We start from the raw sequence: 57,480 nt of genomic DNA, 5'->3' as shown, positions 1-57,480 counted from the left end.
GTCCTGCGCACTGCCGTATTCGGCGGCCTCCCCCGAGTCTTCTGGTTCCTGTTCTCCGGCCAGCTCGTCAGCCGGTTCGGCGGAACCGTTCTGCCGTTCCTCGTCTCCTACCTGGCCTCCCTCGGCCACAGCCCGGGCGAGATCGGCCTGGTCCTCGGCGCGTACGGCGTGGGCGGGCTCGGCGGCCAACCCTTAGGCGGCTTCCTGGCCAACCGTTTCGGCCACAGAACCACCTTGATCACCGGCCTGCTGTCCACTGCGGCCTGCCTGCTCCTCATCGGATTCGCCTGGAATATCACGACAATGATGGCGTTCGCGGCCGCCCTCGGCCTGTGCGCCGACGTCTACCAGCCCGCCGCCAGAGCCCTGATCGCCGAAACCATCCCCTCCGACCTGCGCCCCAAAGCATTCGGCCTGCTGCACTGGGCGTTCAACGTCGGCGCCGCGCTCTCCGGCGTGGCGGCGGGCCTGCTTCTGGCCCACGGCTTCTGGCTCCTGATCGCCCTCGACGTCGCCACCACCCTGATCTTCGCCGCCGTGGTCGCCGCCGGAATCCCCAGCAATCCCTCCCAAACCCACCGGCGCCCCCCGCGCTACCGCACCGCCCTCCGCAACCGCCACCTGCTCGCGGTCCTGCTGCTCATCCTCATCAACGCGACCGTCTACGCCCAGCAGCGCTTCGCCCTCCCCCTGGCCCTCACCGCCGACGGCCACCCACCCTCCCGGTACGGCCTGCTGATCACCCTCAACGCCATCCTCGTCGTCGCCCTCCAACCGTTGATCATGGCCTGGCTCACCAGCTACCCCCGCCTCACGGTCCTGGCCGCCTCCTGGGCCCTGATCGGCATCGGCCTGGCCCTGACCGGCCTCGCGACCACGCCCTGGCAGTACGCCCTCACCGTCGTGATCTGGTCGGCCGGCGAGATCGGCATGGTCGGCTTCAGCGCCGCCCTGATCGCCGACCTCACCCCCGCCCACGCCCATGCCACCTACCAGGCCCTGTACGGCTGGACCGGCGCGATCGCCCGAGTCGCCGCCCCCCTGGTGGGCGCGTTCCTCTACGACAGATCAGCCCTCTGGTGGACCTGCGCCGCCACGGGCGTGTTGTGCGCCCTGTCCGCGTTGCTCCTCCAACGAAGCAGGTAGACGACCAGCAAGAATCGCGGAATTTGCCCCACTTTGCGGGGATTTATCCAGATAGGTCGTATGAGATGGCCCGATGGGGAAACGGCGGACTCATGGGACACATGACTTCAGAAGCGCTAGTGGAACGGCTGGCCGACTGGGGAGTCGACACGATCTTCGGGATCCCCGGCGACGGCATCAACGGGATCATGGAAGGGCTGCGGCGCCATCGCGACCGCGTCCGGTTCGTGCTGGTCCATCACGAGGAGGCGGCCGCCTTCATGGCCACCGGATACGCCAAGGCGACCGGCCGGCTCGGCGTCTGCCTGGCCACCTCGGGACCCGGTGGAATCCACCTGCTCAACGGGCTCTACGACGCCAAACTCGACCACGCCCCGGTGCTCGCGATCACCGGCATGCAGGAAACCTCCGTACTCGGCACCAACTACCAGCAGGAAGTCAATCTCGACCGCCTGTTCGAGGACGTCACCGAGTACAACATGGTGATCACCAACCCGACCCAGCTGCCCACGCTGGTGGACATGGCGATCAGAACGGCGTACGCCCGGCGTGGGGTCGCGCACCTGACGATCCCGAACGACATCCAGGTGGCCGACGCGGACGCCGACCCCTGGCAGCACGTCACGCCCGCACGCCCACCCCAGACCGAGCCGATCTACCTGTCGGCCCCGGGCCGCCCCCGCGAGAAAGATCTCCCGCGGGCGGCCGACGCGCTCAACGCCGCCAAACGCCCCGCGCTGCTGGTGGGGGCGGGCGCCCTGCACGCACGAGCCGAAGTCCTCGCGGTCGCCGAGACGCTGGCCTGCCCGGTGATCAAGACTCTGCCCGGAAAGGCGGTCATCCCTGACGATTCTCCGTACACCACCGGAGGGATCGGGCTGCTGGGCACCAGGCCGACGGCGGACCTGGTGGACGACGTCGATGTGATGTTCCTGGTGGGGACCAACTTCCCGTACACCAAACATCTGCCCGAGCCGGGGAAGGCGCGGTTCGTGCAGCTGGAGGCGGATCCGGCGCGGGCGGGCACGCGGGTGCCGACGGACGTGCCGCTGGTCGGCGACGCGAAGGAGGGGCTGCTCGCGCTGCTGCCGCTGCTGACGCCGCGCACCGACCGCACCCATCTGAGGAAATATCAGGAGAAGATGGAGGCCTGGCGGTCGGATATGGCCGCTCTGGCCAGCCCGGATCGGGACCCGATCGCGCCGCAGTATGTCGTGTCGGTCATCGACGAGCTGGCCGCCGAGAACGCGATCCTGACCTGCGACAGCGGCACGATCGCCACCTGGGCGGCCCGCTACTGGACCATTCGCGGCGATCGCGGCTTCTACCTGTCGGGCAACCTCGCGTCCATGGCTCCCGGGCTGCCCTACGCGCTCGCGATGCGGCACGCGTACCCCGGTCGGCAGGTCATCGCCTACGTCGGGGACGGTGGCTTCGCCATGCTCATGAGCGAGTTCCTGACCGCCGCGCAGCAGGGGCTTCCGGTCAAGGTAGTGATCAACAACAACAACGCGCTCGGCCAGATCCTGTGGGAGCAGATGGTGCTCGGCTACCCCGAACACGGCGTTCGCTACCCGGAACCGCCCACCGACTACTCCGCCTGGGCGCGCGCCTGCGGCGGCTACGGCGTCAAGGTCACCAAGGCCGGCGACCTGCCCTCGGCGATGGCGGAGGCGTTCGCCCACGACGGCCCCGCCCTGGTCGACGTGGACGTCGACCCCGACGAACCACCGATGCCGGGCCGGGTCTCCTACGAGCAGGCCAAACACTTCGCGCAGGCGTTCCTCCGGGGCGAACCACACCGCGCCGCGATCGCGACGACCCTGTTTAAGGACAGAATCGCCCAACTGTGACGTCGACGGGCTCCCGTGGAGCGGGCACGGGAGCCCCGGGGGGTGGCCTATACGACCCGTAAATCGGTTCACGATTTCAGGCTCGCCGTGAGCCAGGGGCGGATGATCGGCAGGGCCTGATCGGCCTGCATGGCCTGCATGTGGTCGAGACCGTCGAGCACCCGCACCTCCCAGCCGAGCTTTTCGAGTTCGGCCCGCCGATCGACTATCGGCCCCGCGATGTCCACCCGGACATCTCCCCACCTCGGGCTGTACTCGACGACATCGACGGAACCGGCGAAGCACAGCCTCGGACAACTGAGTTCCTGCTGAGCGGCCAGGTCGTCGAAATGCTGGAGTTCCTCGTAGAGGGTGACGAACTGCTGAGCCTGGCTGGGCGACAGCGAAACCGAGACGGTATCCCAATCCCCCGGCGTCACCGGCCCGGCGGGCGGCGCATCCAGCGCTTCGACGGCCAGCCGATGGGTTGCCCTGGTAACGCTCAGCATTTCCTCGTACGGCCCGCCGACCGGCGGATATCCCCCCATGACCAGGGCCGCGCACCGACTCGTACGGAGAGCCAGTTGCATACCGATCAGGGCCAGCCACGAATAGCCGTAATAGCCGAAGACCTCGGCGTCCACCGCGTCGGCGACGGTGAGCAGATCACGCACGACGACGTCCGGCGTGAGCGTTTTCGGGTTGGCGATGACGTGTGCCTCGTAATCGAAGGCGATGACGCGGAAATCATCCCGCAATCCGGTGACGAGAGAATGCCCGAGCGCCGGGTCCCCGCCCCAGTCGCGCATCGCCTGGGCCGCCGGACCTTCCTCGGCGGGCTTGGGATTCACCGGAAGCAGGAGGTTCGGCCCTTCACCGTGCACCTCGACCTCGATGCTCGATCCATCGGGCAGTGCCACGACCGCCATGCTCTCTCCTTATGCCGTAAACTGTTTCCGCTCCGACACAATACCTTATGCCGTAAGGAGTTTCACCTCTTGATTGTTTACGCAGGTCAGGGCGATCCCCAGCGCACGATGGCCCTGCTGTGGCGGGCGTCGACGGCCGATCCCGGCCGGACGACCCGAGGCCCGAAGCCCGCCCTGACGGTGGACGCGATCGTGGACGCGGCGATCGCGGTGGCGGATGAGTCAGGGCTGGACGGGTGGTCGATGCGCGCGGTGGGGGAACGGCTGGGCCGTACCGCGATGTCGCTTTACACCTATGTGCCGACCAAACGCGAACTCATCGACCTGATGTACGACCAGGCGCACGCGAACCTCGCCACGCCGGTAGCTCCATCCAGCGGCTGGCGCGCCGAAATCGAGTGCTGGGCTCACGATTTGCTGGCCTGCTACCTGCGCCACCCCTGGCTCCTGCAGGTGTCCCACGCACGCCCGGTGCTCGGTCCGCACGAACAGGCCGTCCTGGAGTCCATCCTGCGCATTCTCGACCGGACAGGATCGCCCGTCAGAGCGATCGTCAGCTCCCTGTTCAGCCTGGTACGGGGTTCGGCGCAGTCGATCACGGAAACGCGATCGGCCGCCACGACCACCGGAACCCCCGATCAGGAATGGTGGGCACTCCGCGGCGATCTCATGCGGGAACTCGTCCCCGACTTCGCCGAGCGATTCCCGTATTCGGCCCGGCTGGCGAAGGAGCCGGCACCAGGCAACTGGGAGGACCTGGCCAGAAACGCGTTCACGGACGGCCTGGCCATCCTTCTGGATGGCGTGGAGTCGGCAGCTTCTCCTACCTGACCGGTTTCACGATCGCACTCCTCGCAGATCAGTGTCTCCGCTTGACGACGTGTTTGATGACGCGTTTGACGACGGGTTTGACGACACGATTGGCGACGATGATGCGCTGGGGACCGTCTGCGTTGTTCAAGCTGAGGGAGGAATTGGCGGTGTTGGTGGAACCGTTGGCAGTACTGAAGTTGCCGCTGTTGAGGTTGTTGTTCGTAGTGCGGTAATTGCCGCTGTTCTTGCTGTTTCCGGTGTTGAAGGTGTCACCGCTGGTGTTGGTGTTGGCGCAGCCACTCGGGTCGCATCCCCCCACCGGGATGGCGATCGGGGCAAAGGCCAGGGCTGCGGCGTACATCACGATCATCATCGCGCGACCTGCCTGGTGATCTCCTGACGGCCATTGGCCGTGTTGCCGCTCTTGGAAGAGTTGCTGCTCCCCGTGGACCCGTTGGTGTTGGAGAAGTTTCCGCTGTTCACCGGGTTGCCGAGGCTGGTGTAGTTGCCGCTGTCGGTGGAGTTGCCGCTGTTCTCCGGCCCGTTGAGGCACTTCACCGGGGAGTTGAACGTCGGGGAGTTGTAGCTGATCAGGCGATTGCCGCACAGCAGGGCCGGCAGAGCGCTGACCAGACTGCCAAGGTCGGCCCCGACGAGACGAGCGAGTTGCGAGCGCTCATCGGGCGAGGGATCGGCCCAGGCGACGGGAGCACCCAGCACCGCTCCCCATCCGGCTGCGACGACCACAGCCACCCTTACCCATACCTTCACCGTTGCCTCCTCCGTGTACGACCCGCCGATCGTAACAGAGAGTAATCGGGCACCTGCGAACCACGACATCCGCTGTATTTCAATGCCCCTTCCCGGGCCGACCGGTCCGGCGATTACGCCCAATCTCCCGTATTTTGGCTACAATTCAGTCATGAAGGCTGCAGTCCGTACCAGATATGGCCCACCGGACGTGGTTCGTGTCTCAGTGGCGGAGAAACCGACGGTCAAAGACAACGAACTCCTCGTCAAGGTCCACGCGACGACGGTCAATCGCACAGACTGCGCATTACGGGCGGCCGAGCCCTTCATCTGGAGATTCTTCATCGGGCTTGTCACGCCGAAGGTACGGATCCTCGGAACCGAGTTCGCGGGAGAAGTCGAGGCGGTAGGCAGCGGCGTCACGTCCTTCAAGGTCGGCGACAGGGTGTTCGGATTCAACGACAACGGTTTCGGAGCCCACGCCCAATACATGGCGATTCCCCAGGACGGCACCCTCGCGATCATCCCGGCAGGACTTACTTACGAAGAGTCCGCGCCCAGCACCGAAGGCTCGCACTATGCCCTCTCGGCCATCAGGGCGGCGAAAGTCCAGAGCGGGCAGGACGTGCTCGTCTACGGCGCAACCGGGGCCATCGGCTCGGCGGCGGTCCAGCTCGTGAAGAGTCTCGGCGCCAGCGTAACCGCGGTCTGCGACACGAAGAACGTTGAGCTGGTCAGGGGTCTGGGCGCCGACAGAGTCATCGACTACACGGCCGAGGATTTCACGAAGGACGAGCAGAAATACGACGTCGTCATCGACGCGGTCGGCAAGACCACGTTCGGCCGATGCAAGCGCCTGCTGAAACCACGCGGGATTTACGTCTCGGGGGACTTGGGCCCGCTGATACAAAACCCGATCCTGGCCCTCACCACTCCCCTGCTCGGCGGCAAGAAGGTCATATTCCCCATCCCGCGGAATGACCAGGCGACCGCACAATACTTCAAGGAATTGATCGAGTCCGGAGCGTTCAGGCCGGTCATCGACAGACACTATCCCTTGGACGAGATCGTCGAAGCCTACCGCTACGTCGAGACAGGCCAGAAAACAGGAAATGTCGTAATCCGCATAGAACATTCGGACTAAGCCAGTCGCCGCATGGTTGACCTCCGGCATCGACGCGTGTCCGGACAGATCGACGCGGTGGCGATCTTCTCCATCAGAGGCTCGCCCGAACAGTGCACGCCCCAGCGTTGATCGATGTCGAGATCGCCTCAGTGCTGCGCGGCCACATGATCACCAGCAAACCGCAGGTACGCAAGTTCGCCGCTTCGACCGGACACCACCGCTACCCGCCACCACCCGCGTAGGTCTGCGACGTCGCCGTCTCGCGTCGCTAGTGACACGGTTGTGGAACGAACCAATGAACACCTCCGGCATATAGGCAAATAGTCGATAACGATACTTTTCAACCGAACACACGTACCACCATGCTCCTGGGTAGATCCCATCAATCTAGGAGCAAAGGCCTGTGGCAACCCCCAGATTACGTCGGCTGATCGCCGCGGCAAGCCTGCCACTGACGGTCGCGGCGACCATGGCAGTACTGCCCAGCACCGCGAACGCCCTCTCCTCCGACGTCGTCATCTCCGCCGTGTACGGCGGCGGCGGCAACTCCGGAGCGATCTTCAAGAACGACTTCATCGAGCTGGCCAACATCACCGGCGCCCCCATCGACGTCTCGACCTGGAGCATCCAGTACGCCTCTGCCGCGGGCGCGGTCTTCCAGATGACCAATCTGTCCGGCAGCATCCCGGCGCACGGCAAGTACCTCATCCAGGAGGCCGCGGGCGCCGGCGGCACCACCAACCTCCCCACCCCGGACGCCAGTGGCTCGATCCCGATGTCGGCCACCTCCGGCGTCGTCGCCCTGGTCACGGCCCAGATCCCGCTGGTGGGCTGCGGCATCTCCTGCTCGACCGCGCCGAACGTCAAGGACCTGATCGGGTACGGCGCGACCGCGAACGTCGAGACGCTCGCCGCGCCCGGCCTCACGAACACCACGGCCAACGCCCGCTCCGGTGCGATGACCGACACCGACAACAACTCGGTCGACTTCACCGCCGGCGTGCCGAAGGCCACCAACACCGCGGGCACCACCGTCTCCGCGGACAACCCGGGCGGTCCCGTCGACCCGACCCCCGGCACCGTCCGCATCCACGACATCCAGGGCGCGGGCCGGATCTCCCCGATCGTCGGGCAGAACGTCACCAACGTGCCCGGCATCGTCACGGCCGTCCGGACGACCGGCAACGCGCGCGGTTACTGGATGCAGGACCCGTCCGCCGACGCCGACCCGCTGACCAGCGAGGGCATCTTCGTCTTCATGGGCTCCACCTCGCCGACGGTCGTCAGCGGCGACAGCGTGCTGGCCTCCGGCCGGGTCACCGAGTTCCGCCCGGCCGCCGGCTCGCAGGCCCTCACCGAGCTCGGCGGCACGATCACCACCACCAAGCTCACCAGCGGCAACGCGCTGCCCGCCGCCATCCCGGTGGCCTTCCCCGACGCGTACACCAAGAGCGGCGCCCTTGAGGCCCAGCCGCTTGAGCCGTCCTCGTACGTGCTGGACTGGCTGGAGATCCACGAGGGCATGCGGGTCACCATCGCCCAGGACACCCGCCTGGTCAGCCCGGTCAACACCGAGTTCGACGAGCTCTGGGTGACCCTCAAGCCGGGCCAGAACCCGACCCCGCGCGGCGGCGCCGTCTACAAGGGCTACGACGACCCGAACAGCGGCCGCATCATGCTCCTCGCGCTGAACGGCGCCCCCGCCGCCAACGTCGGCTCCACGCTGGCCGCCGGGAGCACCGGCGTGGTCGACTACCAGTCGTTCGGCGGGTACGTCATTCAGGCCACCGAGCTCGGCGCGATCACCGAGGGCACCCTCAAGCGCCAGAAGGTGCTTCCGCCGAAGAAGCAGGGCGACCTGTCCGTCGCCACCTACAACGTCGAGAACCTGGCCTTCACCAACCCGGACGCCAAGTTCGCGCGCCTGGCCGAGGCGATCGTCACCAACCTCGGCAAGCCCGACATCGTCGCCCTGGAGGAGATCCAGGACAACAACGGCGCCACCAACAACGGCGTCGTCGCGGCCGACCAGACCATCGCCAAGTTCATCGCGGCGATCGTGGCGGCGGGCGGCCCGACGTACGACTGGCGCTCGATCAACCCGAACGACGGCACCGACGGCGGCGAGCCGGGCGGCAACATCCGCCAGGTGTTCCTGTTCAACCCCGCCCGCGTGACCTTCGTGGACCGGCCCGGCGGCGACGCCAACACGGCCGTCACCGTGCTCCGCGAGCGGCCGACCAGCAACCAGATCTTCCTGTCGGCCTCCCCCGGCCGGATCAACCCGACCAGCACCGCGTGGAACACCAGCCGCAAGCCGCTCGTGGGCGAATTCCGCTACGACGGGGACAAGCAGCTGTTCGTCATCGCCAACCACTTCAACTCCAAGGGCGGCGACCATCCGCTGAGCGCGGCCGTGCAGCCCCCGAACCGCACCTCTGAGGTCCAGCGCCTCCAGCAGGCCGGCGAGGTCCGCGACTTCGTCCAGGACCTGGTCACCAAGAGCGCCGGGCGCGCCGAGGTGGTCGTCCTGGGCGACCTCAACGACTACCAGTTCAGCCCGGTGCTCGAGACGCTCACCGTCGGCGGCACCCTGCTGAAGACCCTCATCGACACCCTTCCCGCCGACGAGCGTTACAGCTACGTCTTCGACGGCAACTCCCAGGTCCTCGACCACATCCTGGTCAGCCCCGCCATCAAGGGCTACTCCTACGGCGTGGTCCACATCAACGCCGAGTTCTCCGACCAGGCCAGCGACCACGACCCCCAGATCGTGCGCATCCTGACCGGCTGCAACTCGGAGCCCCTCCCGACCCGCTGCCTGCCCGGCAGTCCCGTCGTAGACATGTGATCCAACGGAAAAGCGCCCGCCCTCCGGAAGGGTGGGCGCTTTTCCATTCCGACGGTCACGTCATGCGGAAGACCGAACCCCGGGGCGTCCCACGGCAGCGGCGGCTGGTCGAGGGTGTAGGCCTCATGCCTTCATGGTGAAGCGCCGCGATGGCGCGTTCCGCAAATGGGGGGGGCTTGTCCCGGCTCGAACCCTCGGTTGCGGGAGGGCTGGCCCTACCGATTCGGATGGGCAGCCATGATCCCCGCTGGCCGGATTCTTTCTACTGTCGAGGAGAGATCAAGGAGGAATCATGACAACGAAGATCCGGCGTAGCGTCGCCGCCACTGGAATGGCCGCGGCCGCCCTGCTGAGCGTCGGCGTCGCCGCACAGCCTGCCTCTGCCAGCACCTGCGCCATCCAGCCGTACGGGCTGATCGGCGACTACTGGCGAGCCCTTGGCGGAGCCGACAGCTGGTTCGGCTGCGCGACCGTCGATGAGTACACGCCGCCCAACATGACCGGGCGCAAGCAGCGCTTCGAGCACGGGCAGATCGCCTGGAGCCCTAAGCAGGGCGAGCGTATGATCGTCGCCGCGTTCCAGAAGAACAACCAGGCGGTCTTCCGCTATGGACCGACCGATCCGTTCCACTATGAGTACTTCCAGGTTTCGGGTGAGCTCTCCAACGGGGGCACTGTCCTGGGAGCGCCGTTGCCAGGCGGCACCGCGGGAAGGTACGCCGTCAACGTGGCCAAGGGACTCAAGATCACGTTCTGGGTGCACGGCTGTGACCAGAAGTTCCCGGTCCGCAAGGTCTGCCGCCAAGGCTGGACCATCCCCGTCAGCGTCACGATGACGTGACCTGCAAGCACAACAGCAACCAGGACGATGCCGGGCGGTCTGGACCTTAGGAAATCGAAGGTCCAGACCCTATCTCAAGCGGAAGATGCGACGCTTGTCACCTTCCACCTCTATCCGCTCCAGCCGATCGACTTCGCTCGGCAGCGGAGGCCAGTCCCGGTAGGGGAGAAACGCGGCTCGTCGAATCCACGTCGTGCGCGACAGGAATATGTCTCGCCTGCTGAGTGAGACCCGTTCCGCCACTATGGAACCGACAATCGCGTACGGTGCCAGCACGACGAGGAGCGCGAGCAGCCCTGATGTCACATCGTTGCCCGTGGGGGTCGTGCGGCCGATGAAGATACCGGCCGCGAACGGCAGGCCCACAATGGCCAGCCAGAGTGCCACCGCATAGATCGTGCGAGCCCGGTCCGAACGAGGGGGGCGTTCGCCCGGCTCGAGTCGCCGGCGCGGAACGTCGTGACTCCACCAGCGTGGTAGTGATTCCCGCGGCACAGGCGCTCCCGATCGCTCGATCCTCAATTCACCCCTCGACGGTCAGCGGGCGCCGGCCGCTACCGGCGCCCACGTGACCGTGGATCACCAGGCGACGGGGAACTCCGACAGGCCATACACGACGTTGAATGAGCGGAATTCGGGCTCGCCCGCCTCGCGCAGGCTTGGGAAACGCTCGAACAGGGCGGGGAACGCGATGCGCATCTCCATCCGGGCCAGCGGCGCTCCGATGCAGTGGTGCGCGCCGTAGCCGAACGCGACGTGGGCCAGGTCGGGGCGTTCGATGTCGAACCGGTCCGGGTCCTCGGTCAGCGCGGGGTCGCGGTTGGCGGCCGGGAGGGAGACCACCACGACGTCGCCCTTCGCGATCGGCACCCCGGCGATCTCGGTGTCGGCCGTGGCGACCTTGGTGGCGCCCGCGTGGATGATCGTCAGCCAGCGCAGCAGTTCCTCGACCATGCCGTCGACCTTGTCCGGGTCCTTGCGGAACAGGGCGAGTTGCTCCGGGTGGCGCAGCAACGCCAGCGTGCCCAGGCCGATCATGCTGGCCGTCGTCTCGTGCCCGGCCACCAGCAACAACCCGCCGATGCCGACCAGCTCGTCGGTCGACAAGTCGTCGCCGTGCTCGCGGACCAGCATGCCGATCAGGTCCTCGCCCGGCTCGACCCGGGCCCGCCCGACCAGTTCGGCCATGTAGGCGGCGGACGCCATCTGCGCCTTCCCGCGCTCCTCGGGCGGGCGGTTGAAGTCGAGGATCGCGCCGGTACGCGCCTGGAAGGCGTCCCGGTCCTCGTACGGCACCCCCAGCAGTTCGCAGATGACCAGCGACGGAATCGGGGTGGCGAACTGGGAGATGAGATCGGCCGGCGCGCCGGTACGTTCCATCGTGTCCAGATGGTCGGCGACGATCTCGCGGACCCGGGGCTCCAGGCGGCGGATACGGCGCATCGTGAACTCGGGGGTCAGCATGCGGCGTAAGCGGGTGTGGTCGGGTGGGTCCATCAGCAGCAACGCGCCCGCGCGGAGACGTTTGGCCTGCTCCTCGCTCATGGGCGGCAGGTTGATGCCGTGGGCGTAGCTGAACAGTTCGGCGTTCCTGAGCACGTCGCGTACGTCGTCGTAGCGGGTGACCAGCCAGGCCTGCGGGCCGTAGGGCGTGGGGACACGCTGCAGGCCGGGTTGCTCGCGGGCGGCGGCCAGCTCGGGATCGGGGTGGAATTCCTGGCGGCGCATATGTAGAGGCAACATGTCGTCTCCTGAGGGGAATGTGCTACCCACAAGATCTCGTCACGAGAAGGACGGTGCAACCTCAGCTACGAGTTAGTACCCCGTCGGGCGTACCAGTCCTGTCTCGTAGGCGTAGACGGCGGCCTGGGTTCGATCTCGCAGGCCGAGTTTGACCAGGATTCGGCCCACGTGGGATTTGACGGTCTGTTCCGCGACCACCAGGGACTGGGCGATCTCCGCGTTGGACAGGCCCTGAGCGATCAGGGAGAGGACCTCGGTTTCGCGTTCGGTCAGGTCGCCGACGCGGTCCTTGAGTGGGGCGCGGGGAGTGCCGGTCACCCGGGAGAACTCGGCGATGAGACGCTTGGTGAGGTTCGGGGCGAGGAGCGCGTCGCCTGCCGCCACCACCCGCACGGCGTGTGCGAGTTCGGCGGCGGACGCGTCCTTCAGCAGGAACCCCGACGCGCCTGCGCGGAGCGCCTCGTAGACGTACTCGTCGATGTCGAAGGTGGTCAGGACGAGGACCTTGACGGCCGCGCCGGCCGGTTCGGTGATGCGGCGGGTCGCTTCGATGCCGCCGAGTTCGGGCATCCGGATGTCCATCAGGACGACGTCCGGGGTGAGTTCGGCGACCTTCGCGACGGCGTCGAGGCCGTCCACGGCCTGACCGATGACCTCGATGCCGGGTTCGGCGTTGAGCAGCACCGTGAAGCCCTGGCGGACCATCATCTGGTCGTCGGCGATCAGCACGCGGATGGTCGTCATGGCGGATCCTCAGCGGGCGGTTTCATGGCAGGCAGGGTCGCGGTCACCTCGTAGCCGCCGTCCCGGGTGGGGCCGGCTGAGAGTGCGCCACCCAGCATGGCCGTGCGCTCGCGCATGCCCAGCAGCCCGTGCCCGGGTCCCGCGGCGGGGGGTGAGGGCCGGTCGGGCGCGGTGTTGGTGATCTGGATGACCAGCGCGTCGATCCGGTACCCGATCTTCACGTGCACCGCCGCACCGGGGGCGTGCCGCATCGCATTGGACAGCGCCTTCTGGATGATGCGGAACGCCGACAGCTCGACGCCCGGCGACAGCGGGCGCGGCTCGCCCGTGGTCTCGATGGCGAGCGTGAGACCGGTGCCGCGCACGCTGCCGGCCAGTTCCGCCAGCCGGTCGAGGGTGGGCTGCGGCGCGTGCGCCAGCGCGTCCGGCGATCGCAGCACGCCCAGGACCCGCCGCAGTTCCGTCAGTGCTTCGACGGCATTCTGGCGGATGCCCGCGAGGTTCTCCGTCAGCTCCACCGGCGGGTCTTTCACCAGGTGCGGGGCGACCTGCGCCTGGATGGAGATCATCGACATGTGGTGGGCGACCACGTCGTGCAACTCGCGGGCGATCCGGTTGCGCTCCTCGAGCACGGTGCGTCTGGCCCGCTCCGCGGCCGTGAGCTGCTGCTGTCTGAACAGCCTGGTGCGGGCCACGCGCTCGCCCCGCAGTACGGCGCCGATCCCCATCAGGACAGCGACCGCCAGCACGGTCGCCAGGACGGGAACGGCCCGCACGACTTCGCCAGGTCCGATGCTCGGGTTGACGAAGTACACGCAGGCCAGCCCCGTCAGGACGGTGATCCCCAGCGTCTCGGCCACCACCCGGGGACGGACCCGCAGAGCCAGCAGGAACAGCACCCCGGCCTGCAACGCGATCAAGTGAATGGACCAGGGGAACGACATCCCTCCCCCGGGAACGTCCCAGGATGCGGGAGGGCGCTCCACAATCAGCGCGCCGATGACCATGATGACGGTCGATGCCCACCAGGCCGGAATCGGGAGGAACATCGCGACAACGAGAGCCGTCGCTTGGAGCATGGCGAGCACCAGGATCGTCGGATCCTGACCCAAGCCGTAGTTGACGCTCTGGACCATGAACATCGCGAACACCACGACCAGGACGTGCGGCAGCCGGGCCAGCCAGCGTGGCCCGTTCATGCGCGGCAGGGGATCGGCGGCCATCGTCCACAGGTCCGCGCGCAGTGTCCCCATCAACCCTTCCCGCATGTCCCCTTTGTCCTCCATTGCGCGACGGTCCACCCTAACCACGCAGCCCGAGCGCGACGGCGGCGAGCGGCCACAGCGGGTGCAGGCGGGCGACCAGTGGGGTCGCCGCCGTCAGCGCCGCGAAGACGAGCAGGAACCACAGCGGGGACCACACCAGCTTGACCAGCGTGCGCACGGTCCCCTGGTCGGCACCGGCCGCGAGCATCACGCCCGCCGCCACGGTCCACACCACCAGCACGGCGGCGATCGGCCGGGACAGCCGGGCGATCCGGGCGCCGAGCCACTGCCCGTACGTCCCGCGGGCACAGGCATAACTCTTCGCGCCCACCTGCCCGCCCACCAGGAAGAAGACCGCCAGCGTCTGGAACAGCCAGGAGACGGGGGCGAGCTGGGGCGTGTACCTGAGCAGGCTCGCGGTGTGCAGGGTGCCGCTGTCGGCGACCAGGGCGGTCACCAGCCAGTGGCCGAGCACCACGCCGAGGATCGCGAGGGCTCGCAGCGCGTCCGTCGGGCGGTCACGTTCGGGCGGGGTCGCGGCGTCGATCCGCCGGATGATGTCACGCACGACGGCCCTCCTCGGACGGGGCCTGTCCGGAGACGATCCGGGCGACGTTCTCCAAGGCCACGCCGGGTCTCAGGTAGTCGCTGTGGCCGCCGTCGCCCGCCGCGAAGACCCGCGCGCCGAACTCGGGCGAGACCGGGTCGGTCCCGAATACGACCGCGGCGAAGGGCACACCGGCGACCCAGTCGCCGCTGCTCCGGCCGGCCCAGACGGTGGCCCGGGCGTGCAGCGCGGCGGCGTTGTCGACGCCGACGCCCGGGCTGCCGTACAGGACGATGTCGGTGACGTCCAGCCCGGACGCGGCCTGCCCGCAGACCACAGAGCCGTAGGAGTGGCACACGACGGAGATGCGGGCGACGGGCTTGGCCGAACGCAGCTCCCGCACGAAAGCACGGAGGTCAGGGGCGGCCTGGGCGGCGCGGCCGGTGGTCAGCGCGTCGGCGCTCACCGTGCTCGGCGTCGCGTATCCGAGCCAGGAGATGACCGCGGACCGGTCGCCGAGCGCCTGCCGCAGTCGCAGCGAGCCGCCGCGCAGGAGTCCGTACTTGTCGAGATTGGTATCGGAGCCGGGGACCAGCACCGCGATCCGCTCGGCCTGGGACAGGTCGCCGAAGACCTCTACGGCCCGGCCCCCGTCGCGGCCGTCGAAGGACAGGAACTGCCGCGCCGGATCGGCCATGGCGCGCAGCATCGCGGCCCGCCATCGATGGCCGTGGTCGGCCGCCATCCGCCCGGCCGCCCGGATGCCGTCGCGGCTGGCGGCGTACCGCTCGGCGAGGGTCGCGGCCCGAAGTGGGGGGAAGGCGGCGGGTGCGGGCGCTGGGACGGCCGAGGGCCGGGCCGCGCCCGACACCGGCCCGGCCAGGGAGGCGGTGACGAGTGTGGAGAGCAGGATGCTGCGGAGGTGGAACGCCACGGGGAAGGGATCCTTCCGGGCCGGATTCTCGTGCTGACGGCACCGAAACTTACGGATCCCACCTCTTGGTCGGCCTCCCGCTGGGGAGCCCACCTCCCGGGTAGCTCTCCGGTACTACGGGTATTACGGCTGCTCGGCGTCGAATACGGCTTCGGCTTCGTAGAGAGCGGTTCGTGCGGACTCGTCGATGCCGAGTTCCTCCAGGAGAACCCGGGTATGCCCACCCGGGACCTCGAACCACCGCGAGGGCGGCATGCCACCGTCCACGTTGATCGGCGTCGCGAGTTGCCGCACCAAGCCGAGCGTCGGGTGTTCCACCTCGTTGACCAGGCCACGGTGTTCGATATGCGGATCGGTCAGCAGGTCGGTCAGCGAGAGCACCGGCGTGAGGCCCAGTCCGCCCTGCTCGCCGACCGTCTGCCACTGGGCCCGCGACCGCTGGCCGAAGATCGCCACCAGCTCCCGCCGCACCCGGTCGTGCTCCTCGGGCGCGAGCAGCGCCGTTTCGAGATCCGGCCGCCCGACCTCGGCGCAGAACCGCTGCCACACCGAGGGCTCCACCGCGCCCAGGACGACCGCCTTGCCGTCCGCGGTGGCGTAGGCGCCGTTCGCCGGGGAGCCGCCCAGCTCCTCGATCTCCGACGGGTCGGCGATGCCCTGCTGCCAGAAGTACTGCGCGTCGTAGCCGAAGAGCGAGACCACGGAATCCTGGATCGAGATGTCCACGCAGGCGCCGAGGCCGGTGCGGTCCCGCCGGTGCACGGCGGCGAGCACCGCGACAGCCGCGTACAGGCTCGCGACGGAGTCGCTCAAGGGGAATGGGAGGATCGCCGGGTCGCCCCGGTGGGCGGCGGCCATAGCTGCGGTAACCCCTCCCATCGCCTGGTAGTTCATCTCGTGGCCGCCAAGACCGGCGTACGGACCGGTCTGCCCGAAGCCGGTCACGGAGGCGTAGACCAGGTCTTTCTTCACCGTGCTGAGCGAACCGTAGTCGAGGCCGAGGCGCGCGGCCGTGCCGGGCGCGAAGCCCTCGATGAGGACATCCGCGTCCGCGACGAGGCGCAGGAGCACCTGTCGGGCCCCGTCGTGCTTGAGGTTCAGGCCGATGCTCCGCTTGTTGCGGCTGTGCCAGAGCCAGCGCGGATGCTCGATGGAGGTGAGCATCGGCACGTCGTCCGGGTACGAGGAGCGCGGCCGGTCGATCTGGATGACGTCGGCGCCGAGATCGGCCAGCACGGTGGTGCCGAATCGAACCGGCGAGAATGTCGACAGGTCCAGGATCCGCATCCCGTCGAGGAGACTCACTGCTCAGCCTCCCGGGAGACGTAGGTGACGACGCCGCTGTCGAAGGTCTGCGTGAGCAGGTTCTGCTCGACGAGAAGCTCCAGGTGTGCCGACGTCTCCACGACCGCGAGCATCTGGTGGAAGACCGGCAGCTCGTCGAGGGCGACCTGCCGCCGGGTCCAGGGGAGCTTGGCTGCGACCTCGAACCCGGTCGTACGCCCCGCACGCACGGCCGCCAGCGTGTTGCGGAGACGCTCGTCATGATGGCGCAGCAACTCGTCGACGCGGGCGTGGGCGGAGGGCGCGACCGGGCCGTGCGCCGGCAGCAGCAGCGCGTCCGGGAGCCGCCGCACCCGGCGCAGCGCCCCGAGGAAGTCGCGCAGCGGCGATCGTCCGGGGACCGGTTCCAGGCCGATGGACGGGGTGATGTGTGGGAGCACGTGGTCACCGGCGAAGAGCAGAGCCGCCTGCTCGTCATGGAAGACGAGATGGCCCTGGGTGTGGCCGAGGGTCGGGATGGCGTGCAGCCGTCGTTCGCCGACCTCGATGATCTCGTCGTCGACGATCCACGAGTCGGGGGCCTCCCACTGGTGAGCCGCGATTCCTTGGGCCCTGGCATCATCCCCGATCTCGTCGGCGAGGGACTCGGCGCCATTGGCACGGAGCAGCGCCAGCTGGGAGACGTACGCGGGCCAGTCCGGACTGCCGACCGCCGCGAGCGCGGGCGCCTCGCGAATCCCGATGCGCACCCGCGAACCGTGGTCGCGGCGCACCAAGGGACCGAGGGTGTAGTGGTCGCGGTGGGCGTGGGTGATGAGGAACTCGCGTACGTCGCCGAGGGCGTACCCGAGAGACGACAGCGCGTCCTTCAGGTCGTCGCGGGCGCGCCGGAGGGCCTGACCCGAGTCGATCAGCGTCAACCCGTCCGCTCGCTCCAGCGCGTAGACGTTGACCGCGGCGAGCTCGTCCGGCAGCGGCAGCGGGATCCGGTGCACCCCGGGCGCCACCAGCTCGGCACCCGGCTCGGACCACGATCCCGCGCGGGCGGCCGTCACCGCTTCAGATGACACTGGCGGCCAGAATCTCATGACGCGGATAGAAGTCGACCGCCTCCGGACCGTTTTCGGTTATCACGACCATCGTCTCAAGGCGCACGCCCTGCTTGCGGTGCACGCCCTCGATCCCCTCGACCGCGATCACCATGCCGGGCTGGATCTCCTCCGGGTGTTCGAAGGACCACTGCCGGTTGATGATCGGCGGGTTGTAGTGCACGAACCGCGAACCGGCGTTCACCAGGCCGATGCCGTGCCCGAACTCGATGGTGAGCAGTTCCGCCTCGTCGGTGTAACCCCACTTGCTCGCGGGCGCGAAGTGCCTGGCGGCGTCGGCCGTGCTGGCCCCGGGCCGCAGCTCGCCGATCACCGAGTCGAGCCGGTCCCGCAACGTGTCGTACCAGCCGGACTCCTCGGCGGTCGGGCGGCGGCCGACGATGTACTGCCGGTAGAGGCACGCCGTGTAGCCGAGGTAGGAGCTGCCGCAGGTGAGCACGTAGGCCAGGTCGCCGTACTCGATGCGCCGGTCGCTGCTGCTGATGCCGCGCTCGAACGCCAGCGGGCCGGCCATCACCTTCGACGCCCCGAACTCGGCGCCGCCGTCCTCGACGGCGCGCTTGACCTCCTTGGCGACCGTGCTCTGCAGGACGCCCGGCCGGAGGGTCTCCAGCGCCCGATGAAAGCCGGAGGAGCTGATGGAGGCGATCATCTTGAGGCAGTTGATCTCGTCGGGCGTCTTGATGCGGGCGCTCTCCATGAGCAGCGGCAGCCCCGGACGTACCTCGATGCCCATGCCGATCAGGGCGGACACCGCCCGCTCGCCGAACTCGCTGACGGCCAGCGGCTCCCGGCCGAGGCCGCGCTCGGTCAGCTCCGCGGCGATCCCGTCGGCGAACAGCTTGGCTTCAGCCTCGGCGGCCGACTCCGGCACCGGCCCCTCCAGCCAGGTACGCGCGATCCGCCACTCGGGGATCCACGGGGCCTGGTCCGGCATCTGGTGATAGGAGCCCGCCGGGGCGAAGACCACCGGGGGATGATCCACGAAGAACAGCGCGTAGCCAGCCTGGAGCTGGAACTCCGACCAGAAGAAACCGCAGAGGTACCGGACGTTCTCCGCGCCCGTCACCAGCAGTGCCGGGATGTTCGCGGCGCGCATGATCGCCCGCATCCGGGCGGCACGCTGCTCGCGCATCCGGTTGGTGTCGATGCCCTCGTGGGTGTCGTTGGTCGTCGGCCCGAAGTGCAGCTTGTCCGCGTACTGCAGGGGCGCCGGGACATGGTTGGGGTGGGGGTGCTGTGACACGTGGATCTCCCTTGGGCGGAGGTGGTCGGGCCGGTCAGTGTTGGGCCCCGGCCAACTCCGTCTCGATGGTCTTGTGGAAGTGCTGCAACGCGGGCTCGTTGCGGCCGAAGTAGAACTTGTCGATGGCGCCCTGGGCGATGTTGCGATGGCACTCCTCGGCCATCGGGATGTCTTCGGCGGTGAGGATCCACTGCGTGTTGTGGAACCGCTTGTGGTGCACGTCCTCGTTCGACCAGTCGGTGTAGGCGAAGTAGTTGTGGTGCATCACGTTCTCCGCGACCGACCGGCCGGGCAGGATCAGCGAATACTCCACGTGATCCTGCATGACCGACAGGATGACGTTGGGGAACAGGAAGTAGATGAGCTGCACGTGGCGCATCAGGGGCCACTCGCCCTCGTCGATCTCGGCGAGCTCATTGATCTTGCGGCCGAGGAAGCCGCTCATGACGTGGGGCCCGTAGATGTCGACGGTGGCCTGGTTGGAGTTGTTGTACTTGGCGACGGTCGTCTTGTGCAGCGAGGCGAAGTGGTACGGCTCCAGATAGCCGTCGACGGCCAGCTTCCAGTTCGACGCGGTGACCACCGGCGGATGGATGGCCGGCGCGGCCAGGTCCATCTCCAGGCTCCACTCGGCGAACTGCGGTCCGAGCCCGCACAACACCTCGTCGACGTCGATCGGCTCCGGGGCCTCGGCCAGACGCGTCCCGCGCACGAAGATCAGCCCGTACTTCTCGGCCACCGCGACCTGCGCGAGCCCGGTGCACGCGGGGTCGAGCTGCCCGAAGTTGTCCCCGCCACGTACTTTGCGCAGCGTGCCGTCCAGGTTGTAGGCCCAGCCGTGGAACTTGCAGACGAAGGTCCGCGCCGACCCGGCGTCGTAGGCGACGTTGGCGCCGCGGTGCAGGCAGGCGTTGACGAAGGCGCGCAGCGAGCCGTCTGCCTGGCGGGCGATGACCAGCGGGCAGCCGGGCAGGTCGAGGGTCTTGTACGACCCCGGGGTCGGCAGCTCCACGCTGAGCCCGGCGAAGACCGGCCGCTCGCGGAACAGCACCCGCTTCTCCCGTTCGAACCGGTCAAGGTCGAGGTACCGGCTCGCGGGCTGCTCGTAGACCGCGTCGGCCTGCTCGTTCGAGTGGTTCAGCACCAGGGAGAGGCCGCGTCGCGCCACGTCGACCGCCTTGGAGTGGCGCTGCCGGGGAGAACGCCGGTTCGGTGACTGGGTCTCGGTGGTCACGAACGCTCCCTTCCCGCCGAGAAACGGCGTTGATCGTTTACACTCATGGTGTATGCTTTCACTCGCGCGTTGTGGGTGTCAAGGTCAAACTCCCCTAGACGGGCATAGGTAGCGACATGGATTGCACTTGCAATTCAATCCATCAGCACTCGTGGTGTATGATCATGAGAAGGGAGCACGGGTGACCCGACTTACCGTCGACCTCGAGCTGTGCGAGGGCTACGGCAACTGTGTCTTCGAGGCCGACGACTACTGCGAACTCACCGAGGACGGCGTCGTGCGCCTGGTCCGCCCGGATGTCGCGGCGGCCGACCTCCAGCGGGTCGAGCTGGCCGTCCCGAGCTGCCCGGTCTCCGCGCTCCAGCTGGAGAGCAGGTGACCGGCGTCCTGATCGTCGGCGGCTCCGTCGCCGGCGTCCGCACCGCCCAGCGGCTGCGCGCCGGCGGGTACGCCGGAGGCATCACGATCGTGGACCGCGAACGGCACCTCCCGTACGACCGGCCACCGCTGTCCAAGGACGTGCTGCTGGCGGACGAACCGGCCTTCCCGTCGCTGCTGACGGCTGAGGAGGCGAAGAACCTCCGGCTGGAACTCGCCCTCGGCGTGGCCGCGACCGGCCTCGACGTCACCGGCCGCGAGGTCGCCCTCTCCGACGGGAGCTCGCTCGGCTACCGGGAGGCACTCGTGGTGGCCACCGGCGCGCGGGCGAGAACCTCGCCGTGGCAGGGCCTGCCCGGGGTTCTGGACGTGCGTCGCTGGGAGGACGCGATGAACCTGCGGACCGCTCTCCGGCGTGCCCGCTCGGTCCTGGTGGTCGGGGCCGGATTCATCGGAGCCGAGGTCGCCTCCGCCGCCCGGGGTCTGGGGATCGAGGTGCACCTGGTCGACATCGCCGAGGTGCCGATGGCGCGGCACTTCGGCGCCGAGATCGGCTCACTGTTCGTGGATCTGCACCAGCGCCACGGGGTCGACACCCACTTCGGCACCACGATCGATGAGCTCGCGGAGCGCGGCGGCCGGCTCCGCGCGCGCCTCGGCGACGGCAGCACGATCGCCGCCGACGTGGCCGTGACCGGTCTCGGCACCGAACTCAACACCGAGTGGCTGGCCGGCTCGGGACTGGCCGTCGATTCCGGCGTCGTCTGCGACGCCGGTGGCCGGGTCCAGAACGCGACGAACGTCTACGCGGTAGGCGACGCGGCGCGTTGGTGGCATCCCGCGCGTAAGCTTCTCCTGCGGTCGGAACACTGGACCAGCGCGGTAGAGCAGGCGGGAGTCGTGGCCCACAACATCCTGAATCCGGAATCCTTCCGCGAACACCTGTCGCTCGACTACGTCTGGAGCAACCAGTACAACTGGAAGATCCAGATCGCCGGAACTCCGTGGACCGGCTCTCACCACCAGCTAGTGAAAGACGGGGACCGATTCGCGGTCCTCTGGGCGCGGGATGACGAGCTGTGCGGCGTGCTCACGGTCAACTGGCCGCAGGTCGCCATGCGCGGTCGTCGTTCCCTCGCCACCGGCCAGCCGATGAGCCACCTGGCCGCCCACCTTGCCGGACGCCTGCTGCCATCGGCGCCAGGCCCGATCGCGTACGGAGCCTGAGATGGCCAGTCGTCGCACACCCCCTGCGCGCTCGGTGACGCGGCGTTCGAATGGCCGCCCATACGATAGCGTCGCCGCCATGAAACAGGGAGACGACGGCCTTGACGCCGTCGCGCTCGGCGGCCTCATCAGGGAGCGGCGTCAGGCGCAGCGGATGAGCCTGTCCCAGCTCGCCGAACGGGCCGGGGTCTCCACCAGCTTCGTCAGCCAGGTCGAACGCGGTGTCGCCAACCCCACCCTGTCCAGCCTCAAGTCCCTGGTCAGCGCGCTCGGCTTCAGCGTGGGAGAACTGCTGGAGAACGCCGTACCCAAAACGGCCGGCCAGCAGCACACCACCGCCGACGACGAGGTCGCGGTGCTCCGGGCCGGGGAGCGACGACGCATCGTGTATCCCGGAACGCAGATCGCCAACGAGCTGCTCTCGCCCAACCTCCAGAAGAGCATGGAGATCATCTGGGTCGAGGCGGCGCCGGGGCAGGGCAGCGGCGGGCATCCGCACGTCCACGAGGGCGAGGAATGCGGTGTCGTCATCTCCGGCGCCATGAAGTTCGCCGTCGGCAGCAACGAGTGGGTGCTCAACCCCCGGGACGCGATCTACTTCCCCAGCACCCGCCCGCATTCCTGGGAGAGCGTCGGTGACGAGGACCTCGTCGCGATCTGGGTGATCACGCCACCGACGTTCTAATCTCCCGGCAGCAGCGCCGCGGCGCCGGCCGCGAGAGCGGTGTGCAGCGCCGCCGCGCTCCGCGCCCTGGTCTCGACGCCGTACCGTTCGACGACCGCGAAGGCCTCCAGGCCGGGTACCGCGACGCGGAGCAGGAATGGCCGGACCAGCCGGTCCTGCGGCGGGACGCGGACGACCAGGATGCTCCCGACCTGGTGCACGGACAGCCGCTCCGGGACCGGGAAGACCCGCTCCTCGATGATGCGGCGGAGCAGGCCTGGTCCCTCGTCGCCGTCGATAGGAGTCAGCCGGGCCCGCTGATCATCCGGCTCGCGGGCGACGCCCACGATGATCGTCCCGCCTCGGACCCCGTTGGCGAAGGCGCACACGTCGGCCGCGAAGCCGAGCTCGCCGGCGCCCTCGGGCAGGGCCGCCCGCAGTTCGAGGACCGCGGAGGGCGGCCAGCCGAGCACCGCATGGGCATCACCGTCGGCGAGCAGCCGCCGGACGTCCTGTTCCGCACCCCACCCGGTCATCGACAGCTCGGCCGTGCGCAGCGCGCGGGTCCCCAGCTCGACGAGGTCGCGAACGGTCCGATCTTCGGTGGGTACGGCGAACGTGGCGTTCCACACATCAGGCAGAGACCGGGACCGGTCGTTGAAGACCGACACCAGCTCGGCGCCGGATTCCCGGGCCCACTCCGCGAGCACGTCGCGTGCGGTGGACCGCCACTGCTCGCCGACCGTCTCCACGTCTGATCCCTGAAAGTCGGATCCCTGGAACTCGACCTCGACCGTGACCCGGCCGTCCGCCCACACCTGGATCTCGACCGGGTCGCGGTTGCTCAGCTCCGGGTGAAACTGTGCGGCGGAGTCCCGCGAAACCACCAGCAACGCGACTGGAAAGGGCGCCAGTTGCGCCTCGGGATGCCAGCCGGTCAGCACGGAGTCGACCAGCAGGGAGATCGTCACCTCGCCGACCGCCTCGATCGAGGCGAAGCACACATCGGGGTACAGCACGGCCACATCCGGGCGGTCGGCGAGCTGGAACCTCTCGATGCCTGCCTTGATCGCGCCGGCGGTCGTACCCGTCATCATGGCCCTAGTCCTTCCCCGTTCGGCGCCACGACCACCCGCCGGACCGAGCCATCGTGCCCCCGGAGCAGGTCGAGGGCCGATTCCGCCTCGTCGAGCCCCAGCACGTGCGAGACAGAGCGGGAGAAGTCCAGTCGGCCCGCCGCCACCAGCGCCACCAGCTGCTCGATCGTGTCGAGCCGGAATCCGCCCGAGCCGATGATCGAAATCTCCCGGCGGGCCAAGGCCGCCGAGGGCGGCAGAACGAGGTCGTCGTCGGTGAGCCCGACGACGACCATGCGACCCCCCTTGCCCACCGAGCGGAACGCCGCGGCGATCGCCGCCGACGAGCCGACGAAGACGCCCGCCAGGTCGACGCCGCGGCCCCCGTTGGCCTCCCGTATCCGGTCGCCGAGCTTCTCGTCGTCGGCGCGGAAGGCGTGGTCGGCCCCCAGCGACCGAGCGTGCTCAAGCTGCTCCGCCCTGATGTCGACGGCGATGATCCGAGCCGCGCCGAACGCCTTCGCCAGTTGCACGGCGTGCTGGCCGAGCCCGCCGACGCCGAAGACGGCGACAGTCTCCCCGGGCTGCAGCCGCCCGCGCTGGTACAGCGCGTGGAACGGCGTCGGTATCGCGTCGGTCAGGATGGCTCCCACCTCGTCGGTCACGGCGTCGGGCAGGCGGACCAGGTTGACGGCCGGAGCGGTCATGTATTCGGCGACCGCGCCGTCGTGGTTCAGCCCAATGATCGAGCCGCGCGCGCAGATCTCGCTCATCCCCTGGGAGCACAGGTGGCAGCGCCCGCAGATGACGATCGAGGAGACGGCCACCCGGTCACCGGTCGCCCAGCCGCGCACCGCCCCGCCCAGGGCGACGATCCGGCCGGCGGGCTCGTGCCCCAGGGTCAGCTCCGGCCTGGTGATCAGCCGTGCCTCGGGGCGGAACGCGGCCTGCACGTCGGTGCCGCAGAGTCCGGCCGCGGTGACCTGGATGAGGACCTCGTCGTCCCGGGGCACGGGGACGGGCACGTCGACGAGGTGGGCGCCTGCCTCGCCCCGGATCACGCGCAGCGCCTTCATGGTCGTCCTTCCGGATCGGGAGCCGTCACGCCCGGCCGTAGTCGTCGGCGACGACCACGGCGGTCGCGGACGCGGTCCGTTCGCCGAGGTGGTTGGTCGCCGTCAGGTCCAGGGTGTACGTCGTCCCGGCCACTTCGGCGACCGTACCGCTGATGCGGACCACATCGCCGAAGATCTCCGGAAGGGTGAGCCTGACGTTCAGGCCGGCCAGGAACGCTCCGTCGCCCATCCAGTTCGACACGCAGTGGGCGAACCAGCCGACCCGTTGCGGACCGTTGTTGTAGGCACCCGGCATGCCGAGCTCACGGGCCGCAGTGGCGTCCTGGTGGCCGATGCTGGGGAGCACCCGCTCCCAGAAGTACGACGGGTCGTAGTTGGACGGCAGCCGCTGCGGATCGGTGCGCGCCCATTCGCGGTACTTCCAGGCGAGCTCGACGGACTTGTAGCCAGGGCTCCCCGGGCATCCGGCGTAGTACGCCGTCATGTCGATGCGCCCGATGGGCCCCTTGACGACGGCGGGCACCTGGTCGCCCACCGCCACGCCACTCAGCGCCTCGGGCCCCCGGCGGTACTCCGACACCGCCTCCGACCGGATCGCGTCGAGTTCGGCGTCGGACCACACCGTCTCGTCGCGGGGCTCGAACGACAATCCGTCGGTCGCGGCGCGGCGGGGGATTCTGAAGGTGCGCGCGACGGACTCGGCGATCAGCTCGCCGTCCTGGTTCTCGTAGCGGCAGAGCGCCGACTGGATGACCATGCTGGCCGCGTTGCGCCCGGACCGGCGGACGACCGGGCCGAGCGTGGCGGAGGCGATGATGCGATCGCCTCGCCTGAGCCGCCGGTGGAACGTCCAGTCGGTGCCCGCGTACACCGGCTGGACGCCGGGCAGCCCCGCTCCGATGGCGCCGTCGAAGGCGGTGTACGGGAAGGTCGGGGGAGCGATCAGCGTTCCGTACGGCGTCGCCTCGGCGTACGCGGGGTCGCAATAGAGGGGGTTGTCGTCGCCGAGACCCCAGGTGTAGTGCCGTACCGAGTCCCAGGACGCCTCGTGGTTCCACTGCTCGATCCTGATCGGGGTTCCCTCGAGCGAGGTGACCCGCGCGATCTCCGCCTCCGTGAGGTCGGAGATCAGGTCGAAGTTGACCGCAGCTGTCATGCTGATGCCGCTCCTTCTGGGCTGTTGGGGCGAGGCCGGCCGGCCGCGTCCACGAGACTGACCCCGGACTCGTGCACGATGACCGGGTTGAGCTCGAGGAACTCCAGGTCACCCGCGACCGCGGCGAGCGCCTGGGACACGACGCGGGACAGTTCCTCGACGTCGTAGCGCTTTCCGCCGCGGTACGACACCAGCAGCTCGCCGATCCGGGAGCCGCGCAACACCTCGAGCCGGCGCCGCTCCGGCCAGCCGCTCCAGATCACCGCTTGGCCGGACATCAGCTCGGCCAGGGTTCCGCCGGGACGGACGAAGGCCACCGGCCCGAACTCCGGATCGTCGGCCACGGAGACCATGACTTCGAAGCCGTCCGGCGCGATGTCCTGCACCATCACGGCGTCGTCGTACCTGAGGCACACCGCCTGGACCGCGTCGACGGCCTCGGCGGCCTCCTCGGCGGTACGCACGATGCGGACGGCTCCCAGCTCCGTACGGTGCAGGATCGTCCGGCCCGCGGCCTTGACGACGTAGGGAGGCACCGCCGGTTCATCGGCGAGCATCCGCCAGCGAACCCAGGGCAGGTCGTCGGGGAGCCGGCCGGCCACCCACTCGATCCCGCGAAGGTCTGATGAACTCGGATGGCTAGTGTCCTGCTCGGTGTTCTCGGCGGCGCACAGCGCGATCGCGCGCACCGCCCGGTCGACCGTCGGCAGGTAGGCGATGCCCGCGCCGCGAAGCGCTTCGGTCAGGTGCGCGGGCATGATGTCGTCCTCGGACAGCGAGGTCAGAACGACCGGTGCGGCGGGTGGGGCGGCGACCACCTTCGCGACGAGTTCCTCGCGGTCATGCGCGAGCGAGGATTCCACGCCGACCACGATGTCCACCGACCGGCTAGTGCTCATCGTGGTGACGGCGTCGGTGAAGACCCCGGTCTCATTGATGAACGGCACGTCGAGCGGGTTCTGGGGGTGCAACCGCGCGTCCAGCGGAAGGTTCTCGCCGGTGACCTCGGCCATGCGCAGCCGACTGTCCTGAGCCACCAGGTCGGCGCCGATCACTCCGGCGGCGCCGGAAACCGACACCAAGGACACCGACGGGCGTTCCGCACGCGGGAGTCCGGGGTTCACCCCGGCCACCACGAGCGCGTCGGCCAACTCCGCGAGGCTGCCGACCTGCCGGACGCCCGCGTGCGCGAGGATGGCCTCCGACGCGTCCGCCGATCCGACGACGCGACCGGTGTGCCCAGCCGCCGCCATGCGCCCGCTCTCGCTGTGGGCCGCCTTGAGCACGAACAGCGGTTTGCCCGTCGAGCGGAGCGCGGACTCGAGCGGGCCGAGCCACTGCCGGTCCGTCACGCCCTCCAGGAACATTCCGACAGCGTCCACGTCCTGGAGCTCCAGCAGCCCGGTGGCGAGCTCGATGGCGCCGGTGCCGGTCTCGTCGCCCGTGCTGAACCACTGGTTCAAGCCCACGTGCCGGCGGATCAGGCTCTGCAGGAGGCTGTTGCCGAGGGCGCCGCTCTGGGTGACCAGTCCGATCGTGCCCGGCCGCGGCAGGTCCTGCAGCAGCACGCTGGAAAAGGTCAGGTACGACGACGCGGCGACCCCCATGGTCCCGACGCAGTTGGGGCCGATGATCCGCAGCTTGCTCGAGGCGGCCAGGCGGTCCAGGTCCCGGCGAGCCGGCCCGTCGCGGTCCTCGAAGCCGCTGGCGATGACGACCGCGGCCCGGACTCCGATCTCCTCGGCCTGCCGCAGCGCGGCGACCACTCCCGGCGCGGGCACTGCCACCAGGGCGACGTCGATCGAGCCAGGCTCGAGATCGAGCAGGGTCCGCACCGTGGCGACATCGGGGAGGTCGGCCCGCGCGTTGACGGCGTAGAGCCGTCCGGCGTACCCGAGCCGCTTGAGGTAGTCCAGCGGCCGGCCGGACAACCGCTGAGGGTCGGCTGACGCGCCCACCACGGCGACACTGGCCGGCCGAGCCAGCAGCTCGACCAGGGCACTCCCCTCCAGTCGCACGTTTCTCTCCACCGTATGCATTCATTCACAGTACAATACTTGCACTGTCAGTGCAAATCATCGCGTGCTCGCCCTCGGAGGAGGTGCTTCTGCAGCTTTCCGGTCGAGGTCTTGGGAATCTCGCCGAAGACGAAGGCCTTCGGAACCTTGAACCCGGCCAGGTGCGCACGCACGAAGGCCGCCAGCTCTTCGGCTGACACCGCGGATTCCGGACGGACGCTCACGTAGGCGACCGGCACCTCGCCCCAGCGCTCGTCCGGCACCCCCACGACCGCGCTTTCGAGCACCGCCGGATGACCGTCGAGGACACGCTCGACCTCGACGGAGGCGATGTTCTCGCCGCCCGATATGATCACGTCCTTGCGGCGGTCGGTGATCTCGATGTACCCGTCGGGATGGCGCACCGCGAGGTCTCCGGTCCGGAACCAGCCGTCCGGGACCGCCGCGGCGGTCGCCTCCGCATCCCGGTAGTAGCCGAGCATGACGTTGTTGCCGCGCACGGCGATCTCGCCCGAGGTCCGGGCGTCGGCCGGCACGTCCCGGCCCTCGGCGTCGACCACACGGACCGGCGTGGCGATCACGTTGCCCACGCCCTGCCGCGCCTTCAGCCTGGCCACCGTCTCCGGCGAGCCCGTGTCCCACCGGCTCTGCCAGTCGTTCACCACGATGGGCCCGAAGGTCTCGGTGAGACCGTAGAGATGCTGCACCGACATGTTCAGCGCCTCGAACCGCCGCAGGAGCGCCGGAGAGGGCGGAGCGCCACCGGTGCCGACGCGGACCGTCGCCGCGAGCCGCGGCCCGGCCGCTCCGTCGGCGTCGGCGATGAGCCGCAGCACCGCGGGCGCCCCGCTCAGGTGGGTGATGCCGTCGCCACGCAGCCGGCGCCAGATCACCGAAGGATCCACGGCGCGCAGGCAGACGTGGGTGCCGCCCGCCGCCGTGACCGCCCAGGTGAAGCACCACCCGTTGCAGTGGAACATCGGCAGCGTCCACAGGTACCGGCTGTCCGGGGTGAGCCCCGCGTGGAATGCCATCGCCAGCGCCTGCAGGTACGCGCCGCGGTGGTGGTACATCACGCCCTTGGGCCGTCCGGTCGTGCCGCTGGTGTAGTTGATGGCGAGCAGGGCCCGCTCGTCGTCGGCGGGCACCGTCACCGGCGCGGCGCTGGCCAGGGCGGATTCGTACTCGTCCGGCGTCTCGCCGGCGACGAGCAGCCGGGTGCCGGTCCGTTCGCACACCTCCCGCGCGACGGCGGCCAGGTCGTCCGTGGCGACCAGCAGGCACGCGCCGGAATGCTCGGCGATGTACGCCAGCTCGTCCACGGCGAGCCGGATGTTCAGCGGCACGAGCACGGCGCCGCGCATCGGGACGGCGTTGTGCAGTTCGAGCATCACGTGGCTGTTGGTGCACAGCGCGGCCACGCGATCGCCTGGCTGCACGCCGTACGCCGCGAGCACGCCGGTCAGCGCGAGGCTGCGCGCCCCGAACTGCTCGTAGGTGAAGGTGCGGTCGCCGTCGACGATCGCGATGTTCTCGCCGTACACGTGCATCGAGCGGCGGATGAAAGCCACGGGCGTCAAGGGCTCGAACCCGAGTTGGTCCACCGGTCAGGACATCTTCGCGGTGGCCCGCCGCCTGGCGAGTTCCACAAACGGACTGAGCGCCTCGGGGTTGGCCAGCGTGCCACGGCTGGTCACGGTGTCCGGATCGGCGCCCTCCAGGATCCGGCGGATGGGGACCTCCAGGCGCTTGCCCGTGAGGGTCTTCGGCAGGTCCGCGACGGCCTGGATGACGTCGGGCACGTGCCGCGGCGACAGTCGCCTGGCCAGCTCGGCCTTGATCCGGTCCGCCAGGGACTCGTCGAGCCGGGCTCCGTCCGCGAGGACGAGGAAGAGCATGAGCTCGCCGTCCTTGCTGGAGCGCGTCTGGACGTGCACCACGACGCTCTCATGGATCTCCGGCATCTGCTCTAGCGCGGCGTAGTACTCGGCGGGGCCGAGCCGTACCCCGGCTCTGTTCAGGGTGGCGTCGGATCGGCCGATCACCGCGCATGAGCCGTCCTCGTAGAAGATCGCCCAATCCTGCTGGTCCCAGACGTCCGGGAAGTTGTGGTAGTAGGTTTCCCGCAGCCGGGTCGCCCCGTCGTCCCCCCACAGCGCCTTGGGCATCGACGGCAGCGGTGTCGTCACGACGAGCTCGCCGGGCACCCCGATGACAGGTTTGCCCGCCTCATCCCACGCCTCTACCCGGACGCCGAGGTACACGCAGGCCTGACGCCCGGACCGGACCGGAACCAGCGGGGAGCCCCCGATGAACGTCCCTGCGACGTCGGTGCCTCCGCTGGAGCAGCCCACCAGGATGTCGTCGCGGACCTCGCGGTAGAACCATTCCCAGCCCTCGGGCGGGAACGGCGATCCACCGACCAGCACGACCCGCATCGGCGCGAGGTCGAAGTCCTTGCCCGGCGCCATTCCCGCTTCCTTGCAGGCCAGTACGAACGCCGTCGATGCGCCGAAGTGGGTGATGCCGAGGTCACCGATCATCCGCCACTGCTTGTCGAGCCCGCCATGGGTTGGGCTCCCGTCCATCACGACGATGGAAGCGCCGGCCGTCAGCGCGGAGATGCTGATGTTCCATACCACCCAACCCGTGGTGGAGAACCAGAAGAATCGGTCCCCGGGGCCGACGTCGGCGTGCAGGCCCAGCCACTTGTGGTGCTCCAGCAACGGACCGCCGTGCGAATGGGGGACCGCCTTGGGCAGGCCCGTCGTGCCGGAGGTGAACAGCACGTACAGCGGGTGGTCGAAGGGGACGCTCTCGAACTCGACCTCACCGGGCTCGGCGAAGACGTCGTCCCACGTCCTGATGCCCTCCGGCCGGCGGTCGGGTCTCAGGTACGGCAGCCACACCACGGTCTCCACGCTCGGCAGCGCGGCCAGGATCTCGCGCACCAGGTCGCCGCGGTCGAAGTCCTTCCCGCCGAAGCGGTAGCCGTCGACCGCGATGACGACCTTCGGCGCCACCTGGCTGAGCCGGTCCACGACGCTGTTCACGCCGAACTCCGGCGGGCACACCGACCAGATCGCGCCCAGGCTGGCCACGGCGAGGAAGGCGGCGATCGTCTCCGGGATGTGCGGCAGGTAGCCGGCGACCCGGTCGCCCTTGCCCACCCCCATCTCGACCAGGCCCCGGCGAATGCGCCCGACCATGGCGCGCAGCTCGTCGGCGGTCACGTCGTGGTTGCCGCGCACCTCCGACACGGCGCGGATGACCGTGCCCCCCGGCATGCCGCGGAACACGTGCTCGGCGTAGTTCAGGGTGGCCCCGACGAACCATTCGGCGTCAGGGACCCGGAGGGTCGTGAGCACGGTCTCAGGAGGCGTGTCGAATCGGACCCCGGCGAATTCGGCCAGCTCGGCGTAGAAGGTCCCGACGTTGTCCACCGACCATTGCCAGAAGTCGTCGTAGGTGTCCAGGTCGACGCCGTAGCGCTCTTCTACCCGCTGCATCAGCTGACCCATCCTGGTCCGCTGCTTGGCGTCCGCCGGCGGCGTCCACAGCACATCGCCGTCCATCGGGCATCACTTCCTTCTTTGTACTGTGGGTGCAGCTTTGCATTGTGAATTCAGATGTGTCAACCGTCACAGTTACTGCTGGTCAGCCAGCAGGCGTACGAACAGCCCCTCCGCCTCGGCGAGCAGGTGCCGGTCGGATCTCAGGGCTCCGCTAACGAAGACCTTGCGCCCTTCGACCCTGCTCGTGTGCGCGGTGACGGTCAGCTCGGTCTCGAGGGGAATGACGCGGCGGTAGTCCACGCTGAGCGACGCCGTCCTGGAGCGCGGTTTCCCCGGCGCGTTGGCCACCTGGCCGAGCAGGTCGTCGAACAACAGCGAGATCGCCCCGCCGTGTACCGCGCCGTTGCTCCCCAAGTAGAACCGCCCGAAACAGACCCGGGCCGTGACGGAGTCCCCGTCGAACATGTCGATCTCCACCGGTGGCACGAACGTCTGGCCGCGCCCGACCGCGGCGAACTGGCGGCCGGCCACCTGGTCGGGCTCGCCGACCTGGTACCCCGCCAGCGCGGCGACCAGGTCCTCGATGGTGTCCGCCGAGTGGGCCGCCAGCGCCGGTGGCGGGCGGGACGCGGTGAACTGGTCCTGCAGCCTGCGGACCGCGTCGGCCAGCCGGGTGAAGTCGGGATCCTCCGTGCCGGGTGGCTGGCGCCGGCCGAGCCACAGGTTGTAGTGCTCGCGCACGCCGTCCGCGGCGCTCATCGCACGGCCGCGGACGACGGGATCCTGACCAGGAGCGACTCAGGACCGCGGGTGTTGCCGCCGCTCCAGGACACCTCGGGTGACGCCAGATCGAACTCCGGGATCCGGGTGAGCCACTCCTCGAGTGCGACGCGCAGTTCCATCTGGGCGAGCTGGGCGCCCAGGCAGCGGTGGATGCCCAGCCCGAACGCGAGGTGACGCGGGCGTTCTGCCGTGATGTGCACCTCGCTCGACGCCGGGTGGACCTCAGGGTCCAGGTTGGCCGCGGCCCACGGCAGCACCACCCGGTCGCCGGTGCGGAGGGTGCGGCCGCCGAGCGTGGCGTCCCTGGTGACCACCCTGCCGATGGTGACGGGGGCGTACACGCGCAGGAACTCCTCGACGGCGTTGGGGATGAGCTCGGGCTTGTGCGCAAGGAGGCGTCGATGCTCCGCGTGGGTGGCCAGGTGCCACAACGCCGAGCCCAGGGCGCTCCATGTGGTGTCGATCCCGGCGATGAGCATGAGGAAGCACATGCCGACGATCCGCTCGTCGCTCAGCGGTTCGCCCTCGGCCCGCTTGCGGAGCAGGTGGCCCATGACTCCACCCGGAGCCGAAGATCGCAGCCGGTCCCTGAAGTAGCCCTGGATGGCTCGGACGGCCTCTGCCCTGATCGCGTAATCCTGCGCGCCGTCCTTGAGCATCCGGAGCGTCCATTGCCGGAACAACGCCTCGTCGGCCGCGGGCAGGTCGAGCATCTTCGTGGTCACCACGACGGGGATCACGCGGGCGTACTCCTCGACCACGTCGATCGTGCCGGAAGTCACGATCGACGCCACCAGCTCGCGCGCCGTGCGCCGGGTCAGCGGTTCGAGCCCGGCGACCGCCTCCTTGCTGAACAGCGGCATCAGCAGTTTGCGGTCGCGTGCGTGGTCCGGCGGGTCGGAGCTGACCGGTGGGATCTTCAGTTCCCGCCCGGGCGCCGGCACCGGCCCCGTGACCTCGCCCGCTCGGGACGAGAACGTCTCGGGGTCGAGGGCGACGGCGCAGATGTCCCCGTGCCGCGAGAGCATCCACGCGCCGCCGCGACTGTCGGTGTGGGCCACCGGGCAGCGGTCCCGCATCGGCCGCCAGACCGACTCAGGATCGGCGAGGTAGCCGGGGTCGTAGAGGTCGAAGCCGTCGAAAGCGCTCATTGGTGTCTTCCTCTCCCGATGACCTTGTCTGCCTGAAGATCCGCGACGTCGGCGGCGGAGAACCCCCAGTCGGCCAGCGCCTCGGCAGTGTGCTCGCCGGGGCGGGCGGGCGGCCGGGTCAACCGGGCGGGGGTACGGCTGAACCGGGGCGCGGGGGCAGGCTGCAGAACACCGTCCGCGCGGACGAAGGTGCCCCGGGCACTGAGGTGCTCGTCCGCCTCCACCTCCTCAGGGCCCAGGACGGGGGCCACGCACGCGTCCAGACCGGCGGCCAGCGAGCACCACTCCGCGCGCGTGCGGCTCCTGACAGTGGCGGCGAAGGTTTCCTTCAGCACCGGCCAGGTCGCCGGATCACCCCGGTCGGGCAGGTCCGCGGCGTCGAGTTTGAACAGCTTCAGCAGGGCGGCGTAGAAGCGCGGCTCGACGGCGGCGACGCTGAGCCAGCGCCCGTCAGCGGTCTCGTAAACCTCGTAGTAGGGCGCGCCGCTGTCGATCATGTTGGTGCCCCGATCGGGCGACCATTCGCCGGTCTGCACCCAGCCGAAGAACTGCGTCGCCAGTACGGCGGCGCCGTCCACCATGGCCGCGTCGACGACCTGACCCCGACCGGACAGTGTCCTTTCGAACAGCGCGGCCAGCAGGCCGAACGCCAGGATGAGGCCGCCTCCGCCGATATCGCCGACCAGGTTCAGCGGTGGTGTCGGCGGCTGCCCGCGCCGGCCGATCATGCTGAGCACCCCGTTGGCGGCGATGTAGTTGAGGTCATGCCCGACCGTATCCGCGCCAGGCCCTTCCTGGCCGTAACCGGTCATCCGGCCGTAGACCAGCCGCGGATTGCGGGCGAGGCACACCTCCGGTCCGATACCCAGACGTTCGGCGACCCTCGGGCGAAAGCCCTCAATCAACACGTCGGCCTGTTCGACGAGGCGCAGCACGACACCGGGGCCACGCGGGTGCTTCAGGTCGACGCCGGCCGAACGCCGGCCGCGGTTCATCAGCTCGTGCGCATGGTCACTGCTCGGCCCGACCGGCCCGCCGCCGTCCAGGCGGTCGACGCGGATCACCTCGGCGCCCATGTCGGCGAGCATCATGGCGCAGAACGGTCCGGGGCCGATCGAACCGATCTCGACGACACGCAACCCTGCCAGGGGCCCGTTCATGCGGTCACCGTTCGGGATTTCCCGCTGAGGCGGATCCCCGCCTGCTCCCGATCCCAGCACCCTGCCGTGCCCGCCGCCCGGATCTTCTCCTTCTGCATCTTGCCGCTGGGCGTGAACGGCAGTTCGCCGACGAACTCCACGTACCGCGGGACGGCGAAGTACGGCATGGTCGCGACGCAGTGCTCGATGAACTCCTCGTAGCCGAGGGTCACCCCGTCCCTCAGCACGACGCTGGCCTTGACCTCCTGCTCGGCCATCTCGCTCTGTACGCCCACGACACCGACCTGCAACACCGCCGGGTGGCGGATGATCGCGGTCTCCACTTCGTACGACGAGATGTTCTCGCCACGCCGCCGCAGGTAGTCGTCCTTGCGGTCCTCGAAGTAGAAGTAGTCGTCCTCGTGGATGCGGCCCAGGTCACCGGTGTGGAACCACAGGTTTCTGAACTTGTGGGCCGTCGCCTCGGGTTCGCCGTAGTAGCCCTCGAAGATCGAGTGGGGCTGCATCGGCCGGACGACCACCTCGCCGATCTCGCCGCGCGGCAGCTCGAAGTCGTTGTCGTCGAAGATGCGCACGTCGAAGTACTCCCGCACGATCTTTCCCGACGATCCCGGCCGCAACGGGATGTCCGGGCCCGTGCGCGAGAGCGGGGCCGCCTCGCTCAGGCCGTACACGCTCTCGAACTTGCACTTCCAGCGTGCTTCCATCGCCGGTTGCAGCGAAGGCGGCGGCGCGGGCACGCCCACGACGGTGTCGATGCCCTCGTCGTCGGACGGCTCCCGGGTCCACAGCAGCATCGCCACGGAGCCGAGCATGAGGGTCGCGTTGCAGTTCTCCTCCCTGATCCGCCGCCAGAATCCGGAAACGCTCAGGCGCTCGTCCTGGACGCAGCGCACGCCGCGTCGCATCGCGCCCAGCACGGCGATGCCCTTCGCCGCGAGGTGAAACAGCGGCCCACACGAGTAGAAGGCGTCCTCGGGACCTCGGTACCAGATCTGCGCTTCGATCTCCGCGAAGTTGCACAGGTAGTTCTGGGTCATCGTGGCGCCCTTGGAAGGGCCGGTCGTGCCGGACGTGAACGTGATCGTCGACGGGTCGGTCCACCGGGGATCCACCAGAGACAGCGGCCCGTCGTCGCAGTCCCGGAGCTCGGCGATGGTGCTCACCGTCACGCCGGGGACGCCGGGCTTCTGGTGACCCCGCACCACGAGGTGGCGGAGCGAGGGCACCTCGCCGAGGATCTCCAGCACGGTCGGCACCAGCGCGTCATCGACCACGATCACCTCGGCGCCGCTCACCCGGAGCTGGTGCGACAGGAACACGCCACGGTACGCGGTGTTGATCATGACCTCGATAGCCCGCAGCCGGGCCGTCGCGAACTGGATGACCACCTGGTCGGCGCAGTTCTCCGCCAGCACGGCGACCACGGAGCCGCGTCCGACCCCGAGCTGCTGAAGGCCGCGTGCCATGGCGTCGGATCGGCGCACGAGGTCGGCGTAGGTGAGATCCTCGCCGACGATCGTCAAGGCCACCTTCTCGGGCGCCGCCTCCGCCTGCTTGCGCAGCATGCCGGTCAGGGTGCGGTCGAGGAATACGGAGGAGTCGGACATGGAACCTCGATTTCAGGATTCGGAAGGCGCCAGATCTCTCGGGGTGTCATCGACACCGAGGTAGGCGGCCAGGACACGGGCGTCGGCCGCGACCGCCTCCGGGGTGTCGACCATGATGCACTCGCCCCAGTCGAGGACGGCGACGCGATCGCTGACCTCCATCACCAGGCCCACGTCGTGCTCGATGAGCACGACCGAGCAGGAGCCCTCCTGGCGCAGGTGCTTGATGATCCGTACGAGGGCGGCGCGGTCCTCGTCGCTGGTCCCGGCGGCCGGTTCGTCGAGCAGCAGCGTGGTCGGGCGCAAGGCCAGCGCCCGGGCCATCTCGACCCTCTTCTGCAGGCCATAGGGCAGTGAGTGGGCCTGCTCAGCCGCGACCTGCCCGAGATTCAGCAGTTCGAGCAGCGGCTCCACCTCGCCACGCAGCCGGCGTTCGGCCCGCCGTGCCGGTCCGATCCCCAGGGCGGCCTTGCCCATCCCGTAACCGAGCCGAGGATGGCAGCCGAGCAGCACGTTCTCGCGTACGGTCAGGTCGCCGCAGAGCTGGTTGTGCTGGAATGTCCTGGCGATCCCGGTGGCCACGATCGACTCCGGTGACCGGCCGGTCAGCGGCGTTCCCCGGTAGGAGACCGTACCCGAGCTGGGCGGGTAGATGCCGGTGACCGCGTTGATCAGGCTGGTCTTGCCGGCGCCGTTGGGGCCGATGATGCCGAGCACCTCGTCCGGATGATGCCGGATGGAGACCTCGCGCAGCGCGACCACTCCGCCGAAGCGCAGACCGAGCCGGTCGATCACGAGTTCGCCTGTCACAGCAGCTCCTCCGCTCGGCTCAGGTCCGCGACCCCGAGGTAGCGGGCCGTCGTGTCGCCGGCCTGCCGCAGTTCGTCGCTGGTCCCCTGGGCGACGACCGTGCCCTGGTCGAGCACGTACGCGCGGTCCACGAACCGCAGGGACATCACGACCGCCTGCTCGATCAGGAGCACGGCGGTTCCCTCGTTCGCCGCCCGCGCCGCCAACCCGTCGAGGATCTCCGTGACGATTCGCGGCGCGAGTCCGAGGGACAACTCGTCGGCGACGATCAGGCGGGGTCTGACCAGGAGAGCGCGGGCGACGGCCAGCATCTGCTGCTCGCCGCCGGACAGCAGTCCCGCCATGGCGCGGCGACGCTCTCCGAGCACCGGGTACATCGCGTAGGCCTCGGTGACGGCCGGGCGACGCCGACGGGGTAGCGCCGCGAGCACGAGCCGCAGGTTGTCCTCGACCGTCATATTGCTGATCACGCCACGGCCCTCGGGGATGGTGACCACCCCCGCGTGGAGCACCCGCCACGCCGGCCACCGCGTCGTGTCCTTGCCAGCGAGCAAGATCCTGCCCTGGCGCACGGTGGCTCTGAAGACAGCGGACAGGCCCGTCACGGCCCGGGCCACCGTGGTCTTGCCCGCGCCGTTGGCTCCGACGATTCCCACTCGCTCCCCCGCGCCCACCTCGATGGACACGCCCCGCAGGGCGTGTGCTCCGCTGGCGTAGGCGACGTCGAGGTCGCGAACTGAGAGGAACTGCTGCTCCACCGCGTCACCCCCCATTCCGTACGCGGGCGAGCCGACGCGCCGCCGATCGGACGAAACCGATCAGCCCATCGGGTTTGAGGAGGACGAAGGCGATGATGATGAGCCCGTAGATGACCGTCTGCAGCTCGTGCGGATGGGCGAGAACGCCCCCGCCGCCGTACGCCTCCGAGAGATGGTTCACGACCACCGGCACGAGCGTGACGAAACACGCGCCGAGGAGCGAGCCGCCGAGGCTGCCAAGCCCACCCACGAGGATCATCGCGACGTACGTGATCGCCAGGTTGAGCGTGTAGAACTCCACGCTGGCGGAGCCGAGGTAGTACGCCTGCAGAACTCCCGCGGCCGCGATCATGGCCGAGGACAGCGACCACACCCACAACTTCGTGCGTGCCACCGAGATCCCGCAGGCCGCGGCGGCCACGTCCCGGGCCTTCACCGCCTCGATCGCCCGGCCGTGACCGCTCCGCATGATATTGGTGATGATCAATCCGATCAGCGCCGCGAACGCCGCGATGACGAAGTACATCGACCGATCACCGCTGAGGTCCACGCCGGCGACGCGCAGCGGCGGAAAGATCGCTCCGGCGGCGCCGAACTGGCTCGTCTGGAACTTCAGGGCCGCGAACACCAGGATGTAATGCGCGGCCAGGGTCGACATGAGGAGATAGGCGCCGCGCAGGCGCAGCGACGGAAGTCCGACGATGAATCCGACCAGAGCGCCGGCCGCCGCCGCCACCAGCATGGCGATCGGGAGCTCCATGTCGAACGTGAAGGTGACGAACGCGCCGGTGTACGCGCCGACGACCAGGAACGCCGCGTTACCCAGCGAGAACTGGCCCGCGTTGCCGGTGAGCAGATTGAGCGGCGCCGCGATCGCGAACGCGAGCACGGCGTTCGTCGCGACCGTCGTCCAGTACGGCGAGACCACCAGCGGCAGGGCGACGACGATCGCGACGGCCAGCACCGCAAGGCCCGTCCGCCGCACAACCGCCCGCGGCTGCGCCGGGTCCGCCAGACGGGACGGAGCGATGGACTGCGTCATGGCCGGACCACCTCCGGGGTGCCGAACAGTCCCTGTGGCCGGACCATCAGGAACACCATGAGCACGACCATGGTCGAGGGCAGCCGGAAGTCATCCCCGAGGTACGTCCCGGCCAGCATCTCGGTGACGCCCACCAGGATGCCGCCCAGGAACGCCCCGCCCAGGCTGTCGACGCCGCCCACGATCATGGCGGCGAAGGCGCGCAGGGCGAATGTCGCGATGGAGATGTCCGCGACGGTCAGCGATGCGAGCAGCGCACCGGCCAGCGCGGCCAGGCCGCCGGCGACCGCCCACGCGTAGGTGAAGATCCGCCCGGGGTTCGCGCCGAACATCGACGCCACCTCCGGGCGAACGGCCGCGGCCCGAAGCTGGAGGCCGACTGAGGTCCGGTTGAACGCGATCGCCAGCAGCACGGTCGCCGCGGCCGACAACCCGAGGGCGACCGCCAGCGTGCTGGACATCGACGTCCCGAAGGGGAGATCGAACGTCGGGACTCCGATCGGATCCGGCAGGAAGCGTGGCTGGCGTCCGAAGAGGAGGCCGCTGGTGCCTTCGATGACGCTGGCCAGACCGATGGTCACCATGACACCGGGGAACAGCCCGCGTCCCAGGAGCGGACGCATCACCGTGAGGTTGGCCACCGCCCCCACCCCCGCGACCGCCACGACGGCGATTCCGGCGGCCACCCAGAACCCTTGGGCGCCGAGACCGGCCGCGACGACGCCACCCACGGCCATCAAGGCACCACCCGAGAAGTTCAGGATTCCGGTGCTCTTGAAGATCACGACTAGGCCCAGCGCCACGAGTCCGTACAGCGAGCCGAAACCGGAACCGCTCCAGACGGCGTTGAGGAAGTCAGTCATCGTTCTGCTCCAGGCGCGGAGACGCTCAAGGGTTCGTCACTTCGACGATTCGCTGCGTGCCCGGGTCGAAGGTGAACGCCTTCACCGCCGACGCGTCAGCCAGTCCGTTCTTTTTGCTCCAGTTGACATCGGCGCTGTAGCCGCCGGTCTGGAATCCCTCCGGAGAGCGCAGCGCCTCGATGAAGGCAGCCCGGGTGAGATCCTTCCCGGCACGCTTCAGCGACTCCACCACGACATTGCCGATCACCCAGCCCTCGGCGTAGTTCTTGTCCTGCTGGAACTTGTCCCAGCTGCCCGCCGCCCGCATCGCGGACTCCAGGTCCGCGCGTCCGGGCACGTCGCTGTCCGGCGGGGCGAAGGCGTCGAACGCGTAGGTGCTCGCGGCGAGCGTGCCGGCGCTCTTCCACAGGGTCGGCCCGCTGGCGCCGAAGGTCGAGAAGACCGGGACGTTCAGCCCGCCCGTCTGCATCGACTTCAGCAGGGCGATCGCGCCGCCGCTGCCGGCGTGGAGCGTGACAGCGTCGACCTTGTCCCGCTTGAACTGGGCGACCTGGGCGGCGGCTTCCACCGCCGCCGGTTCGATCTTCTGCTGGCCGGTGACCTCGGCCTGGATCTTCGGTGCTTCCTTCTGGAACAGGTCGAACCACTCGTCGCCGGAGGCGGTGCTGATGCGGGCGACGCCCACCTTGGCGTTGGCGCCGAGCTGCCTGGAGATGAACTTGGTGATCGCCTCCGCGCTGGTCGGCAGGTCCGCCTGGGCGTTGTAGATGTACGGGTTGGCGAGAGTCACTTTGGTGACGCCGGTCGGTCCGATGACCGGCACCTTCTCGGCGGCGATGCGCGTGGTCAGCGCCTCGAACATGGAGGAGACGTTGATGCCCAGCAGGGCCAGCGAGGGCTGCTCGCTGGTGTACTTCTTGAAGAGCGTCACCGCTTGAGCGGTGTCGAAGCGGGTGTCGCCGGCCTTGAGGTCGATCGTGCGGCCGTTGACGCCGCCGCTCGCGTTGGCCCGGTCGATGGCCAGCTTGATCCCCTCGTAGTAGGTCAGCTCGACGGCGGCGTCCGGACCGGACAGATCGCCGATGTAGGCGATGGTCACGGCGGAGTCGGTGACGCCGACGTTGGTCGCCGCACCGGTGCCGGCGTCGTCCTTGGTGGCGGCTTCCTGCGTGCCCGCTGAGCATGCGGTAAGTGCCATGACTGTCAAGACAGCCGCGATCGTCGAAGCCGAGCGCGCGCTGCCGGCCCGCCCATCCTTGATAAGTCCAAACACGCGCCGGCTCCCGTCCTTTGTACTGATTGAACTCAGAGTGCAAAGGTTGCATCCTTGTTTCATGTGTGTCAAGGATCACTTTCCAGGATGTTTCCGGACTGTCCTGGTTGACTGGCGTTTCCGATGGCCAGGTCACGGAGTACGGGACGGCGAGAGCGTGTCCTTTCGGCGAGAACATTGTGCTGGTGGTGCACCCAGTTACGCAGGGTCGGCGATCGGCTCCGGTACGGGGTTACTCCAGGCGGTCATCGCGGGGTGAGTCGGATCACCGGGTACTCGCGGTCGGATTTGCTCTGGTACTTCGCGATGCGGGGCTGGGCGGCGGCGATGCGCTGCCATGCCCGCTCGCGGTCGGCGCCGTCGAGCCGGTGCGGCGTCACCGGCATGGCGTCGCGACCGGGCAGTTCGATCGACGCCCGGTCGGGGTACGCCATCAGATTGGCGTGCCAGTCCGGATGCTGGCTCCCACCGCCCGACCCGACGATCAGCCAGGCGTCCGCGCCGTCGGCGAACCACGCCACCGGCGTTTCCCGCGGCTGCCCGCTGCGGCGGCCCACCGTGTTCAGGATCAGTACGTCCATGCCCATGAACTCGCCACGGCCACGTCGGATTTTTCGGCTTATGCGGCCATTCATCGTCCGCTGCATCCACCGTGAGAACGCCCCGGGCGTACCGGGCTTGCGCTTGCCTGCCTGCTGGTCCTGTGAGTTGATGTCCATGCCGGTCACACTAGGTACGGCCCGGTCAGAGGCGCTTCTCGATTCCTGACCGATCTCTTGGCCCCGCGCGACTCCATGATTCAGAACCCTGATTGGACGCCGCCCAAACCCTGCCCCGATCCTTGGTAGCGGACAGCTCTCACTACGGAGGAAGACGTTGGAACAGCGAACGATTGCCCGACTGAATCAGGACGTGTCCGTGATCGGGCTCGGCACGTGGCAACTCGGTGCCGACTGGGGTGAGGTGGACGAGGACACCGCGCTCGCCGTACTCGACGCGGCCCTCGACAGCGGTGTGACCTTCTTTGACACCGCCGACGTCTACGGCGACGGCCGCAGCGAACAGGTGATCGGCACCTTCCTCAAGTCGCGATCCACCGAGGGCCTCACGGTCGCCACAAAGATGGGCCGCCGGGTGCCGCAACGCCCGGAGGTCTACACGCTGGACAACTTCCGCGCGTGGACCGACCGCTCGCGGGCCAACCTGGGCGTCGACACCCTCGACCTGGTCCAACTGCACTGCCCGCCCACGATCGTGCACTCCACCGACGAAGTCTTCGACGCGCTCGACACCCTCGTCGAGGAGGAACGCATCGCCGCCTACGGAGTCAGCGTGGAGACCCGAGCGGAAGCACTGGCGGCGATCGCCCGGCCAGGCGTGGCCAGCGTGCAGATCATCCTGAACATGCTGAGACTCGGCCCACTGGAGGACGTGCTCCCCGCCGCGCAGAAGGCGGGTGTGGGCATCATCGCGCGAGTCCCCCTCGCGAGCGGCCTGCTGTCCGGCAGGTACGACGAGCACACCGAGTTCCCCGAAAACGACCACCGCAACTACAACAGAAACGGCGAGGCGTTCGACGTCGGCGAGACCTTCTCCGGCGTCGACTTCACCACCGGCCTGGCGGCGGTACGCCAGCTGGCACCGCTGGTCCCCACCGACGCCACCATGGCCCAGTTCGCACTCCGCTGGATCATCGACCAACCCGGAGTAAGCGTGGTCATCCCCGGCGCCCGCAACCCGAAGCAGGCCCAAGACAACGCGGCGGCAGCCACCCTCCCACCACTATCGGACGAAGCACTCAGCGCCGTACACCACATTTACGACGAACTGATCGCCCCCCAACTCGCGAACCGCTGGTAAACCCGGCAAACAGCGGAATGAAATGCCCCTGCCACTTCGGGGTGGGTTACGTGAAGGACCGGCGGCTCGTCACTAGATTCGGGAGCGACTGACCAAGACCGATGGCCGTGACCCCCCGGGTCACGGCCTGACCCATCCCTTCGTTCCTGGGTGGAGCCCCGCCCTCATGGATAGAAGGCCTCTTCTGACGCCGCGACAGCTCAGCCCAAGACCAGTTTGACGAGCTGGCCGACGCCCAGAGCCACGGCCACGGAGACGAAGCCCAGGAGGATCGAGTACAGGCAGCCACGGCCACCTTCTATCCGCTCGGTCGGAGTGAGCCCTTCGCCGGGGCCCTTCCACAGAGGCCTCGGTTCCATGATCAGGAACAGAAGCGCCCCGACTTGTCCGACGGTGAACATCCAGAACCATGCCCATCGATTGGCCAGACGAGGCGTGGAACCCAGCATGGAAACGAAGGCGGCCACCCAGACGGCGGCGACCCACCACAGATTCGAACCGCCGGGAAGCTCGAAAGGCCAGTCAGGAAAGATCGAATTGCTCACAGCGGGCTCTCGCCCACCATGCTGCACCACGGACGGGCGGACGGACGCGCGACGCACGTCGGCCATGAGCCGCTCCGGCGTGTACAGCCCCTCAGAATCGGCGATCCTGCCCTCCACCTCGTGCCACACCAGCGGCGACTCCGACCACACCAGGGACGCCAACTCGTCGGGGCCGAAGATCTGGTAGCTCACCCGGTCGACGTCACCGGCCATCACCGCACTGCGAAACTGCTCGACCGTCCGCGGGGAAGGCATGTAACTCGCACTAGTGACCAACGCGCCACACAGGAGGAGCAGCAGAAGCAACAGCCGGGCGACGAAACGGACTCTGTGCAGGATGCGCGAGGCTAAATCAGGGTCCACATTTCATTCCTACCGCAATCAGCCGCATTCCGATCACTTGTTGCACTGCGACGAAGGATGATCGCCACCTTGGCGAGGGACTGAGGATCCCGGCTCGCTCCAACGCCCGCAAGGCGCCCCAGGTCCGGGCTGCGGCCAGATCGTGCGTCTTGCCGCGCAACCCCCGACGTCCAGATGATCGTCCCAACTGGTGGAGTGATGACCTGGACGTCCATCCCAGCACGCGGTGCTTGCCTGAGTAGTGCGGCCGACCTTGACTCGGGCGGTGCGGACGTTGAAGGCGGACAATAGGCGGATGAGCTGGGTCACCAACGTGATGGTGTCGATCGATTCGAATGACCGTCCGAACGTGGAGGCGTTGAGCGATTGGCTGCGTACGGAAGCTCCGCTGCGGGATAGGCCAGGGCGAGGTTGCGGCTTTCTCTGCGAGATCACTGGCGAGGACACGGCATGGGGTGGGTGGAAGTACCCCGAGTGCGATATGTGGGCCGGTGCGCTCAACCATGCCGACCTGAATGCAGTCCTTGATCACATTGCGCAGATGCCCTGGCGGTGCCCGAACGCGCTGCAGGTCTTCATGATGGATCAGGAGGAGGCGTTTTTCAGGTTGTCAATGTTGAGGGACGGCGAGCTGCGGCAGTATGCACCGGTCACGCCTGACGAAGAGACCCGGACTTCTGTCCCGATGACCTCTGAAACATGGCCACGGGTCACTGTGGGGGGTGGCAGAGTCCGTGGGCATTGTGTGGAGGTCACAACTCCGCGCTGTGACGAAGCGGCTGGCTCAGAGCGGTCTGAATTGATCGCCGGCGCGAACGGCGGCGTGCGGTCGCCGTGCTAGTCAATCCGGGGTTAAGTGACATGCAAGGCAGCTCCCTACCAGCGATGGTTCCCATTGCAGCGGAGCTTGCGCAGGCCAGCGAGACGGCGGTATCGATGACTGGAGGGATCAGAGGTCTGCCGGGACGGACACGACACGGAGGACCCGTACCAACCCCTTCCGGAGTCGCAGTACGGTCTCCTCGGTTTCCTCGCCACTGTCGGCGCAGGCGTCGGGGCCGCAGAACAGCACGCACGAGCGGCCGCCGTTGTGTGGACTGGTGAACAGCACACCGTCGAGGGCGAGCTGGGGTAGCCAGCGCAGGTACTCGGTGACGACCTGGGTGGGAACGTACTCGATGTGTTCGCCGCCGTTGAAGGAGACCGGTTCCCGCAGATCAGCGGCGAACGCGCGGAGGAACATCACGTCGAAGAACTGCTCACGGCCTTGGGGGCTGAAGTAGTTCGGGACCTCCGGCAACCCGGCTAGGTCGACCATTCGCAGCGGCCGGACGGCCTCGAACCCCGCGATGACCGCGAACCGGCTGGCGCTGTGCGCGCCGATCTCGGCGACCACGGTCTCGGCGTCGTCGCTTCCGTAGAACATGGAGATCCCGGCCGGGCTCATCCGATTGGCCGACGCCTTTCTCGGTGGAGGTGAGCCCAGGTTCTCCGCGTTGTACTGTTCGACCTGGTCTGGGTTGTCGATCAGGCGGCCGCGGAAGAACACGTGGCCTGCGGGCAGTTCCACGATCGTGTTCTGACGCTTGATGATCTTCACGAGCGTTTCGAGGAGTTCGGTGGTGGTGAAGTCGTCCGGGTGATCTGATGGTTCTTCTGGAAGGGCCAGGAAGACGAACCTGGTCTCGTGTTTGACCTTCTCCTTGAAGATCTCCCAAGCGAGACTGAGTGCCCTGTCCGGTCGCATTTGCCCCGGATCTTCGTTCCAGTCGTCTTCGGGGATGATCTCGGTGATCACCTCGACAACTCCGTCGCTCAGCATGCCGGAGCACACATCGGTGACGACTTCCCACGTGCTGGAGCGACGGGTGACGTCATCGCTCCAGAACAGGCTCTCCTCCGAGCGTTCATAGAAGAACCGGATCGCGTCCATCACCAGCGGCAGGAGGTCCTCGAGGTCCACCGAGGGCGACTCCTCGCCGCAGAAGGAGCACTTCGGGACGGACACCATCTCGGAGAGCTGTTTCCGCAGGTCGTCGCTGAGAACACAGGTCAGGCACACCGCGTGGTCGCCGGTGTCGCCGAAGCCCCGCTCCTCGAGTTCCATCATCCATTTCTTGGCCAGCCCCACGATTCCTCCTTCCGCTTCAGCAGACCACAACGGGGAGCAACGATCAGGAGCGTGGAAATTCAGACCAGACCGGTATTTATTTATCGGTGCGACCAAAACCGGCAAGTGTACGGACACGGCTCCACGGTTTAGGTGGCATGGTCACCCGCGTGCTTTCCCTGCGGCGCTGCCTGGACCGGATCGGGATCTTCGCTGCTGGGAGTCCTCACAAACAAGATCGTGCCAAATATTGGCAGAGCGGTACGTGTCACATCCCCTCTGGTGATCCCCTCACGCGAATCTGCGGTGTGGTGCCAGCGCGGATCCTCCGGCGCTGGTGGACGGACGCAGTTCCGCCCATCGAGAGGAACATCATCATGAAGCACATCCGCAGGATGCTTTATCCAGTTGCCGCCCTGGCGGCGACGGCCCTGCCGCTGACGCTGTCCGATGCGGTGCTGGCCGGCACCGCGCCGACCCAGGCGCACGCCGGCCCAGCGCGCATGGCCGCACCGGATCCGGCTACCTGTCCGGAGCGAGTGGCGTTGGCCAACGGCGGCTTCGAACAGCCCATCGTCACCGGCGGGGCGTGGGCTTCGTTCCCCGATGCCTCGCAAGGCGGCTCGAACGCGGTGCCGGGCTGGCGGACGACCTCCACCGATCACCTGATCGAGATCTGGAGCACCCGGATGGGCGTCCCGGCGACACCTGGACCGTCGGCACGCTCGCCGCCGGCGCCACAGCCACGCTGACCATCCAGGCCAAGGCCACCACGGTCGCCGAAACCACCAACACCGCCACCGCAAGCGGCAAGGAACTGGACCTCGACCCGTCCAACGACAGCGACAGCGTCAAGGTCTGCGTCGACCCCGCACCCGCCTGCCCGTACTGCACGCCGCAGAAGGCACTGAAGAAAGAAAGCTGACCTGCTGAGACCCCCTGATCCCGGCCTTGCCGCGAATCATCCGCGGCAAGGCGGTACCACGCACTGCCTATAGCGAATAGATAGCTTTGTCCCCGGACGTTATCCGCAGCCGGATGATGCAAGTCGGGCCGACCGTTCTCAGGATCACGGCCAAGGAACTGGGCGACTACGACCGGGCCGCGCCGCATGCTACGAGGGGCGCCCACTGCTTGAGCACACTATTGTGGGTGGGGTACCTCCCCAATTGACGCAGGATACAGTGATAGTCCAACCTCCAAGGTCGATCGAGAAGACTATGAGGTGTTCGTCGCCATAGCCACCGGGGAATTGCCGCTGAGCGACATCGTTGATGGTGGTTTCCGGTGCCGGATAGTCGACGATGACCCAATTCTCGAACTTGTCGAACTGCCCTTTCTCGATCAGCGCGTAGAATTCCTCCTCGGTCATCGACTCTCGACCGGCGGAAGCGAACTCAGCGGACTTCGGCGTGCTGTCGTCCATTCCGTTGATCTGCAAGATTTCCTGAATGGTCAGCCGGCCATCGCGTATGTCGATGGGAGTAGCCGCGCGCGCGGGGGTGGCCGCCAGACCGCAGACCATCGCGCTGGCTGCGGTGAGAACGGCGACGAGCCTGGTCAACCTTGATGTCTTGTTCATAGTCGCCCTTTCGGACCGACAATCGCTTGGATTCGTCCATTTAAACCCGCGAGGAATCGCATCCATAGGACCAATGGCGGCCGGGAATCTCTGCTAAGTGGACTCTTCGCCCACAATGAATGGGCGTCCGCCGTGCCGCCCGGCAGAGCCGGGCCGCCGCCGTCTACACCGCCGCCTTCTCCCCGCGGTCCCGCCTGTTCGCCGACCCCGCGACACCGGCATCAAGGAGCAAACCGGACAGCTGTCCGCCGACTCGCCGCATAAGTCGTAGATCGTGCCAAATCGACGGTTGATGGCCGACCAGGGTTCAGCGCTCGGCCACCCCTGATCGCTTGGCTACGGATCCGGATCATGAATCCGCGCGTATCGAGGAGGAAAGCCAAGCCATGAGATCCCTCCAGAGAGGACTCGGCCGGCGGATCACTGCCGTGATCGTGGCCGCGCTGGTCGCCGCACCCCTGTCGGGTACGGTCGCTCAGGCCGAGACCGCCACCGAGTACCTGCAGAACCCGAGCTTCGAGCAGCCTGGCGCCAACGCGGCCACCCCTACCGGGTGGACGCCGGTGCTGATAGGGAATGAGAACGCTCCATTCCGGTGGGTCGTTCAGACCTTCAACGCGTCCGGTCAGTTTCCGCCGCCCAATCCGATCCCGGATGGGCAGTTCGCACTTGAGATGTTCTGGCAGATTGGTTCAAACCTTGGCGTCCAGGGCATCGCCGCCCAGCAGAACGTCAACGTACCGAGCGCGAACGACCTGTTCTTCAGCTACGACGCCGCGCAGACCTTCTACCCCGACTCACGCTCCGCGAACTGGGCCGGTGCGATGGCCGAGGTGCAGTTCACCTCGGGCGGCCAGCTCAACGGTCTGCGCTACTTCCACCCCAACTCGCGCACCGACTACACCGGCTCGCCGCAGGACTCGGCCACGACCAAGTACATCATCGGCGAGCAGTTCACCGGCAACGGCGACTGGGTCGCCAACTCCCGGGATCTCGACGCCGACATCAGGACCACGTTCGGGTTCACCGACTTCACCGTGACCTCGGTGCGGGTCGGCAACCTGCAGGACCGCAAGGCTGTCTCCCCGTTCCCCAACATGACCATGTACTGGGATGACGTGGAGCTGACCAAGGGCGGGGTGAACGAGGGTCCGAGCGACCCGCCGCCCGCTGGGGACTGCACGAAGATCAACGGCATCCAGGGCAGCGGCGCCGCGTCGCCGTGCTCCGGCAAAACGGTCACCGTGCAGGGTGTGGTCACCGGCATCGACGACGAGGTGGGCGCCGACTACGACCGCACCTACCCGGAGGACCGCGGCATCTTCCTGCAGTCGCTGCCGTCCGACGACGACGGCAACCCGGCCACGTCCGAGGGCATCTTCGTCGGGTACGTGGACACGGCCTCCTCGTTCCGCCCCGGTGACGTCGTCCGGGTGACCGGCCAGGTCAAGGAGAAGTTCGGCCTCACCGAGATCGCCGAGCAGATCGGCCAGGAGCCGACGAAGGTCGGCACTGCGGCCGTACCTGCTGCGGTCGTCATCGACCAGGCGCGGGCCGAGTCACAGGGCGCCGACAAGCCCTACTACGAGTCGCTGGAGAACATGCTGGTGAAACTGCCCGTGGGTACGGCGAACTCGGGCGGCACCAACAAGTTCGGCGAGCTCTTCCTCACGCCGGGGACCACCCGCGACCGGATCCTGGAGGGCGAGCCGTTGCCTGCATCGTTGCTCGCGCTCGACGCCGACGCGGGCGCCGGCAACCCGGGGAACCCGTACAAGCCATCGGCTCCGTCCACCACCTACGTCACGGCTGACCTTTTCGACGAGGTGCGTGACGCGACGGGTCCGCTCTCCTTCTCCTACAGCCACTACAAGCTGATGCCACAGCCGGGCGCGGTGCCGTCCGTCGTGGACGGTCCGGTGGCCTACCCGTACGCGGGTGTCACGCAGGCCGCCCCGGGTCAGGTCCGGGTGGTGTCGTTCAACGTGCTGAACTACTTCCCGGTCGGCGTGGAGCTGGACCTGTCCCCGGTCAGCCAGGCCGAGTACGACGAGAAGAAGGCCCGCCTGGCCGACGCGGTCGACCGCCTGCTGAAGCGTCCCGACATCGTGGCCGTACAGGAGGTCTACAACCTGGCGGTGCTCAGGGATCTGGCGAGCACGCTCGGTGGCTACACCGCGTACCTGCTGGAGGGCAACGACTCCCGCAGCATCGACGTCGGCTACCTGGTGAAGGACGGGGTGTCGGTGTCGAACCTGCGTCAGTTCGACCGGGCCACCGCGGGGTGCGATGATTCGGGCCTCGCCTACGACCGGCCGCCGCTGGCTCTCGACGTCCAGGTGTACGGCCGGGAGTTCACGATCGTGAACAACCACTTCAAGTCCAAGGGCGGCAGCGGCGCGTCCGGCGCCTGCCAGCTGCAGCAGGCCAACCGGCTGCGCGACCAGGTGGCGTCGCTGGAGGCGGCCGGCCGTCAGGTGATCGTGCTGGGTGACCTCAACCAGTTCGAGACCGAGCCGCCGCTGGCCGCGCTGCAGACCGGCAGCAGCCTGACCAACCTCTGGGGCAGCGCTCCGGCCGAGTTCCGCTACAGCTCGCACTACCAGGGCGTGCTGCAGACGCTCGACCACGTGCTGGTCACCGACGGGTTGGACAGCGCGGTGGCGGACTTCCGCTACGCGCCGATCAGCACCGACTACGCTGACCGGTTCACCGACGGGCACAAGGTGGCCGACCACAACCCGGCCGTGCTGACCCTTTCCCTGGACGGGATCGCGCCGGTGACGACCGCGACGACCGACCCGGCCCAGCCGGCGAGCGGCTGGTACACCAGCGCGCTGCTGGTCACGCTGTCGGCGGCCGACCAGGGCAGCGGGGTCGACCGTACCGAGTACCAGCTCGACGGCGGCGCCTGGACCGGTTACGCCGAGCCGGTGGTCATCACCGGCGACGGCTCGCACACGCTGGCCTACCGTTCCGCCGACAAGGCGGGCAACGTCGAGGACGCCAAGACCCTCGCGGTCAAGGTGGACGCGACCGCGCCGGTGACCACCGCGGACACCACTCCGGCCGGCGGCGTGTCGGTGGTCCTCTCCGCAGCGGACGCGACGTCTGGCGTGGCGGGCACCGAGTACTCGCTGGACGGTGGCGGGTGGACGCCGTACACCGAGACGGTGATCATCTCGGGTGAGGGAGAGCACGAGCTGCGCTACCGCTCCACCGACAAGGCCGGCAACGTCGAGGAGATCAAGGCCGTCACGGTCAAGATCGAAGACAGCGTCGCGCCCACCGTGCTGATCACCGGTGTCGCGGACGGCACCCGGTACGGCGACAGCCTGGACCTGCCGATCGGCTGGGAGGCCATCGACTCCGGGTCCGGGGTGAAGACGGTGACCGGCGCGCTGGATGGGCAGCCGTTCGAGCCGGGCACGCTCAAGCTGTACGAGCTGGCCCTGGGCGAGCACACGCTCACCGTCACCGCCGTCGACAACACTGGCAACCAGACCGTGCAGACGGTGACGTTCTCCATCGAGACCTCGACGGACGACATCTCCGCGCTGATCGACCGCTTCGAGGCCGCCGGGAAGCTCAACGCCACCGGCGCCGCGAAGCTGCAGGACCGGATCTCGAAGGTCATGGTGTCGGAGGACAGGGGACGCGAACGGGACAAGAAGAAGATCGTCAAGAAGCTTGAGCGCTTCGTCGAGGCGGTCAACGACCCGAAGATCGTCTCGGACGCTCAGGTCAGGACCCTGCTCCTGCGTGACGCCGACGCGCTGATCGCCGAGAACGGCGGCACGCCCGAGAGCTGATCATGGCCAGGGGGTGCCGGGCGACCATGGGGAAACCCGGCACCTCACTGGGCTCTCTACTCATCCGGCGACCGGTGGGGGCGAGGTGTCAGCCGGCAGGCGTCGGGCAGCCTGCGCTCCAGCGTCAGTGCCGAGACGCCGGCCGCCAGTGCCACAACCGCGGCCACGAGGAACGCCGCGGTCGGCGAGACACTGAGCAGCTGGGCGCCGAACGCCGATGCGATGGCCAGGCCGATCCACCATGAGAGCCCGATCGACGCCATGTACCTTCCCCGCAGACCCGCTGGCGCGAGATCGGCGGCGAGCGGCATCAGCACGGTCGTGTGGAAGCACTCGCCGACGCCGACCAGGACCGCTGCCACGAACAGTGCCGCGATAGCCAGGTCGGTGCCAGTGCCTGCGGCGAGCACGAGCAGGCATGCGCCGACGAACATCCCCGCTGCCAGCGCCATCATCACGGCTCGCCGGCGGCCCTCGGCGAACACGGCGATCGGCACCTGGGCTAGGACCACCGTGGCGGCATTGGCGAGCAGCAACAACCCGATGAGCTGCGCGCTGATGCCCACCTCGTCTTTGGCGTACGGCGGGACGAGCCAGGTGAACACGCCCCAACCGACCGCGATCATCGCCACGTTCATCAGCGCGAGCTGGACGAACGCGCGGTCACGAACCACGAGCCGATACCCGCCCGTGATCGGCTCCGGTCGCGCGTCCCCGCGCACAACGGCGACCAACACGCACACATAGACCAGGTAGGTCACGCCGTTGGCCAGGAACAGCACCACGAACCCGGTCAAGCCGTACGCCGCGACGAGGCCGCCAACCCCGCCGCCGATCCCGACGCCGACGTTGGCGGCAACCCGCGAGACCGCGGTGGCGCGATGGCGCAGCTGCTGCGGTGCGAGCGTCGCGACGAGCGTTGACTGGCTCGGGTTCAGGGCGCCGTTTCCCGCGCCCGCGATCGCGGCGGCCACGAACGCCTGGGCAGGCGAGTGGACGAACGCCAGGCCGGTATATCCGGCAGCCAGGACAACCCCGGCGCCAGCGGCCACCGCACGAGCCCCGAAACGGTCGATGAGCGGGCCGGCCAGCGGCGCGGTCACCACCGCGACACCATTGATCAAGCCAACCACGAGACCGGCGACGCCCAGATTGAACCCGCGACCGTCGTGGAGATAGATGACCTCAAACGGCAGGACTGCGCCGTAGCCGACGTAGTTCAAGAAGATCCCGAGCACCACGAGCCACAGCTCGCGCGAAAGCCCGAGGCGAGCTGGGGCCCGGCGGGCGGCCTGGTGCTCCCGTGCCAGTTGGCTGCGTTGAGCCTCCCGTACGAGGTCGGCCTGGCGCTGTCTGGCGAGCATGCGGTTGATCTCGTCCACGCACCGACCGTCGGGTCTCCCATTACGGGAGGGTCAAGCCCGTGTGGTGCGGAAGATCGGCCAACCGACCTCGGTCAGGTGGCGGGACTCGTCCTCGGTGTCGAACGCGGTCACCAGGTAGTGCTCGCGAATCGGCCCGTCCACGCCGATCTCCCGCTCTGCCACGTAGGTACCGAGCGCGCCATAGGTCTGGTCCAGACTGCCGAAGTCGCCCTTGTGCACGGCCACCGCCAGCTCCGCCGGAGGGATCTCCAGCATCCTGGTCCGGCCGCCGGCGCTCACCTCATCCGTGATCGGGATGTACGCGACGACTTCGCCGCCGGCCTCGAACGCGAAGTACTCAGCCGAGTACAACGCGGCACGAGGCCCGGCCGGCGACACGACCGCCGCTACCAGCGCCGCATCCAGCTCCCGGAACGCCCCGTCCCACCACGCGTCCAGTTCGGGCATCGACACATGCTCAGAGATCGCGAGTGCCCGCACCGGGCCCACCGACCGGTGCTCAACCGCGATGGGCGCGGGCGGCCGTTCCAACAACGATCGCAACGAAGCGACGACCGACTGCGCCTGCGCAAGCTGTGACTCCATCCGCTGCAGGTGCGCGACCATCACCCGGTTCCGAGACTCGACATCCGCAGCCTGCAACACCTCCTTGATCTCGTCCAGAGGCATGCCGAGGTCCCGCAACCTACGGATCACCTGCGCGGTCGGCACCTGACTCGGCGCATAGAAGCGATAGCTGGAGACCGGGTCGACCTCGGCCGGTTCAAGCACCCCCATGTCGTGGTAGTGCCGTAGCGCCTTCACACTCAAATGAGTCATCCGGGAGAAGTCCCCGATGGTCAGTCGCACCCACATGGCAGGAATTATCGACCCAACCTCGCCAGGGAGAGTCGTGAATGTGATCAGCTCTACGGGTGAGGGTTAGTCCGGCCCGGTGCGGGTCTCCTGTTCGACCCACCCTCGCAGCGTGGCGACGCACTGGTCGTTGTACGGCTCCAGCCACTGCCGGAAAACCCTGCGAGTGGTAAGGGGGAGAGAGAATGCGAGGCCCGAAAGGGCCAGACCGCCACGCACGATCGGATGTGCCCTCAGCTTCATGTTTTCATGATGAGCGGTGAGTAGCGTCCTCCGCCTTGGTGAAGGCGTCCGCGATATCCCGAGCGGCCTGGTCGGCGGGTACCTGATGGGTGACAGTACTCCTCAAGGCCGGCTGCCGCCGCTTACACCGGCGCTACGAACGCCGAGCGGACCAATTTGCATCCTTCGTCGCCGCCCTCATTTGCTACCGCCGACTCTCACCGTGCTCGGCGCACCATCTCGGTGATCCAGATGGGCGCGAACGGAGACGTACAGCCCGGGGAAGTCGGGTAGTCCTTGAGCACCTCCAGGCGCTCACCGATGTCGAGCGCACGGGCGCGGTGCTCGCCGTGCTCGATCCCAATCTGAGCCAGGCAGTGGTTCATCGCCCACTGCAGGCGATCCGGGACGTCTTTCATCTCCGCCTCGATGACGTCGAGCAGTCCTACGAGGTCGAGGCCCTCGGGCTTCTTCGCCACGCGTTCGGTGGTCAGCGCCCAGCCGGCACTCGCGACCACTGGATCCGGATCGGCGAACCAGGCCAGGCGCAGCTCTTCGGAGTGCGGGTTCTTCTTCACCACGTAGTTCACGAGCCAGTCGTGCACCTTGGGCTTGCGCGCCTCGCGCAACATGACGTCCAACTCGTCACGCCCGAACGCCTTCGGGCGGCAGATCAGGAGCGCCAGCAGTCTCGCCGCGGTGTCACCGGTCTCCCAGAGCTGGCACGCGAGTTCCTGCTGCGTCTTCAGCCGCTTCGCGACCGCACGCAGCTTGCTGAGGTTCACACCGTGATCGTCACCGTGTTTCTCGTTCACCTCGCGCGCCCTTGGGTCCTCGAGCCCGGCCAACTCGGCCATCACCTCGGCCACCATCGTCTCGCTCAGCGTCGCCTCGGCCACCTCAGCCTCCTGTCCATCACGCGCGGGATTCAGCCTACGACGGAAGCCGACCTCCTGTCGTACACGCCGGTTCGGCAGCAGCCACCGACACGAAACCCGACCCCGACCACCGCATAGCGAGCCACCCCCGAATCACTGTGAAATGACCGTGCTGGCTAGCGGTTCTTCATGAACGTGACCACCTCGTCCAGCCCTTCTCCTGCCGTACGCCCCGGAAGCTGCCACCGGACAGGCGGCTCCTCCATGGACGTCCACTGGAGTTGCCCGCCACCCTTCGGGACGTCGAACGTCTTGATCGCGACCTCCGGCGCGCCCGGCGCGACCGGAGTCATCCCCGCGTTTGTCGAGCCCACCCACGGCGCGACGTCGGAGTTCCCCGAACTGGTGCCGAAGAAGCGGGTGCCGTGCCGCACGAACCACTGCCCCACAGCGTCCGGCGGCATCCTGTCCGCGCCCTCCACCCGGATCGCCACCGCGGCGAACCACTTCTCCACCGGCAGCGTCCGATCCCCCACACGGCCTCGGTAGAAGTACACCCCGACCGGGGTCACCGTGAGCGGGTGCCCCTTCTCCCCCGTGATTTCCGCCGACTCGCCCAGCTTGAGCACGTCTGGTAGGGCCACCACCGTACCGGCCGGCGCGGTGTTGGAGCCGGCGGGCGGCCAAATGACGATGTCCTGACCTGAGCATGCGGACAGTGCGATGAGCACGGCTAACAGCATGGTGACACGACGACGAACCACGGATTCTCCCTTGGGATCGGTCCCACTCCGAGCGACCGATCACCCTAGTCGCGCATCCATCCGTACATCGGGATTCGCCGGGTGTAATGGCCCTGCCACGAACGATTCGCGCAACCGGTCCCGCGTGCACTGCGACAGCCGTACGCACGGGAACCGGATGCACGTCGCCGCCAATCTGGCGCGGCGAGGGGCTTAGATCAACAAGGGCGGAAGTGGTAGGCGGGCTCCCAGTTCACGTCCAGCCACCGGGTGGGTCGGGCTGAGCACGCCCCACGTGGAGTTCAGCCGGACCGCCACCGCCCCGCCCGACTGGTTGTTGCGGATCCAGCCGCGGGCGTGCCAGTCGTAGAACGAGTAGTCGCCGCACTGGTACAGGTCGTAGATCTTCCAGGTGTTGATGTTGCTGTCCTGATAGTCGAGGACCGCGATGCAGACCCGCTGGAACGGGCAGCTCGGCAGGTAGGAGGGTGCGCTGACTCCGCGTGCTCCCGTCGCGTAGTGCGGCGCCGGAACGGCCAGGCCGTTGCCTCCGATGGTGGGGTTCGGGTCGAACGCGGCGGCCCCGGCCGACGCCGGGGTGACGAACAGCGCCGCACCTGCCAGTAATGCGGCGGTCGTCGCGACGAGCTTTCTGATCACGATTGCTCCGTTTCGATCGCGGACGTTGCGAACACCAGATCACCTCCCGGGAACACCCAGGCGCGCACGATAGGCCGGCATTTGTCCGTGATTTTGGGAACCCTGTCCGTCAGCCTGGGGCCGGCCCCGCCGACCACGCGGCGGACAACGCGTCCGGATCCTAGACGCGCTACGCAATGTGCCGGTCGGGCCTGACCAGGAGCAACGCGGTACAGGTGGCCGCCGTCGCAGCGCCAAAGCGCGTGCTTAGCAGGGCCTATACCCCACGTATACCGACATGTCCGAGACTCAGCCCGAGGGATATGGAAATCGGCACCAGTGCCCATTCGAAGGACAGTGACGGACCTCGATGAAACGCCTCATCAGCTCGGTGACCGCCTTCGTCGCCATCTTCGCCGCCACACCGGCAAGCGCGGCCGAGATCAAGTACGAGCTCCGGCCGCTGAACAGCGGCAAGTGTCTGGACGTCGTCAATGGGTCCCGGGCCAACGGCGCCCGGATCCAGCAGTGGACGTGCAGCGGCAACTCACAGCAGAAGTGGTACATCCGGAGCGCGGGCCACCCCAGCGGCGAGCTGTACACGATCGTGTCGGCGCACAGCGGCGCCTGCCTCGACCTGCGCGATGGCAACTCGGGCAACGGAGCCGTAGTGCAGCAGTGGACCTGCTCCGGTGGGTACAACCAGAAGTGGTGGCTGACCTGGGACGCTGGCATGGGCGCGTACCGCATCAAGGCCGACGTGGGCCAGCGCTGCCTGGACGTGACCGGCGCATCCACGGCTAATGGCGCATACATGCAGACCTGGGACTGCTTCGCCCCGGGCACCCGCAACCAGCGCTTCCGTCTGGTCGCCTGACTCCCGGCGCAGTGGCCGCGGAAGGCCTCTTCCAGCCACCAGGACGGGCCGGTCGGCTGATCCGCACGCTGGTGGTGCAGGTGTCCCGCTACGAGTCCGGCCGGACCAGGCCGCGGGCGAAGGCGGTGCAGGCGCTGGCGGCCGTGCTCGGCGTCGACATGCTGCAGCTGCTGGCGCCCGGAACACCGGTCACGCTGGTCACGCTGCGCGCGCGACTGGGGCTGGCCCAGGACGACGTCGCTGCCGCGCTGGGCATCAGCCGCAGCCTCTACGCCGCCGTCGAGCATGGTAAGCGAGCGGCGAGCGTGCCCGAGACGACCGCGCTCGCCGCGGCTCTGCACACCTCGGTCGACCAGGTCCGCCGGGCGCTGCCGCCGTCGCCGGCGTGACGGCTCAGCCGCCGCCGGGCCCGAGGAAGAGCGTTGACGCGGAGTCCGAAGTGGTCAGGGCCAGCGGCCCGAGCTTGGGCACCCCGGCCCCTTCACCGTCCGAGCGCGAGAAATACAGAGGTTTTGGCCTGTCCAGTGCAACGCAGGTCAGCGGCGGGGTAGCACGCCCAGGAGGGTTGCGGTCAGGGCCAGCTTCAAGGAGTCCTTCAGCTCCAAGTGGAAGCGGGCCAGGTCGGGCTCGGCCTGGTAGGCCGCCTGCAGGCTGG

The 57,480-nt window shown here is 68.3% G+C and carries 53 protein-coding genes and 2 pseudogenes (1 of these 55 only partly in view); 16 read left to right on the top strand and 39 right to left on the bottom strand.

Annotated elements, in window-relative coordinates; all coding sequences use genetic code 11:
- Positions 1-1,146: the 3' portion of an MFS transporter gene (locus ABGB08_RS42065; protein WP_347602367.1), read on the top strand. 3 nt of this gene lie to the left of the window's left edge; 1,146 of the gene's 1,149 nt are visible here — the last part of the coding sequence; its start codon lies beyond the left edge, outside the window; its stop codon occupies positions 1,144-1,146.
- A 101-nt stretch (positions 1,147-1,247) separates the two neighbouring features.
- A complete protein-coding gene (locus ABGB08_RS42060) occupies positions 1,248-2,999 on the top strand; it encodes a thiamine pyrophosphate-dependent enzyme (protein ID WP_347602364.1) in 1,752 nt (583 codons plus the stop codon).
- Between the two features lie 68 nt (positions 3,000-3,067).
- Here ABGB08_RS42060 and ABGB08_RS42055 read toward each other — a convergent pair whose 3' ends face one another.
- Positions 3,068-3,907 (bottom strand): alpha/beta hydrolase, encoded by an 840-nt coding sequence (locus ABGB08_RS42055; protein WP_347602361.1) that lies wholly within the window; start codon positions 3,905-3,907, stop codon positions 3,068-3,070.
- Between the two features lie 69 nt (positions 3,908-3,976).
- Between ABGB08_RS42055 and ABGB08_RS42050 the strand changes: the two genes are divergently transcribed.
- Complete coding sequence (locus ABGB08_RS42050; protein ID WP_347602358.1) at positions 3,977-4,738, top strand: TetR/AcrR family transcriptional regulator C-terminal domain-containing protein; 762 nt, start codon at positions 3,977-3,979, stop codon at positions 4,736-4,738.
- A 28-nt stretch (positions 4,739-4,766) separates the two neighbouring features.
- Here ABGB08_RS42050 and ABGB08_RS42045 read toward each other — a convergent pair whose 3' ends face one another.
- Together ABGB08_RS42045 and ABGB08_RS42040 are read right to left on the bottom strand one after the other, a co-directional pair.
- Positions 4,767-5,093, bottom strand: a complete 327-nt coding sequence (locus ABGB08_RS42045) for a hypothetical protein (protein ID WP_347602355.1) — start codon at positions 5,091-5,093, stop codon at positions 4,767-4,769.
- On the bottom strand, positions 5,090-5,491 hold the full coding sequence (locus ABGB08_RS42040; RefSeq protein WP_347602352.1) for a hypothetical protein: 402 nt from the start codon (positions 5,489-5,491) through the stop codon (positions 5,090-5,092). The genes ABGB08_RS42045 and ABGB08_RS42040 overlap by 4 nt, the downstream gene beginning before the upstream one ends.
- A 151-nt stretch (positions 5,492-5,642) precedes the next feature.
- Between ABGB08_RS42040 and ABGB08_RS42035 the strand changes: the two genes are divergently transcribed.
- The 3 genes from ABGB08_RS42035 (at position 5,643) to ABGB08_RS42025 (ending at position 10,288) form a co-directional block, all read left to right on the top strand.
- On the top strand, positions 5,643-6,614 hold the full coding sequence (locus tag ABGB08_RS42035) for an NAD(P)-dependent alcohol dehydrogenase (RefSeq protein ID WP_347602349.1): 972 nt from the start codon (positions 5,643-5,645) through the stop codon (positions 6,612-6,614).
- Between the two features lie 385 nt (positions 6,615-6,999).
- Positions 7,000-9,447, top strand: coding sequence for an endonuclease/exonuclease/phosphatase family protein (locus ABGB08_RS42030; RefSeq protein WP_347602346.1), 2,448 nt, complete (start codon positions 7,000-7,002; stop codon positions 9,445-9,447).
- Between the two features lie 292 nt (positions 9,448-9,739).
- Positions 9,740-10,288 carry a hypothetical protein gene (locus ABGB08_RS42025; protein WP_347602343.1) on the top strand — a complete coding sequence of 183 codons (549 nt, stop codon included), beginning with the start codon at positions 9,740-9,742 and terminating at the stop codon, positions 10,286-10,288.
- A gap of 69 nt (positions 10,289-10,357) precedes the next feature.
- Here the strand turns inward: ABGB08_RS42025 and ABGB08_RS42020 are convergent, their stop codons facing one another.
- The 10 genes from ABGB08_RS42020 to ABGB08_RS41975 all read right to left on the bottom strand — a co-directional run bounded on the left by ABGB08_RS42020 (position 10,358) and on the right by ABGB08_RS41975 (position 20,394).
- Positions 10,358-10,675, bottom strand: coding sequence for a hypothetical protein (locus ABGB08_RS42020; RefSeq protein WP_347602340.1), 318 nt, complete (start codon positions 10,673-10,675; stop codon positions 10,358-10,360).
- Between the two features lie 192 nt (positions 10,676-10,867).
- On the bottom strand, positions 10,868-12,031 hold the full coding sequence (locus ABGB08_RS42015) for a cytochrome P450 (protein ID WP_347602338.1): 1,164 nt from the start codon (positions 12,029-12,031) through the stop codon (positions 10,868-10,870).
- 72 nt (positions 12,032-12,103) lie between these two features.
- Complete coding sequence (locus ABGB08_RS42010) at positions 12,104-12,775, bottom strand: response regulator transcription factor (protein ID WP_347602336.1); 672 nt, start codon at positions 12,773-12,775, stop codon at positions 12,104-12,106.
- The gene (locus tag ABGB08_RS42005) at positions 12,772-14,061 is read right to left on the bottom strand and encodes a histidine kinase (RefSeq protein WP_347602334.1); all 1,290 of its coding nucleotides are present in this window, start codon (positions 14,059-14,061) and stop codon (positions 12,772-12,774) included. The genes ABGB08_RS42010 and ABGB08_RS42005 overlap by 4 nt, the downstream gene beginning before the upstream one ends.
- Before the next feature lie 16 nt (positions 14,062-14,077).
- Entirely contained in the window at positions 14,078-14,608 is a 531-nt protein-coding gene (locus tag ABGB08_RS42000) for an acyltransferase family protein (protein WP_347602332.1), read from the bottom strand.
- Positions 14,601-15,521, bottom strand: coding sequence for an alpha/beta hydrolase (locus ABGB08_RS41995; RefSeq protein ID WP_347602330.1), 921 nt, complete (start codon positions 15,519-15,521; stop codon positions 14,601-14,603). Before ABGB08_RS41995 ends, ABGB08_RS42000 begins: the two co-directional genes overlap by 8 nt.
- A 123-nt stretch (positions 15,522-15,644) precedes the next feature.
- The gene (locus tag ABGB08_RS41990; RefSeq protein ID WP_347602328.1) at positions 15,645-16,826 is read right to left on the bottom strand and encodes a CaiB/BaiF CoA-transferase family protein; all 1,182 of its coding nucleotides are present in this window, start codon (positions 16,824-16,826) and stop codon (positions 15,645-15,647) included.
- On the bottom strand, positions 16,823-17,860 hold the full coding sequence (locus tag ABGB08_RS41985; protein WP_347602326.1) for an MBL fold metallo-hydrolase: 1,038 nt from the start codon (positions 17,858-17,860) through the stop codon (positions 16,823-16,825). Before ABGB08_RS41985 ends, ABGB08_RS41990 begins: the two co-directional genes overlap by 4 nt.
- A gap of 4 nt (positions 17,861-17,864) precedes the next feature.
- A complete protein-coding gene (locus ABGB08_RS41980) occupies positions 17,865-19,160 on the bottom strand; it encodes a M24 family metallopeptidase (RefSeq protein WP_347602324.1) in 1,296 nt (431 codons plus the stop codon).
- 34 nt (positions 19,161-19,194) lie between these two features.
- Positions 19,195-20,394, bottom strand: coding sequence for an aromatic ring-hydroxylating dioxygenase subunit alpha (locus tag ABGB08_RS41975; RefSeq protein WP_347602323.1), 1,200 nt, complete (start codon positions 20,392-20,394; stop codon positions 19,195-19,197).
- A gap of 181 nt (positions 20,395-20,575) precedes the next feature.
- Here ABGB08_RS41975 and ABGB08_RS41970 point away from each other — a divergent pair, with 181 nt between their 5' ends.
- The 3 genes from ABGB08_RS41970 (at position 20,576) to ABGB08_RS41960 (ending at position 22,684) form a co-directional block, all read left to right on the top strand.
- A complete protein-coding gene (locus tag ABGB08_RS41970; protein WP_347602321.1) occupies positions 20,576-20,773 on the top strand; it encodes a ferredoxin in 198 nt (65 codons plus the stop codon).
- Positions 20,770-21,999, top strand: coding sequence for an FAD-dependent oxidoreductase (locus ABGB08_RS41965; RefSeq protein WP_347602320.1), 1,230 nt, complete (start codon positions 20,770-20,772; stop codon positions 21,997-21,999). Before ABGB08_RS41970 ends, ABGB08_RS41965 begins: the two co-directional genes overlap by 4 nt.
- A gap of 79 nt (positions 22,000-22,078) precedes the next feature.
- Positions 22,079-22,684, top strand: a complete 606-nt coding sequence (locus ABGB08_RS41960) for an XRE family transcriptional regulator (RefSeq protein WP_170322610.1) — start codon at positions 22,079-22,081, stop codon at positions 22,682-22,684.
- Here the strand turns inward: ABGB08_RS41960 and ABGB08_RS41955 are convergent.
- The 16 genes from ABGB08_RS41955 to ABGB08_RS41880 form a co-directional block, all read right to left on the bottom strand.
- Positions 22,681-23,760, bottom strand: a complete 1,080-nt coding sequence (locus ABGB08_RS41955) for a hypothetical protein (RefSeq protein ID WP_347602317.1) — start codon at positions 23,758-23,760, stop codon at positions 22,681-22,683. The two genes, ABGB08_RS41960 and ABGB08_RS41955, sit on opposite strands and share 4 nt — an antisense overlap.
- The gene (locus ABGB08_RS41950; RefSeq protein ID WP_347602315.1) at positions 23,757-24,815 is read right to left on the bottom strand and encodes a zinc-binding dehydrogenase; all 1,059 of its coding nucleotides are present in this window, start codon (positions 24,813-24,815) and stop codon (positions 23,757-23,759) included. Before ABGB08_RS41950 ends, ABGB08_RS41955 begins: the two co-directional genes overlap by 4 nt.
- Positions 24,816-24,840: 25 nt before the next feature.
- Positions 24,841-25,971 carry a MaoC family dehydratase N-terminal domain-containing protein gene (locus tag ABGB08_RS41945; protein ID WP_347602313.1) on the bottom strand — a complete coding sequence of 377 codons (1,131 nt, stop codon included), beginning with the start codon at positions 25,969-25,971 and terminating at the stop codon, positions 24,841-24,843.
- A complete protein-coding gene (locus ABGB08_RS41940; protein ID WP_347602311.1) occupies positions 25,968-27,989 on the bottom strand; it encodes an acetate--CoA ligase family protein in 2,022 nt (673 codons plus the stop codon). The genes ABGB08_RS41945 and ABGB08_RS41940 overlap by 4 nt, the downstream gene beginning before the upstream one ends.
- A 47-nt stretch (positions 27,990-28,036) precedes the next feature.
- Positions 28,037-29,560 (bottom strand): AMP-binding protein, encoded by a 1,524-nt coding sequence (locus ABGB08_RS41935; RefSeq protein WP_347602309.1) that lies wholly within the window; start codon positions 29,558-29,560, stop codon positions 28,037-28,039.
- 36 nt (positions 29,561-29,596) lie between these two features.
- Positions 29,597-31,564 carry an acetoacetate--CoA ligase gene (locus ABGB08_RS41930; RefSeq protein WP_347602307.1) on the bottom strand — a complete coding sequence of 656 codons (1,968 nt, stop codon included), beginning with the start codon at positions 31,562-31,564 and terminating at the stop codon, positions 29,597-29,599.
- A 72-nt stretch (positions 31,565-31,636) separates the two neighbouring features.
- Positions 31,637-32,263 carry a PaaI family thioesterase gene (locus tag ABGB08_RS41925; RefSeq protein WP_347602305.1) on the bottom strand — a complete coding sequence of 209 codons (627 nt, stop codon included), beginning with the start codon at positions 32,261-32,263 and terminating at the stop codon, positions 31,637-31,639.
- Positions 32,260-33,438 (bottom strand): cytochrome P450, encoded by a 1,179-nt coding sequence (locus ABGB08_RS41920; protein WP_347602303.1) that lies wholly within the window; start codon positions 33,436-33,438, stop codon positions 32,260-32,262. Before ABGB08_RS41920 ends, ABGB08_RS41925 begins: the two co-directional genes overlap by 4 nt.
- Entirely contained in the window at positions 33,435-34,598 is a 1,164-nt protein-coding gene (locus ABGB08_RS41915) for a CaiB/BaiF CoA-transferase family protein (RefSeq protein ID WP_347602302.1), read from the bottom strand. The genes ABGB08_RS41920 and ABGB08_RS41915 overlap by 4 nt, the downstream gene beginning before the upstream one ends.
- Positions 34,595-36,208: an AMP-binding protein gene (locus ABGB08_RS41910; protein ID WP_347602300.1), complete on the bottom strand. Its 1,614-nt coding sequence runs from the start codon at positions 36,206-36,208 to the stop codon at positions 34,595-34,597. Before ABGB08_RS41910 ends, ABGB08_RS41915 begins: the two co-directional genes overlap by 4 nt.
- A gap of 12 nt (positions 36,209-36,220) precedes the next feature.
- A complete protein-coding gene (locus ABGB08_RS41905; protein ID WP_347602298.1) occupies positions 36,221-37,018 on the bottom strand; it encodes an ABC transporter ATP-binding protein in 798 nt (265 codons plus the stop codon).
- Complete coding sequence (locus tag ABGB08_RS41900; RefSeq protein ID WP_347602296.1) at positions 37,015-37,776, bottom strand: ABC transporter ATP-binding protein; 762 nt, start codon at positions 37,774-37,776, stop codon at positions 37,015-37,017. The genes ABGB08_RS41905 and ABGB08_RS41900 overlap by 4 nt, the downstream gene beginning before the upstream one ends.
- 4 nt (positions 37,777-37,780) lie before the next feature.
- Complete coding sequence (locus ABGB08_RS41895) at positions 37,781-38,818, bottom strand: branched-chain amino acid ABC transporter permease (RefSeq protein WP_347602294.1); 1,038 nt, start codon at positions 38,816-38,818, stop codon at positions 37,781-37,783.
- On the bottom strand, positions 38,815-39,681 hold the full coding sequence (locus ABGB08_RS41890; RefSeq protein WP_155356552.1) for a branched-chain amino acid ABC transporter permease: 867 nt from the start codon (positions 39,679-39,681) through the stop codon (positions 38,815-38,817). Before ABGB08_RS41890 ends, ABGB08_RS41895 begins: the two co-directional genes overlap by 4 nt.
- A gap of 25 nt (positions 39,682-39,706) precedes the next feature.
- Positions 39,707-40,879 (bottom strand): ABC transporter substrate-binding protein, encoded by a 1,173-nt coding sequence (locus tag ABGB08_RS41885; RefSeq protein WP_347602292.1) that lies wholly within the window; start codon positions 40,877-40,879, stop codon positions 39,707-39,709.
- Positions 40,880-41,199: 320 nt separating this feature from the next.
- Positions 41,200-41,673, bottom strand: coding sequence for a nitroreductase family deazaflavin-dependent oxidoreductase (locus ABGB08_RS41880; RefSeq protein WP_347602399.1), 474 nt, complete (start codon positions 41,671-41,673; stop codon positions 41,200-41,202).
- Between the two features lie 157 nt (positions 41,674-41,830).
- On the opposite strand from ABGB08_RS41880, the gene ABGB08_RS41875 reads away from it, so the two are divergent.
- Positions 41,831-42,814, top strand: a complete 984-nt coding sequence (locus ABGB08_RS41875) for an aldo/keto reductase (RefSeq protein ID WP_347602290.1) — start codon at positions 41,831-41,833, stop codon at positions 42,812-42,814.
- Between the two features lie 200 nt (positions 42,815-43,014).
- Here the strand turns inward: ABGB08_RS41875 and ABGB08_RS41870 are convergent, their stop codons facing one another.
- Positions 43,015-43,614: a hypothetical protein gene (locus ABGB08_RS41870; RefSeq protein ID WP_347602288.1), complete on the bottom strand. Its 600-nt coding sequence runs from the start codon at positions 43,612-43,614 to the stop codon at positions 43,015-43,017.
- Positions 43,615-43,810: 196 nt separating this feature from the next.
- Positions 43,811-43,972: pseudogene (locus tag ABGB08_RS41865) on the bottom strand (transposase family protein); the annotation flags it as partial.
- A 45-nt stretch (positions 43,973-44,017) separates the two neighbouring features.
- Between ABGB08_RS41865 and ABGB08_RS41860 the strand changes: the two are divergent.
- Positions 44,018-44,563 carry a hypothetical protein gene (locus ABGB08_RS41860; RefSeq protein WP_347602402.1) on the top strand — a complete coding sequence of 182 codons (546 nt, stop codon included), beginning with the start codon at positions 44,018-44,020 and terminating at the stop codon, positions 44,561-44,563.
- Between the two features lie 108 nt (positions 44,564-44,671).
- Here ABGB08_RS41860 and ABGB08_RS41855 read toward each other — a convergent pair whose 3' ends face one another.
- On the bottom strand, positions 44,672-45,853 hold the full coding sequence (locus ABGB08_RS41855) for a HEPN-associated N-terminal domain-containing protein (protein ID WP_347602286.1): 1,182 nt from the start codon (positions 45,851-45,853) through the stop codon (positions 44,672-44,674).
- A gap of 568 nt (positions 45,854-46,421) precedes the next feature.
- Between ABGB08_RS41855 and ABGB08_RS41850 the strand changes: the two genes are divergently transcribed.
- Complete coding sequence (locus ABGB08_RS41850) at positions 46,422-46,757, top strand: hypothetical protein (protein WP_347602284.1); 336 nt, start codon at positions 46,422-46,424, stop codon at positions 46,755-46,757.
- Between the two features lie 189 nt (positions 46,758-46,946).
- Here the strand turns inward: ABGB08_RS41850 and ABGB08_RS41845 are convergent, their stop codons facing one another.
- Positions 46,947-47,414, bottom strand: a complete 468-nt coding sequence (locus ABGB08_RS41845; RefSeq protein WP_347602282.1) for a hypothetical protein — start codon at positions 47,412-47,414, stop codon at positions 46,947-46,949.
- A 386-nt stretch (positions 47,415-47,800) separates the two neighbouring features.
- On the opposite strand from ABGB08_RS41845, the gene ABGB08_RS41840 reads away from it, so the two are divergent.
- Complete coding sequence (locus ABGB08_RS41840; protein WP_347602280.1) at positions 47,801-51,226, top strand: endonuclease/exonuclease/phosphatase family protein; 3,426 nt, start codon at positions 47,801-47,803, stop codon at positions 51,224-51,226.
- A gap of 56 nt (positions 51,227-51,282) precedes the next feature.
- On the opposite strand, the gene ABGB08_RS41835 is transcribed toward ABGB08_RS41840, so the two are convergent.
- The 3 genes from ABGB08_RS41835 to ABGB08_RS41825 form a co-directional block, all read right to left on the bottom strand.
- Complete coding sequence (locus ABGB08_RS41835; protein ID WP_347602278.1) at positions 51,283-52,608, bottom strand: MFS transporter; 1,326 nt, start codon at positions 52,606-52,608, stop codon at positions 51,283-51,285.
- Between the two features lie 33 nt (positions 52,609-52,641).
- Positions 52,642-53,466 carry a MerR family transcriptional regulator gene (locus tag ABGB08_RS41830; RefSeq protein WP_347602276.1) on the bottom strand — a complete coding sequence of 275 codons (825 nt, stop codon included), beginning with the start codon at positions 53,464-53,466 and terminating at the stop codon, positions 52,642-52,644.
- A gap of 66 nt (positions 53,467-53,532) precedes the next feature.
- Positions 53,533-53,709, bottom strand: coding sequence for a hypothetical protein (locus tag ABGB08_RS41825; protein WP_347602274.1), 177 nt, complete (start codon positions 53,707-53,709; stop codon positions 53,533-53,535).
- Positions 53,710-53,816: 107 nt separating this feature from the next.
- On the opposite strand from ABGB08_RS41825, the pseudogene ABGB08_RS41820 reads away from it, so the two are divergent.
- Positions 53,817-53,909 (top strand): annotated as a pseudogene (locus tag ABGB08_RS41820) (IS5/IS1182 family transposase); the annotation flags it as partial.
- Here ABGB08_RS41820 and ABGB08_RS41815 read toward each other — a convergent pair.
- The 3 genes from ABGB08_RS41815 to ABGB08_RS41805 all read right to left on the bottom strand — a co-directional run bounded on the left by ABGB08_RS41815 (position 53,907) and on the right by ABGB08_RS41805 (position 55,969).
- Positions 53,907-54,545 (bottom strand): DNA alkylation repair protein, encoded by a 639-nt coding sequence (locus ABGB08_RS41815; protein WP_347602396.1) that lies wholly within the window; start codon positions 54,543-54,545, stop codon positions 53,907-53,909. The pseudogene ABGB08_RS41820 and the gene ABGB08_RS41815 overlap by 3 nt on opposite strands.
- 197 nt (positions 54,546-54,742) lie before the next feature.
- On the bottom strand, positions 54,743-55,330 hold the full coding sequence (locus ABGB08_RS41810) for a hypothetical protein (protein WP_347602272.1): 588 nt from the start codon (positions 55,328-55,330) through the stop codon (positions 54,743-54,745).
- Positions 55,331-55,522: 192 nt separating this feature from the next.
- Entirely contained in the window at positions 55,523-55,969 is a 447-nt protein-coding gene (locus tag ABGB08_RS41805; protein WP_347602270.1) for a hypothetical protein, read from the bottom strand.
- A gap of 349 nt (positions 55,970-56,318) precedes the next feature.
- Here ABGB08_RS41805 and ABGB08_RS41800 point away from each other — a divergent pair, with 349 nt between their 5' ends.
- Both ABGB08_RS41800 and ABGB08_RS41795 read left to right on the top strand, forming a co-directional pair.
- Complete coding sequence (locus ABGB08_RS41800) at positions 56,319-56,825, top strand: RICIN domain-containing protein (protein WP_347602268.1); 507 nt, start codon at positions 56,319-56,321, stop codon at positions 56,823-56,825.
- 11 nt (positions 56,826-56,836) lie between these two features.
- Complete coding sequence (locus ABGB08_RS41795; RefSeq protein WP_347602266.1) at positions 56,837-57,214, top strand: helix-turn-helix transcriptional regulator; 378 nt, start codon at positions 56,837-56,839, stop codon at positions 57,212-57,214.
- The last annotated feature ends 266 nt before the right edge of the window (positions 57,215-57,480 follow it).

The sequence above is a fragment of the Acrocarpospora sp. B8E8 genome, from assembly GCF_039871605.1.
Classification (GTDB): domain Bacteria; phylum Actinomycetota; class Actinomycetes; order Streptosporangiales; family Streptosporangiaceae; genus Acrocarpospora; species Acrocarpospora macrocephala.
The sequence above is the reverse complement of the archived record's forward strand: the minus strand, read 5'-3'. Positions and strand labels throughout refer to the sequence as shown.

Excerpts from the sequence above, each read along its gene's own strand:
- ABGB08_RS42060 (WP_347602364.1), top strand. The coding sequence starts at position 1,248 with ATGACTTCAGAAGCGCTAGTGGAACGGCTGGCCGACTGGGGAGTCGAC.
- ABGB08_RS42055 (WP_347602361.1), bottom strand. The coding sequence starts at position 3,907 with ATGGCGGTCGTGGCACTGCCCGATGGATCGAGCATCGAGGTCGAGGTG.
- ABGB08_RS42045 (WP_347602355.1), bottom strand. The coding sequence starts at position 5,093 with ATGATGATCGTGATGTACGCCGCAGCCCTGGCCTTTGCCCCGATCGCC.
- ABGB08_RS42035 (WP_347602349.1), top strand. The coding sequence starts at position 5,643 with ATGAAGGCTGCAGTCCGTACCAGATATGGCCCACCGGACGTGGTTCGT.
- ABGB08_RS42025 (WP_347602343.1), top strand. The coding sequence starts at position 9,740 with ATGACAACGAAGATCCGGCGTAGCGTCGCCGCCACTGGAATGGCCGCG.
- ABGB08_RS42015 (WP_347602338.1), bottom strand. The coding sequence starts at position 12,031 with ATGTTGCCTCTACATATGCGCCGCCAGGAATTCCACCCCGATCCCGAG.
- ABGB08_RS42010 (WP_347602336.1), bottom strand. The coding sequence starts at position 12,775 with ATGACGACCATCCGCGTGCTGATCGCCGACGACCAGATGATGGTCCGC.
- ABGB08_RS42005 (WP_347602334.1), bottom strand. The coding sequence starts at position 14,061 with ATGGAGGACAAAGGGGACATGCGGGAAGGGTTGATGGGGACACTGCGC.
- ABGB08_RS41960 (WP_170322610.1), top strand. The coding sequence starts at position 22,079 with ATGAAACAGGGAGACGACGGCCTTGACGCCGTCGCGCTCGGCGGCCTC.
- ABGB08_RS41955 (WP_347602317.1), bottom strand. The coding sequence starts at position 23,760 with ATGATGACGGGTACGACCGCCGGCGCGATCAAGGCAGGCATCGAGAGG.
- ABGB08_RS41950 (WP_347602315.1), bottom strand. The coding sequence starts at position 24,815 with ATGAAGGCGCTGCGCGTGATCCGGGGCGAGGCAGGCGCCCACCTCGTC.
- ABGB08_RS41945 (WP_347602313.1), bottom strand. The coding sequence starts at position 25,971 with ATGACAGCTGCGGTCAACTTCGACCTGATCTCCGACCTCACGGAGGCG.
- ABGB08_RS41930 (WP_347602307.1), bottom strand. The coding sequence starts at position 31,564 with ATGGACGGCGATGTGCTGTGGACGCCGCCGGCGGACGCCAAGCAGCGG.
- ABGB08_RS41925 (WP_347602305.1), bottom strand. The coding sequence starts at position 32,263 with ATGAGCGCCGCGGACGGCGTGCGCGAGCACTACAACCTGTGGCTCGGC.
- ABGB08_RS41920 (WP_347602303.1), bottom strand. The coding sequence starts at position 33,438 with ATGAGCGCTTTCGACGGCTTCGACCTCTACGACCCCGGCTACCTCGCC.
- ABGB08_RS41915 (WP_347602302.1), bottom strand. The coding sequence starts at position 34,598 with ATGAACGGGCCCCTGGCAGGGTTGCGTGTCGTCGAGATCGGTTCGATC.
- ABGB08_RS41910 (WP_347602300.1), bottom strand. The coding sequence starts at position 36,208 with ATGTCCGACTCCTCCGTATTCCTCGACCGCACCCTGACCGGCATGCTG.
- ABGB08_RS41895 (WP_347602294.1), bottom strand. The coding sequence starts at position 38,818 with ATGACGCAGTCCATCGCTCCGTCCCGTCTGGCGGACCCGGCGCAGCCG.
- ABGB08_RS41890 (WP_155356552.1), bottom strand. The coding sequence starts at position 39,681 with ATGACTGACTTCCTCAACGCCGTCTGGAGCGGTTCCGGTTTCGGCTCG.
- ABGB08_RS41885 (WP_347602292.1), bottom strand. The coding sequence starts at position 40,879 with ATGGCACTTACCGCATGCTCAGCGGGCACGCAGGAAGCCGCCACCAAG.
- ABGB08_RS41880 (WP_347602399.1), bottom strand. The coding sequence starts at position 41,673 with ATGGACATCAACTCACAGGACCAGCAGGCAGGCAAGCGCAAGCCCGGT.
- ABGB08_RS41870 (WP_347602288.1), bottom strand. The coding sequence starts at position 43,614 with ATGCCTTCCCCGCGGACGGTCGAGCAGTTTCGCAGTGCGGTGATGGCC.
- ABGB08_RS41860 (WP_347602402.1), top strand. The coding sequence starts at position 44,018 with ATGAGCTGGGTCACCAACGTGATGGTGTCGATCGATTCGAATGACCGT.
- ABGB08_RS41845 (WP_347602282.1), bottom strand. The coding sequence starts at position 47,414 with ATGAACAAGACATCAAGGTTGACCAGGCTCGTCGCCGTTCTCACCGCA.
- ABGB08_RS41840 (WP_347602280.1), top strand. The coding sequence starts at position 47,801 with ATGAGATCCCTCCAGAGAGGACTCGGCCGGCGGATCACTGCCGTGATC.
- ABGB08_RS41830 (WP_347602276.1), bottom strand. The coding sequence starts at position 53,466 with ATGTGGGTGCGACTGACCATCGGGGACTTCTCCCGGATGACTCATTTG.
- ABGB08_RS41825 (WP_347602274.1), bottom strand. The coding sequence starts at position 53,709 with ATGAAGCTGAGGGCACATCCGATCGTGCGTGGCGGTCTGGCCCTTTCG.
- ABGB08_RS41815 (WP_347602396.1), bottom strand. The coding sequence starts at position 54,545 with ATGGCCGAGTTGGCCGGGCTCGAGGACCCAAGGGCGCGCGAGGTGAAC.
- ABGB08_RS41800 (WP_347602268.1), top strand. The coding sequence starts at position 56,319 with ATGAAACGCCTCATCAGCTCGGTGACCGCCTTCGTCGCCATCTTCGCC.